Annotated in this window: 52 protein-coding genes and 2 pseudogenes (2 of these 54 cut by a window edge); 27 read left to right on the forward strand and 27 right to left on the reverse strand. The window is 63.0% G+C overall.

Features of this window, described 5'->3' with window-relative positions:
• Both ACTJKE_RS31040 and ACTJKE_RS31045 read right to left on the reverse strand, forming a co-directional pair.
• Window positions 1-1,082, reverse strand: partial view of an isobutyryl-CoA dehydrogenase gene (locus ACTJKE_RS31040; RefSeq protein ID WP_058328381.1) — the 5' portion only. 61 nt of this gene lie to the left of the window's left edge; 1,082 of the gene's 1,143 nt are visible here — the first part of the coding sequence; it begins with the start codon at window positions 1,080-1,082; the stop codon falls past the left edge of the window.
• Window positions 1,083-1,300: 218 nt separating this feature from the next.
• On the reverse strand, window positions 1,301-2,719 hold the full coding sequence (locus ACTJKE_RS31045) for a helix-turn-helix domain-containing protein (RefSeq protein ID WP_058328379.1): 1,419 nt from the start codon (window positions 2,717-2,719) through the stop codon (window positions 1,301-1,303).
• Window positions 2,720-2,860: 141 nt separating this feature from the next.
• Between ACTJKE_RS31045 and ACTJKE_RS31050 the strand changes: the two genes are divergently transcribed.
• The 5 genes from ACTJKE_RS31050 to ACTJKE_RS31070 all read left to right on the forward strand — a co-directional run bounded on the left by ACTJKE_RS31050 (window position 2,861) and on the right by ACTJKE_RS31070 (window position 10,387).
• Window positions 2,861-4,393 (forward strand): acyl-CoA carboxylase subunit beta, encoded by a 1,533-nt coding sequence (locus ACTJKE_RS31050; RefSeq protein ID WP_058323265.1) that lies wholly within the window; start codon window positions 2,861-2,863, stop codon window positions 4,391-4,393.
• An 11-nt stretch (window positions 4,394-4,404) separates the two neighbouring features.
• The gene (locus ACTJKE_RS31055) at window positions 4,405-4,695 is read left to right on the forward strand and encodes a hypothetical protein (RefSeq protein ID WP_245296179.1); all 291 of its coding nucleotides are present in this window, start codon (window positions 4,405-4,407) and stop codon (window positions 4,693-4,695) included.
• Window positions 4,696-4,727: 32 nt separating this feature from the next.
• Entirely contained in the window at window positions 4,728-6,731 is a 2,004-nt protein-coding gene (locus ACTJKE_RS31060; RefSeq protein WP_113513058.1) for an acetyl-CoA carboxylase biotin carboxylase subunit, read from the forward strand.
• A gap of 174 nt (window positions 6,732-6,905) precedes the next feature.
• Window positions 6,906-9,044, forward strand: coding sequence for a methylmalonyl-CoA mutase (scpA, locus tag ACTJKE_RS31065; RefSeq protein ID WP_113513060.1), 2,139 nt, complete (start codon window positions 6,906-6,908; stop codon window positions 9,042-9,044).
• Between the two features lie 20 nt (window positions 9,045-9,064).
• A complete protein-coding gene (locus ACTJKE_RS31070) occupies window positions 9,065-10,387 on the forward strand; it encodes a hypothetical protein (RefSeq protein WP_244495649.1) in 1,323 nt (440 codons plus the stop codon).
• Here the strand turns inward: ACTJKE_RS31070 and ACTJKE_RS31075 are convergent.
• The 4 genes from ACTJKE_RS31075 to ACTJKE_RS31090 form a co-directional block, all read right to left on the reverse strand.
• Complete coding sequence (locus ACTJKE_RS31075; protein WP_057251640.1) at window positions 10,380-10,907, reverse strand: hypothetical protein; 528 nt, start codon at window positions 10,905-10,907, stop codon at window positions 10,380-10,382. The genes ACTJKE_RS31070 and ACTJKE_RS31075 overlap by 8 nt on opposite strands.
• A 12-nt stretch (window positions 10,908-10,919) precedes the next feature.
• A complete protein-coding gene (locus ACTJKE_RS31080; RefSeq protein WP_057251641.1) occupies window positions 10,920-11,510 on the reverse strand; it encodes a hypothetical protein in 591 nt (196 codons plus the stop codon).
• Window positions 11,510-12,109, reverse strand: coding sequence for a hypothetical protein (locus tag ACTJKE_RS31085; RefSeq protein WP_058328377.1), 600 nt, complete (start codon window positions 12,107-12,109; stop codon window positions 11,510-11,512). The genes ACTJKE_RS31080 and ACTJKE_RS31085 overlap by 1 nt, the downstream gene beginning before the upstream one ends.
• A gap of 118 nt (window positions 12,110-12,227) precedes the next feature.
• Window positions 12,228-12,680 (reverse strand): hypothetical protein, encoded by a 453-nt coding sequence (locus tag ACTJKE_RS31090; protein ID WP_162764692.1) that lies wholly within the window; start codon window positions 12,678-12,680, stop codon window positions 12,228-12,230.
• 259 nt (window positions 12,681-12,939) lie between these two features.
• Between ACTJKE_RS31090 and ACTJKE_RS31095 the strand changes: the two genes are divergently transcribed.
• Window positions 12,940-13,530: a VOC family protein gene (locus ACTJKE_RS31095; protein ID WP_058328375.1), complete on the forward strand. Its 591-nt coding sequence runs from the start codon at window positions 12,940-12,942 to the stop codon at window positions 13,528-13,530.
• 93 nt (window positions 13,531-13,623) lie between these two features.
• Window positions 13,624-14,313, forward strand: coding sequence for a glutathione S-transferase family protein (locus tag ACTJKE_RS31100; protein ID WP_057251645.1), 690 nt, complete (start codon window positions 13,624-13,626; stop codon window positions 14,311-14,313).
• Between the two features lie 28 nt (window positions 14,314-14,341).
• On the opposite strand, the gene ACTJKE_RS31105 is transcribed toward ACTJKE_RS31100, so the two are convergent.
• The 3 genes from ACTJKE_RS31105 to phnF form a co-directional block, all read right to left on the reverse strand.
• The gene (locus ACTJKE_RS31105) at window positions 14,342-14,968 is read right to left on the reverse strand and encodes a hypothetical protein (RefSeq protein ID WP_058328374.1); all 627 of its coding nucleotides are present in this window, start codon (window positions 14,966-14,968) and stop codon (window positions 14,342-14,344) included.
• 33 nt (window positions 14,969-15,001) lie between these two features.
• Window positions 15,002-16,396, reverse strand: coding sequence for a selenium-binding family protein (locus ACTJKE_RS31110; protein ID WP_058328373.1), 1,395 nt, complete (start codon window positions 16,394-16,396; stop codon window positions 15,002-15,004).
• Between the two features lie 160 nt (window positions 16,397-16,556).
• The gene (gene phnF / locus ACTJKE_RS31115) at window positions 16,557-17,294 is read right to left on the reverse strand and encodes a phosphonate metabolism transcriptional regulator PhnF (protein WP_440693436.1); all 738 of its coding nucleotides are present in this window, start codon (window positions 17,292-17,294) and stop codon (window positions 16,557-16,559) included.
• Window positions 17,295-17,378: 84 nt separating this feature from the next.
• Between phnF and phnG the strand changes: the two genes are divergently transcribed.
• The 3 genes from phnG to ACTJKE_RS31130 are packed head-to-tail and all read left to right on the forward strand — an operon-like array spanning window position 17,379 to window position 19,567.
• The gene (gene phnG, locus ACTJKE_RS31120; protein ID WP_113513064.1) at window positions 17,379-17,846 is read left to right on the forward strand and encodes a phosphonate C-P lyase system protein PhnG; all 468 of its coding nucleotides are present in this window, start codon (window positions 17,379-17,381) and stop codon (window positions 17,844-17,846) included.
• Window positions 17,846-18,454 (forward strand): phosphonate C-P lyase system protein PhnH, encoded by a 609-nt coding sequence (gene phnH / locus ACTJKE_RS31125; RefSeq protein WP_440639190.1) that lies wholly within the window; start codon window positions 17,846-17,848, stop codon window positions 18,452-18,454. The genes phnG and phnH overlap by 1 nt, the downstream gene beginning before the upstream one ends.
• 3 nt (window positions 18,455-18,457) lie before the next feature.
• Entirely contained in the window at window positions 18,458-19,567 is a 1,110-nt protein-coding gene (locus tag ACTJKE_RS31130; RefSeq protein ID WP_113513068.1) for a carbon-phosphorus lyase complex subunit PhnI, read from the forward strand.
• 32 nt (window positions 19,568-19,599) lie between these two features.
• Here ACTJKE_RS31130 and ACTJKE_RS31135 read toward each other — a convergent pair whose 3' ends face one another.
• Window positions 19,600-19,791 carry a hypothetical protein gene (locus tag ACTJKE_RS31135; RefSeq protein ID WP_162764694.1) on the reverse strand — a complete coding sequence of 64 codons (192 nt, stop codon included), beginning with the start codon at window positions 19,789-19,791 and terminating at the stop codon, window positions 19,600-19,602.
• Window positions 19,792-19,835: 44 nt separating this feature from the next.
• Here ACTJKE_RS31135 and ACTJKE_RS31140 point away from each other — a divergent pair, with 44 nt between their 5' ends.
• The 4 genes from ACTJKE_RS31140 to ACTJKE_RS31155 are packed head-to-tail and all read left to right on the forward strand — an operon-like array spanning window position 19,836 to window position 22,809.
• The gene (locus ACTJKE_RS31140; protein ID WP_058323252.1) at window positions 19,836-20,714 is read left to right on the forward strand and encodes an alpha-D-ribose 1-methylphosphonate 5-phosphate C-P-lyase PhnJ; all 879 of its coding nucleotides are present in this window, start codon (window positions 19,836-19,838) and stop codon (window positions 20,712-20,714) included.
• Window positions 20,711-21,487 carry a phosphonate C-P lyase system protein PhnK gene (gene phnK, locus ACTJKE_RS31145; RefSeq protein WP_058323251.1) on the forward strand — a complete coding sequence of 259 codons (777 nt, stop codon included), beginning with the start codon at window positions 20,711-20,713 and terminating at the stop codon, window positions 21,485-21,487. The genes ACTJKE_RS31140 and phnK overlap by 4 nt, the downstream gene beginning before the upstream one ends.
• Before the next feature lie 3 nt (window positions 21,488-21,490).
• Window positions 21,491-22,198, forward strand: coding sequence for a phosphonate C-P lyase system protein PhnL (gene phnL, locus ACTJKE_RS31150; protein ID WP_057251654.1), 708 nt, complete (start codon window positions 21,491-21,493; stop codon window positions 22,196-22,198).
• Entirely contained in the window at window positions 22,195-22,809 is a 615-nt protein-coding gene (locus ACTJKE_RS31155) for a DapH/DapD/GlmU-related protein (RefSeq protein WP_057251655.1), read from the forward strand. Before phnL ends, ACTJKE_RS31155 begins: the two co-directional genes overlap by 4 nt.
• 55 nt (window positions 22,810-22,864) lie before the next feature.
• On the opposite strand, the gene ACTJKE_RS31160 is transcribed toward ACTJKE_RS31155, so the two are convergent.
• The 8 genes from ACTJKE_RS31160 to ACTJKE_RS31195 all read right to left on the reverse strand — a co-directional run bounded on the left by ACTJKE_RS31160 (window position 22,865) and on the right by ACTJKE_RS31195 (window position 31,473).
• Window positions 22,865-23,461, reverse strand: coding sequence for a DUF922 domain-containing Zn-dependent protease (locus ACTJKE_RS31160; protein WP_058328368.1), 597 nt, complete (start codon window positions 23,459-23,461; stop codon window positions 22,865-22,867).
• Between the two features lie 186 nt (window positions 23,462-23,647).
• Window positions 23,648-24,172: a DUF992 domain-containing protein gene (locus ACTJKE_RS31165; RefSeq protein ID WP_057251657.1), complete on the reverse strand. Its 525-nt coding sequence runs from the start codon at window positions 24,170-24,172 to the stop codon at window positions 23,648-23,650.
• Window positions 24,173-24,517: 345 nt separating this feature from the next.
• Complete coding sequence (locus tag ACTJKE_RS31170; RefSeq protein WP_113513070.1) at window positions 24,518-26,236, reverse strand: dihydroxyacetone kinase family protein; 1,719 nt, start codon at window positions 26,234-26,236, stop codon at window positions 24,518-24,520.
• A gap of 13 nt (window positions 26,237-26,249) precedes the next feature.
• The gene (locus ACTJKE_RS31175) at window positions 26,250-27,188 is read right to left on the reverse strand and encodes a sugar phosphate isomerase/epimerase family protein (protein ID WP_113513072.1); all 939 of its coding nucleotides are present in this window, start codon (window positions 27,186-27,188) and stop codon (window positions 26,250-26,252) included.
• 44 nt (window positions 27,189-27,232) lie between these two features.
• Window positions 27,233-28,771 (reverse strand): tripartite tricarboxylate transporter permease, encoded by a 1,539-nt coding sequence (locus ACTJKE_RS31180; protein WP_058328364.1) that lies wholly within the window; start codon window positions 28,769-28,771, stop codon window positions 27,233-27,235.
• A 34-nt stretch (window positions 28,772-28,805) separates the two neighbouring features.
• The gene (locus ACTJKE_RS31185) at window positions 28,806-29,306 is read right to left on the reverse strand and encodes a tripartite tricarboxylate transporter TctB family protein (protein WP_058323244.1); all 501 of its coding nucleotides are present in this window, start codon (window positions 29,304-29,306) and stop codon (window positions 28,806-28,808) included.
• Between the two features lie 61 nt (window positions 29,307-29,367).
• Window positions 29,368-30,354 (reverse strand): Bug family tripartite tricarboxylate transporter substrate binding protein, encoded by a 987-nt coding sequence (locus ACTJKE_RS31190; RefSeq protein ID WP_440639184.1) that lies wholly within the window; start codon window positions 30,352-30,354, stop codon window positions 29,368-29,370.
• A 75-nt stretch (window positions 30,355-30,429) separates the two neighbouring features.
• Window positions 30,430-31,473 carry a 4-hydroxythreonine-4-phosphate dehydrogenase PdxA gene (locus ACTJKE_RS31195; RefSeq protein WP_058328362.1) on the reverse strand — a complete coding sequence of 348 codons (1,044 nt, stop codon included), beginning with the start codon at window positions 31,471-31,473 and terminating at the stop codon, window positions 30,430-30,432.
• Window positions 31,474-31,676: 203 nt separating this feature from the next.
• Here ACTJKE_RS31195 and ACTJKE_RS31200 point away from each other — a divergent pair, with 203 nt between their 5' ends.
• The 3 genes from ACTJKE_RS31200 (at window position 31,677) to ACTJKE_RS31210 (ending at window position 38,229) form a co-directional block, all read left to right on the forward strand.
• Window positions 31,677-32,363, forward strand: a complete 687-nt coding sequence (locus ACTJKE_RS31200) for a GntR family transcriptional regulator (protein WP_058328361.1) — start codon at window positions 31,677-31,679, stop codon at window positions 32,361-32,363.
• Between the two features lie 287 nt (window positions 32,364-32,650).
• Window positions 32,651-36,238 (forward strand): FecR domain-containing protein, encoded by a 3,588-nt coding sequence (locus tag ACTJKE_RS31205; protein ID WP_440693438.1) that lies wholly within the window; start codon window positions 32,651-32,653, stop codon window positions 36,236-36,238.
• A gap of 17 nt (window positions 36,239-36,255) precedes the next feature.
• Entirely contained in the window at window positions 36,256-38,229 is a 1,974-nt protein-coding gene (locus tag ACTJKE_RS31210; RefSeq protein WP_440639179.1) for a CHASE2 domain-containing protein, read from the forward strand.
• Between the two features lie 24 nt (window positions 38,230-38,253).
• Here ACTJKE_RS31210 and ACTJKE_RS31215 read toward each other — a convergent pair whose 3' ends face one another.
• From ACTJKE_RS31215 to ACTJKE_RS31240, 6 genes are all read right to left on the reverse strand, one after another.
• Entirely contained in the window at window positions 38,254-38,970 is a 717-nt protein-coding gene (locus ACTJKE_RS31215; protein WP_058323239.1) for an ABC transporter ATP-binding protein, read from the reverse strand.
• Complete coding sequence (locus tag ACTJKE_RS31220; RefSeq protein ID WP_058323238.1) at window positions 38,951-39,715, reverse strand: ABC transporter ATP-binding protein; 765 nt, start codon at window positions 39,713-39,715, stop codon at window positions 38,951-38,953. Before ACTJKE_RS31220 ends, ACTJKE_RS31215 begins: the two co-directional genes overlap by 20 nt.
• Window positions 39,715-40,719, reverse strand: coding sequence for a branched-chain amino acid ABC transporter permease (locus tag ACTJKE_RS31225; RefSeq protein WP_156436923.1), 1,005 nt, complete (start codon window positions 40,717-40,719; stop codon window positions 39,715-39,717). The genes ACTJKE_RS31220 and ACTJKE_RS31225 overlap by 1 nt, the downstream gene beginning before the upstream one ends.
• On the reverse strand, window positions 40,716-41,582 hold the full coding sequence (locus ACTJKE_RS31230; RefSeq protein WP_057251667.1) for a branched-chain amino acid ABC transporter permease: 867 nt from the start codon (window positions 41,580-41,582) through the stop codon (window positions 40,716-40,718). Before ACTJKE_RS31230 ends, ACTJKE_RS31225 begins: the two co-directional genes overlap by 4 nt.
• A gap of 183 nt (window positions 41,583-41,765) precedes the next feature.
• Complete coding sequence (locus ACTJKE_RS31235) at window positions 41,766-42,938, reverse strand: ABC transporter substrate-binding protein (protein ID WP_113513081.1); 1,173 nt, start codon at window positions 42,936-42,938, stop codon at window positions 41,766-41,768.
• A gap of 366 nt (window positions 42,939-43,304) precedes the next feature.
• On the reverse strand, window positions 43,305-44,615 hold the full coding sequence (locus ACTJKE_RS31240) for an aspartate aminotransferase family protein (RefSeq protein ID WP_440693440.1): 1,311 nt from the start codon (window positions 44,613-44,615) through the stop codon (window positions 43,305-43,307).
• Window positions 44,616-44,712: 97 nt separating this feature from the next.
• Here ACTJKE_RS31240 and ACTJKE_RS31245 point away from each other — a divergent pair, with 97 nt between their 5' ends.
• Window positions 44,713-45,561, forward strand: a complete 849-nt coding sequence (locus tag ACTJKE_RS31245; RefSeq protein WP_440693442.1) for a LysR substrate-binding domain-containing protein — start codon at window positions 44,713-44,715, stop codon at window positions 45,559-45,561.
• Between the two features lie 18 nt (window positions 45,562-45,579).
• On the opposite strand, the gene pdxR is transcribed toward ACTJKE_RS31245, so the two are convergent.
• Complete coding sequence (gene pdxR / locus ACTJKE_RS31250; protein WP_440693444.1) at window positions 45,580-47,013, reverse strand: MocR-like pyridoxine biosynthesis transcription factor PdxR; 1,434 nt, start codon at window positions 47,011-47,013, stop codon at window positions 45,580-45,582.
• A 79-nt stretch (window positions 47,014-47,092) separates the two neighbouring features.
• Between pdxR and ACTJKE_RS31255 the strand changes: the two genes are divergently transcribed.
• Window positions 47,093-47,824 (forward strand): pyridoxamine 5'-phosphate oxidase family protein, encoded by a 732-nt coding sequence (locus ACTJKE_RS31255; protein ID WP_113513085.1) that lies wholly within the window; start codon window positions 47,093-47,095, stop codon window positions 47,822-47,824.
• Window positions 47,825-47,862: 38 nt separating this feature from the next.
• Here ACTJKE_RS31255 and ACTJKE_RS31260 read toward each other — a convergent pair.
• Window positions 47,863-48,381, reverse strand: a pseudogene (locus tag ACTJKE_RS31260) (substrate-binding domain-containing protein).
• Here ACTJKE_RS31260 and ACTJKE_RS31265 point away from each other — a divergent pair.
• A pseudogene (locus tag ACTJKE_RS31265) lies at window positions 48,380-48,511 on the forward strand (ABC transporter permease); the annotation flags it as partial. The pseudogenes ACTJKE_RS31260 and ACTJKE_RS31265 overlap by 2 nt on opposite strands.
• A 188-nt stretch (window positions 48,512-48,699) precedes the next feature.
• Window positions 48,700-50,184 (forward strand): MDR family MFS transporter, encoded by a 1,485-nt coding sequence (locus ACTJKE_RS31270; protein ID WP_440693446.1) that lies wholly within the window; start codon window positions 48,700-48,702, stop codon window positions 50,182-50,184.
• 162 nt (window positions 50,185-50,346) lie between these two features.
• On the opposite strand, the gene ACTJKE_RS31275 is transcribed toward ACTJKE_RS31270, so the two are convergent.
• The gene (locus tag ACTJKE_RS31275; protein WP_082663614.1) at window positions 50,347-51,333 is read right to left on the reverse strand and encodes a cyclase family protein; all 987 of its coding nucleotides are present in this window, start codon (window positions 51,331-51,333) and stop codon (window positions 50,347-50,349) included.
• A gap of 114 nt (window positions 51,334-51,447) precedes the next feature.
• On the opposite strand from ACTJKE_RS31275, the gene ACTJKE_RS31280 reads away from it, so the two are divergent.
• The 6 genes from ACTJKE_RS31280 to ACTJKE_RS31305 all read left to right on the forward strand — a co-directional run.
• Window positions 51,448-52,344, forward strand: coding sequence for a LysR family transcriptional regulator (locus ACTJKE_RS31280; RefSeq protein WP_440661603.1), 897 nt, complete (start codon window positions 51,448-51,450; stop codon window positions 52,342-52,344).
• Between the two features lie 187 nt (window positions 52,345-52,531).
• The gene (locus ACTJKE_RS31285) at window positions 52,532-53,320 is read left to right on the forward strand and encodes a DUF899 domain-containing protein (protein WP_440661602.1); all 789 of its coding nucleotides are present in this window, start codon (window positions 52,532-52,534) and stop codon (window positions 53,318-53,320) included.
• Window positions 53,317-53,586, forward strand: coding sequence for a hypothetical protein (locus ACTJKE_RS31290; protein ID WP_440661601.1), 270 nt, complete (start codon window positions 53,317-53,319; stop codon window positions 53,584-53,586). Before ACTJKE_RS31285 ends, ACTJKE_RS31290 begins: the two co-directional genes overlap by 4 nt.
• A 301-nt stretch (window positions 53,587-53,887) precedes the next feature.
• On the forward strand, window positions 53,888-54,241 hold the full coding sequence (locus ACTJKE_RS31295) for a hypothetical protein (RefSeq protein WP_113513097.1): 354 nt from the start codon (window positions 53,888-53,890) through the stop codon (window positions 54,239-54,241).
• A 155-nt stretch (window positions 54,242-54,396) separates the two neighbouring features.
• Entirely contained in the window at window positions 54,397-54,717 is a 321-nt protein-coding gene (locus ACTJKE_RS31300; RefSeq protein WP_057251683.1) for a FliM/FliN family flagellar motor switch protein, read from the forward strand.
• 268 nt (window positions 54,718-54,985) lie between these two features.
• Window positions 54,986-56,189 carry the 5' portion of a peptidoglycan D,D-transpeptidase FtsI family protein gene (locus ACTJKE_RS31305; protein WP_440661598.1) on the forward strand. It continues 563 nt past the right edge of the window, so 1,204 of the gene's 1,767 nt are visible here — the first part of the coding sequence; its start codon is at window positions 54,986-54,988; its stop codon lies beyond the right edge, outside the window.

The following is a 56,189-nucleotide window of genomic DNA, read 5'->3' on the forward strand; positions in this document are numbered from 1 at the left end:
AGGATCTGGTGCACCCGGAGGTCCCTGACAATCTTCTCGACACCATAGTCTGCGAGATAGCCGTAACCGCCGTGAAGCTGCAGCGCGTCGTTGGCGACGGCAAAGCAGCGGTCGGTGACGAAGCGCTTGGCCATGGCGCAGAGTTTTGTCGCTTCGGGGTCGCCGGCATCAAGCGCAGATGCCGCGCGCCAGAGGAAGGTGCGGGCGATTTCGAGGTCGGTCGCCATGTCGGCGAGACGGAACTGCAGCGCCTGGAACTCGCCGATCGCCTTGCCGAAGGCGCGGCGCTCCTGGACATAGGCCAGCGCCTTTTCGAAGGCGGACTGGGCGCCGCCGAGAGACGCGGCGGCAATGTTCAATCGCCCGCCATCGAGCCCGCCCATGGCGATCTTGAAACCGTCGCCTTCCGCGCCGAGGCGGTTTTCCGCCGGCACGCGGACACCATCGAGCATAACGGCGCGGGTGGGCTGGACGTGCCAGCCCATCTTTTTCTCATTGGCACCGAATGTGAGGCCAGGTGCGTCCTTCTCGACCACGAAGGTGGAGATGCCCTTTGGGCCGTCCTCGCCGGTTCGCGCCATGATCACGTAAAGGCCGGACTCGCCAGCGCCCGAGATGAACTGCTTCTGGCCGGTCAGGACATAATCGTTGCCGTCTCTCACCGCCTTGGTCTTCAGCGCCGCTGCATCCGAGCCCGAGCCTGGCTCGGTCAGGCAGTAACTCGCCAGCACCTCCATGGTCAGCAGCCTCGGCAGCAGCCGCTGGCGCTGCTCGTCCGTGCCGTAGCGGTCAATCATGCCGGCGCACATGTTGTGGATCGAGACGAAGGAGGCGACGGCCGGGCAGCCGGTCGCAAGCGCCTCGATGATGATCGCAGCATCGAGCCGCGTCAGTCCCGTGCCGCCGACATCGTCGCGGACATAGATGCCGGCCATGCCGAGCGCTGCGGCACCGCGCAGCGTGTCGACCGGAAAATGCTTCTGCTGATCCCAGTCGATCGCGTGAGGGGCGATCTCGTCGCGGGCGAAATCGAGCGCCATCTGACGAATGGCCTCCTGCTCCTCCGACAGGCGAAAATCCATATGCATGTCCTCCCTGACCGCATACCTCTGCAGGTTTCCTTCAATCGCAACCGATTAAAGGCAAAAATCTGCAGCGACCAAACGTGCCACAGCGACCTTTACGCGTTTTACAAGACGCGCGGCGCTGTAGGCGATGGAGGCCTAGTTACACCAAACTTCGTCCAGGCCCAGATGCAACTTCTCACAGGGTCTGTTCAAAAATGAACAGACCGTCCCAATCAGCTCTCGCTTAGACGATACGGCAGAGCGCCGCGTAAGTCATGGTCCACGATCAGGCGGCGTTTCAATGGCGGCACCGCACGGCTGGCGCATTTCGTGCGTTCGCAGATGCGGCAGGAAATGCCGATCGGATCGAAGGCGGCGCGGTTGCCAAGGTCCATGTCGTCAGCGTAGACGAAGGCATCGGCATAGGAGACCTCGCAGCCAAGCGCCAGCGCGTAGCGCGGCTGCGCCGCGCGGAAACCGCCGCCGCCCTTGGTGATCTGGGTGGCGAGACAGAGGTAGCGCACGCCGTCAGGCGTTTCGGCCAGTTGCCGGATGATCCGGCCCGGCGTCTCGAAGGCCTGGTGCACGTTCCAGAGCGGACAGGCAGCACCAAAGCGGGCGAATTGCAGCTTTGCGGCACTGTGGCGCTTGGTGATGTTGCCCGCCCGGTCGATGCGGGCAAAGAAGATCGGAATGCCTTTCTGCCCCGGCCGCTGCAGGGTCGAGAGGCGGTGGCAGACCTGCTCCAAAGACGCGCCGAAGCGGGCAGCGAGCAATTCGATGTCGTGCCTCAAGTCGCGAGCGGCCTTCGAGAAGGCCTGGTAGGGCAGGATCAGCGCGCCGGCAAAATAGTTCTGCAGGCCGATGCGACAGATCTCATAGGCCTCTTCGGTGCGGAAGCCGGCACTACCGGCCACCCGATCGATCTCCTCGCGGGCATGAAGCTGGGCGATCTGCAGGGCGATCTGGAAGTCGCGCGTTGCTGCGGGCGCATAGGGATTGAGGGTCAGGATGCGGGCGCGCGGATCGAAGCGGCGGATCGCCTCGTCGCCTGCCGCTCCGCGCACGACCCGAACGCCGTGACGCTGTTCCAGATAGCTTGCCAGCGCCGCATGATTGTCGCCTTCGCCGAGCCCGAGCTCGCCCGCCAGCCGCTCGGCAAGCATGTCGATCTCGTGAATGTAGTTGTCGACGAAATGGAAGAAGTCGCGCACCTCTTCGTAAGGGGTCGTTTCGACGAATGAAGCCCCGCGGCCGATGGTGTCGTCAATGCTTGCGAGCTGCTCGCTGTTGCGGCGATAGGCCTGATGGCAGGAGATCAGCGCATGCGCCAGCCCCGGGGCATTCTGCGCGACCAGCTTCAGCTCCTGCAAACTGGCCGAATAGGTTTCAAACAACGGATCGCTGAGCGCTTCCGACAGCGCCGAAAGCAGACGATCGCCCTCCCCGGTCGAAAGCTCGGCGATATCGATCTGGAATTTTTCGGCGAGCGCCAAAAGCACCGCGGCTGAGACCGGCCGCTGGTTGTTCTCGATCTGGTTGAGGTAGCTGGTCGAGATGCCGATGCGTTCTGCAAATTGGCCTTGCGTCGCCTTGTTCGCCTCCCGCAGTTCCCTGACCTTGCGGCCGATATAGAGCTTGCCAATCGCCATGTTTGCAACTTTGCAATTTACGTTTCACAAATTTCTCCATTTCACATTTGCACATGAAGAGGCGTTTTTCCATCCGGCCTTCGACGCTATTGCGAAGCTCGAAGCGCCTCTGCACAATCATTGAAAAATCGGGAGGGCACCATGCGCGCCATACTAGAACAGGTCGAAGCCCGCCGGGCAGAAGCAAGAGCCGGCGGCGGCCAACGACGGATCGACGCCCAGCACGGCAAGGGCAAGCTGACGGCGCGCGAACGCATCGAGGTGCTGCTCGATGAAGGCTCGTTCGAAGAATACGACATGTACGTCACGCATCGCTGCGTCGATTTCGGCATGGAGAGCCAAAAGGTCGCGGGCGATGGCGTCGTCACCGGTTGGGGCACGATCAACGGCCGGCAGGTCTATGTCTTTTCTCAGGACTTCACCGTTCTCGGCGGCTCCCTGTCGGAAACCCACGCGCAGAAGATCTGCAAGATCATGGATATGGCGGTACGCAACGGGGCACCAGTCATCGGCCTCAACGACAGTGGCGGCGCCCGCATCCAGGAAGGCGTGGCCTCGCTTGCCGGTTACGCCGAGGTCTTCCGCCGCAATGCCGAAGCCTCCGGCGTCATTCCGCAGATCTCGGTCATCATGGGTCCCTGCGCCGGCGGCGCGGTCTATTCGCCGGCCATGACCGACTTCATCTTCATGGTTCGCGATTCATCCTACATGTTCGTGACCGGGCCGGATGTCGTGAAGACAGTGACGAACGAGATCGTCACTGCGGAAGAGCTCGGCGGCGCGCGCACGCATACGTCAAAGTCTTCGGTCGCCGACGGTGCGTATGAAAACGACATCGAGGCACTGGAAGCGACCCGCCTGCTTTTCGATTTCCTGCCGCTCAACAACCGCGAAAAGCCGCCGGTCCGTCCCTTCCACGACGACCCGTCGCGGCTCGAAATGCGCCTTGACAGCCTGATCCCAGACAGCGCCGCCAAACCCTACGACATGAAGGAACTGATCCTGGCGCTTGCGGATGAAGGCGACTTCTTCGAATTGCAGCAGAACTTCGCCAGGAACATCATCACCGGCTTCATCCGCATGGAAGGCCAGACGGTCGGCGTCGTCGCCAATCAGCCGATGGTGCTTGCCGGCTGCCTCGACATCGACAGTTCGCGCAAGGCCGCCCGGTTCGTGCGCTTCTGCGATGCCTTCTCGATCCCGATCCTGACGCTGGTCGACGTGCCCGGCTTCCTGCCCGGCACCGCGCAGGAATATGGCGGCGTCATCAAGCATGGCGCCAAGCTGCTCTTTGCCTATAGCCAGGCGACCGTGCCGATGGTGACGCTGATTACCCGCAAAGCCTATGGCGGCGCCTATGACGTCATGGCCTCGAAACATATCGGCGCCGACGTCAATTATGCCTGGCCGACCGCCGAGATCGCCGTCATGGGTGCCAAGGGCGCCACCGAAATCCTCTACCGCTCGGAACTCGGCGACGTCGAGAAGATCGCCGCGCGCACGAAGGAGTACGAGGAGCGCTTCGCCAACCCGTTCGTGGCGGCAGAACGTGGCTTCATCGACGAGGTGATCATGCCACATTCGTCGCGCCGACGCATCGCGCGTGCTTTTGCGTCTCTGCGCAACAAGCAGGTCGATGTCCGCTGGCGCAAGCACGACACGATCCCACTCTGATGGAGGCGACGATGGAACGGGAGCCAGAGCGCATCATGACGCCGGAAGAAGCCAGGCGCGACCACTGGTCGATGCTGCGCTATATGGCCGTCAATGCGCTGATCGGCGTGGCGATTGGCGCGCTCACGGCTGGCGTGCTGATCTGGCTCAATATCGGCGCCGTCGGCACCCACATCGTCCGTTCGACGAGCCCGGTTCTCGCCACCCTCATGGTTGTCGTGCCCTTCGCATTGCTTTTCGGTGGGGCCGCCGCGGCATCGTCGATCGCGCTTCTTCCCTATCGCCGCAAGTTCAAACGCTGACGCGCCGCCCCAAGGATTTGAAAGAGAAACAAATGTTCAAGAAAATCCTCATCGCCAACCGTGGTGAAATCGCCTGCCGCGTCATCAAGACCGCAAAGAAGCTCGGCATCGCCACCGTCGCGGTCTACTCCGACGCCGACCGCGAGGCCATGCATGTGCGCATGGCGGACGAGGCGGTGCATATTGGCCCCTCGCCGTCAGCCCAGTCCTATATCGTCATCGACAAGATCATCGACGCGATCCGCAAGACCGGCGCCGATGCCGTTCATCCGGGCTATGGTTTCCTCTCGGAAAACGCCGCCTTTGCCCAAGCGCTCGCAAAAGAAGGCGTGGCCTTCATCGGCCCGCCGGTCGGGGCGATCCAGGCGATGGGCGACAAGATCACCTCCAAGAAGCTCGCGGCCGAGGCCGGCGTCTCGACGGTTCCGGGCCATATGGGCCTGATCGACGATGCAGACGAAGCGGTCCGGATCGCCGCGTCGATCGGCTATCCGGTGATGATCAAGGCGTCTGCCGGCGGCGGCGGCAAGGGCATGCGCATCGCCTGGAACGACCAGGAGGCGCGTGAAGGCTTCCAGTCCTCAAAGAACGAGGCAAAGAACGCCTTCGGCGACGATCGCATCTTCATCGAAAAATTCGTGACGGAGCCGCGTCACATCGAGATCCAGGTGCTTGGCGACAAGCACGGCAACACGCTCTATCTCGGCGAGCGCGAATGCTCGATCCAGCGCCGCAATCAGAAGGTCATCGAGGAGGCACCCTCGCCTTTCCTCGACCCCGAGACCCGCAAGGCCATGGGCGAACAGGCGGTCGCACTTGCCAAGGCCGTCGGCTACCACTCGGCCGGCACCGTCGAATTCATCGTCGATGCCAAGCGCAACTTCTACTTCCTCGAGATGAACACCCGCCTGCAGGTGGAGCATCCAGTGACCGAACTCATCACCGGGCTCGACCTCGTCGAGCAGATGATCCGAGTTGCTAGCGGCGAAAAGCTCGCCTTCGGCCAGGACGATGTAAAGCTCAATGGCTGGGCGATTGAAAGCCGGCTTTATGCGGAAGATCCCTATCGCAACTTCCTGCCGTCGATCGGCCGGCTGACGCGCTACCGTCCGCCGGTCGAGGGCACGCGCGACAACGGCACGGTGACGCGCAACGACACCGGCGTCTTCGAGGGCGGCGAGATCTCGATGTTCTACGACCCGATGATCGCCAAACTCTGCACCTGGGCACCGGACCGGCAGACGGCGGTCGAGGCTATGGCCGACGCGCTCGATCAGTTCGAAGTGGAAGGCATTGGCCATAACCTGCCGTTCCTGGCCGCGGTCATGCAACAGCAGCGCTTCCGCGACGGCCGGTTGACGACTGCCTATATCGCCGAGGAATTTGTCGACGGTTTTCACGGCGTTGCGGCCGATGAGCGGTCGCTTCGCAAGCTCGCCGCCGTCGCGGTCTCGGTCAATCAGATCTTGCAGGAACGGGCCAGCCAGATTTCCGGCACGATCGGCAATCATCGCCGCATCATCGGCCATGATTGGGTGGTCGGTCTCGGCGATCACGATATTGCGGTGACTGCCGGTTCGTCCGCTGACGGCTCCTATGTGAGCTTCGCCGATGGCTCGACGGTCACCATCGCCGGCGACTGGACGCCCGGTCGTACGCTCGCCACGTTCAACATCGACAATGAGCCCTTGAGCGTCAAAGTCGATCTGGCCGGCACCGCCCTCCGGCTTCGCTGGCGCGGCATTGATGTCGTTGCCCATGTCAGAAGCCCGCGGGTTGCGGAACTGGCACGGCTGATGCCGAAGAAGCTGCCGCCGGACACGTCGCGCATGCTGCTTTGCCCGATGCCCGGGGTGATCACCTCGGTCACGGTAAAAGCCGGCGACACGGTCGAAGCAGGACAGGCGCTCGCGGTCGTCGAGGCGATGAAGATGGAGAACATCCTGCGCGCCGAGAAACGGGCCGTGGTGAAGCGCGTGGCGGTCGCCGCCGGCGCCAGCCTCGCCGTCGACGAGCTGATCATGGAATTCGAATAGTGAAAGCCGCAAAGCCATCCAGGCTTTGCCCCTCACCCTGACCCTCTCCCCGCAGGCGGGGAGAGGGAAGTTAAGCGCCGAGAGTGCGACGGCCCCCTTCTCCCGTTGTGACTGGGAGAAGGTCCCGGCAGGGATGAGGGGCTGATTGAGACAAGCAGAATGCGGAGCACGTCGATGACCGAGAAAAACATCAAGGACTGGGAAGCGCTCGCCGAGAGAGAACTCAAAGCGGCGCCCGAAAGCCTCACCTGGCAGACGCCCGAAGGAATCGCCGTGAAGCCCCTCTACACGGCGGGAGATCTCGACGGCATCGATTATCTCACGTCGTTGCCCGGTTTCGAGCCTTTCGTGCGCGGCCCGCGCGCCACCATGTATGCCGGCCGTCCCTGGACGATCCGGCAATATGCCGGCTTCTCGACGGCGGAGGCCTCCAACGCCTTCTACCGGAAGAACCTGGCTGCCGGACAGAAGGGACTCTCGGTCGCCTTCGACCTCGCAACCCATCGCGGCTATGACAGCGACCACCCGCGCGTCGAGGGCGACGTCGGCAAGGCCGGTGTGGCGATCGACTCGGTTGAGGACATGAAGATCCTGTTCGACGGCATCCCGCTCGACGAGATGTCGGTGTCGATGACCATGAATGGCGCCGTCATCCCGATCCTCGCCTCCTTCATCGTCGCTGGCGAGGAGCAGGGTGTTTCGCGCGACAAGCTTTCAGGCACTATCCAGAACGACATCCTCAAGGAGTTCATGGTCCGCAACACCTATATCTACCCGCCGGAACCCTCGATGCGCATCGTCGCCGATATCATCGAGTACACGGCCAGGGAGATGCCGAAATTCAACTCGATCTCGATCTCCGGCTATCACATGCAGGAGGCCGGCGCGACGCTGGTGCAGGAGCTTGCCTTCACGCTCGCCGACGGGCGCGAATATGTGCGGGCGGCGCTCGCCAAGGGGCTCAATGTCGACGAGTTCGCCGGGCGGCTTTCGTTCTTCTTCGCGATCGGCATGAACTTCTTCATGGAAGCAGCGAAGCTTCGCGCTGCGCGCCTGCTCTGGACCCGGATCATGAAGGAGTTCGAGCCGAAGAAGCCGTCGTCGCTGATGCTGCGCACCCATTGTCAGACTTCGGGCGTCTCGCTGCAGGAACAGGATCCCTATAACAACATCATCCGCACGGCCTTCGAGGCGATGTCCGCCGCTCTCGGTGGCACCCAGTCGCTGCACACCAATTCGTTCGACGAGGCGATCGCGCTGCCGACGGAGTTTTCCGCCCGCATCGCCCGCAACACGCAACTGATCCTGCAGCACGAGACCGGCGTGACCAAGGTCGTCGATCCGCTCGCCGGGTCCTACTATGTCGAAAGCCTGACCAACGAGCTCGCAGACAAAGCCTGGCTACTGATCGAGGAGGTCGAGGCGATGGGCGGCATGACCCGTGCCGTCAATGCCGGGCTGCCGAAGCGATTGATCGAAGAGGCGGCGACCCGTCGCCAGGCCGCCGTCGACAAGGGCGAGGAGATCATCGTTGGGGTCAACAAGTACCGCCTCGACAACGAGGAGCCGATCGACATTCTGGAGATCGACAACAGCGCCGTGCGCGCCGCGCAGATCCGCCGGATCGAGGAAACCAAGCGTCGGCGCGACAGCGTCGAGGTCAAGAAGACCCTTACGGCGCTTGCTGAGATCGCATTGACAGGCGAAGGCAACCTGCTGGCCGCCGCCGTCGAGGCGGCGCGTGCCCGCGCCACCGTCGGCGAAATTTCCGATGCGATGCGTGGCGCCTTCGGCGACCACGCCGCGACGCCCAAGGTCGTCAGCAAGATCTACGGCAAGGCCTATGAAGGTGAGCCGGAGCTCGAGGTGCTCTCGGGGCGCCTCGACGAGGTCTCAGCAAAGCTCGGCCGCAAACCAAAAATAATGGTCGCAAAGCTCGGCCAGGACGGCCACGACCGCGGCGCCAAAGTCATCGCCTCGGCCTTCGGCGATATCGGTTTCGACGTGCTTGCCGGCCCTCTTTTCCAGACCCCGGAAGAGGCCGCCGACATGGCGCTGGCCAGTAAGGTCAATGTCATCGGCGTCTCCTCGCTTGCCGCCGGCCACAAGACGTTGATGCCGCAGCTTGCAGAAGCCCTGAAGAAGCGCGGCGGCGAGGATGTCATCGTCATCTGCGGCGGCGTCATTCCGCGTCAGGACTATGACTACCTGATGGACAACGGCGTGTCGGCCGTCTTCGGTCCGGGCACCAATGTGCTCGACGCCGCACGCGCCGTGCTCGACCTGATCGAAGGCAAACGCCGCAATATCTGACACGGCAAGGCGGAGGGTGTTTGGCTCTTCACCTGCCCCGTGCGGTTGTCGTCGCCGATTGGCGCAACTATGTTGTGGCCATGACGTCGATCGCCGAAGTGTTCGGACCCTTTGTCCTGATGGGGCGCCTCATCGCTCGCTTCTGGCCGCAGCTCCTCTTGATCGGGACCTGCGGCTACATCGTGCATGATCTCCTGATGCGTGCGGCAGTCTGGATCGGGCTGCAGCATCCGCTCGGTGGCATGGTGACGCTCTCCTTTGTCGTGCTGGCGAAGCTCGTCGTTATCGTCTTGATGTTCATGGCGCTTCGCCCCGGTTTGCCGGCACTCGAAGCGCTCCGCCAACAACCGGTGGCCACGCATGTCGAGACCACGGTGCCGAAAACCGATCGCAGGCTGCTCGCCGTCACCTCAGCCGCCATCCTGCCGTTCTTCGCCTATTACGCCGCCTGGGGTTTCCTCGGCGAGGCGGTGCGGGAATATTCGCGTTTGGCACTCGACGCCGTCGCCTTCGGCGAGAAGGGTGACTTCTTCGATATCCTGAAATCGCGCGGCGTCTTTATTTCGATCGCGTTGTGCTGGCTGGTGCGGTGGGGCGCAAAGCGCATGAGCAAGCGCAGCGAAACACCCTTCTGGCGACTGCTGGTCGTCGCGGCGGACGCGAGCTGGATCTTCATCGGGCTTTATGGCCTGTCGGTCTGGAAAGACCAGGTCATCACCTGGCTCGGCGCCGGCAGGCTTCTCAGCATGAACGGTTTCACCTTCACCGCCGTAGCGCATGCCGCCGAGACCTTCGTGCCGGTGGAACTGAGAAGACCCGATTGGAACACTGAGGCGGAGGGTCTGTTCTTCTATGCGCTTCTACCGATCATCTGGCTGGTCATGGCGGCGATCATCAATGGTTACGAGCTTTCGAGCCCGGAATCGCGCGCCAGGCCATCCTCGCCGCGGCCGCGGCGGGCCAGAACCTTTCGCAAGTGGATTGCCGATTTCCTCGACCACTTCGTCAGCGACTACCGCTCCCGCTACGCTCCGATATGGACCTGCCTGAAGCTGACGCTCGGTTCAGGGCTTGCGACGCTATTTGCCTTCATCATTGCCTACCGCGCCATCGCCTGGCTTGGTGCCTGGATCTGGTATGCGGCGACGCGAACCCTCGGCATGGGCGACCTCGCGAGTTGGCAGCTTGTCTTCGATGCACTCAGCCTTTTCATCGGCAGCCCTAGCGATCTCGACGGCGGCATCGTGCTCGACGCCGTGCGCATCACCTTGTTGGCGGCGATGCTCGAACATGCGGTTTCCGGCCAGGCTGAGAAGAGCGAAATCAGCTACGCGTCTACTTGAAGATCAGCGTTTCATCGCTTGCGCCCGGAAACTCAATCCTGAGTGAAAGATCCCGCGCCTCCGCGGGAACGATGAAGCTCTCGGCCATACGGACCGTGGCGCCAGTCTTGGCGTCGGTAAAGGCGAGCACACCGCAGCGCGGGCGTTCGGCCACCTCCGGATACATCTCCCGGACGATCGGCTCGGTCAGGGTGACGGGCTCAAAACGGCGCCCCTCGCTGTCGATCAGCCGGACGCGGCAGGCTCCTTGCGACAGAACGGCCGGATCGGTCGGCGACGCCTCGAATTCGGCGAGAATGACGCGCGCGTCATTGGTGCGCGGCAGCCGCCTCATGTCCAGAAGCTTCCACTGTCCACCGGCAAAGGCCTGCCCCGCTCCATCCTCGACGACGATCTCGGCCTTTTGGGTGGCAAGCCAATGCCCCTCTCGCAGGCTCTCCCACGCACGGACGACGAAGGCGAGCGGCAGTGCGACGACCAGCGCCAGCAGGCAGATCCAGAACGTGCGCTTCTCGCTCATAACGGTGTCTCCTCAGCGCGCCGCCAACGTCCAGGGCGTGCCGCTGCTGCCGCGCGCAATGGTGACGGACGGCTTGATATCGGTCGGCTGCTTGTCGCCGAGCGTAATCCAAAGCTCCTCAGCAAGCGGCATCACCAGGCTGCGGGCGACGAGCAGCGTGCCTTTGTCAACGGCCGCTTCGGGAAGTTCGAAGGCAAGAAGTACCGGCCTCGGCAGGCCTGGTTCGAGCCTTTCCGTCGGCAGATAGCCGGGCACGGTCGAGAACCGCTGGCTGAGCTCGTAGCGCAAACCGTTGCCTGCCAGCCACTCCGCCGAGGTCAGCGTCATCGTTTCGGTTTTCGCGACGGCCGCGCCTTCGATGATGAGCCAGATGCCGGATGTCGAGTATTCCTTGATCCGCCCGAAGCTCTCGACCCTGACCTGGCGTGCCAGGTGCACATTGGCCGCGCCGAAGGCGAAGTCCCGGCTCTCGACCCGCTCGCCGACTGCACCACGAACGGCAATCGGTGCCGTGATATCGCCGTAGCCAGGCGTGCTGCTTCGCATCGCGTACAGCGCTGCGATTGCAGACACTGAGAGCAGCAGCGCGCGAAGAGCCGACATCATTGCTCCGACGATCCCGTATCTTGCGTGACTGCCAATTCGACCACCGCGGCCTCGCCATCATCGAACCAGTTGGGCGCGCCGTAGAGGTTGTCACGCGGCTTGTAGATCTGTTTGCCGATGGACAGAGAAACCTTCTCCGGCTCCGGGCGATCCGCCGGCCATTCCCAGACCGCGATGAGCTTTTCCGGCATGTTTGGGTTGATGGCACTCGCGATCCATTTGTCCCTGGCGAGATAATAGACCGGCTCCGGCGATGCGATGACTCGCTCGTCCTTGATCGCGATCAGGTTCATAAAGGCATTGCTGGTGGTAACCGATCGGTTGTCGAGTTCGATATCCACCATCAGGAATCGCTTCGGCTCGAACGGCTTGGTTCCGGTCGGCGGCACGGAAGCCATGGTGGCGTCGTTGATCGTCACCCGCCACCGGCCGGTATCGATCGCCTCACCCTTGGCTGCGGTGACGGCAGGCACCGGATTCGCCGCATCATAGACTGCGGTCGCAAAGGAGACCGCAGCCGCAGCCATTCCGCCGATACCGGTGACCAGCATGATCAAAAGACGCTGCCTGATTTTCGATCGTTGCACGACCGGCATTTGTCCTCCGTCCGCCCCTTCGGATGTTGCAACCGGAAGATAGGGAGGTTCGCACGGAAAATCAAAACACGCGTATCGGGGCAAGCGTCTTTGTCGGCCCGCGTCAGGACATCAGTACCTAGATCCGTTGCATCTCGATCGGCGCCGGCTGATGACGCCAGTTCGTAGCAGGCAGCCCTCTTTCGAAGGTCGCGCGAATGGACAATGGCCTGCCTGTTGCCTGCGAAACCACCATGAACATCTGCAATTCAGGGCCACGCCGAACGAACTGAATACCGAAATGCTTGCCGCCATAGGCGCCAGCGACTGTGGATTTCCACTGCCCGGTCCCTGCGGCAAGCTCGAGGTCCAAAAAGTTCTCGATGTTCATGACGGCTTGCCAGCCGTTGTTGCTCGTGACCGTCAGCAGGTCGCCATGTCTTACGATGCCGATGTAGCACTGATCGCAACGCCCGGCCGTCGAAGTCAGTTGCCGCCATTGCCCCGCAAAGGCAGAGCCGTCCGCCCGCGCCGCGCCTGCAAGCGAAAAAGACAACAGGCAGACAACACCGACTCCCCGGAGAAATTTCACACTTCAACTCCCTGATTGTTCCCAGCCATCAGGCCGTTTGGAGCGTTGCCGACACATTCACTGATTGCACAATACACACACAGCAACCCAGAAGAAAATAGTTGAGATGTCGGATGCTTTCCGACCGCTTTGCGGGCAGCTTGCCCCCGCATTGGCGCTTGCCTTCTTGCCGCGACGGACGACAATCGAGTGGAGCGGAAAAGGGTGAAACCAGATCCCGTTTCGTCCTGTGTCCTCCGCTTCACCTGGGAGGCCTTCGATGCGAAAACTGCAGTCGCAAGGGGTTCATCACATCACGCTCGTCGGCGCCGACCGACAGACGTCGATCGATTTCTGGGAGGGGCTTCTCGGCATGCCCTTCATTTTCGAGCAGCCGAATCTCGACCGGGCGAGCGAAAGCCATCTCTATTTCGACCCGGGCGATGGCCGCCTGATCACCATCTTCACCGACGAGAACCGCAAGCCCGATCCCGAGCGAACCCCGACGGACATCGGCTGTGTGCACCACATCGCCTTTGCCGTTTCGCGCGCGACCTTCACCCAGGCGGTGGAGCGGCTCGACGAACGAAGTGTCCGGCACAGCGGCGTCAAGGACCGCGGTTTCATGGACTCGATCTATTTCGAGGACCCGCTTGGGCTGCTGGTCGAGCTTGCCTCCTATCGCTTCGAGCCACCACCGGGCCACAGCCACGCCGAGGTGCTGATGGAAGCACATAAGGTCAGGGTCGCACGCGGCGACTACAATATCGCCGAGGTGCACCTGGCCGATGCGATCGAGACACTGATCGAGCGCGCACGGCCAACGCTGTCGTCCGACCGGGAGCCGAAGGATCCTTATCGGCCGCGATAAAGCGCGTCGTGGTCCACGCCTGTCGTTCAACGCACGCGACCGCGCCGGCGAGCGAGCCGGAACTGCGGGATCGCGAGCAAAGGGAGGAGTGACATGCCTGCAATCAAGCTCAACGTGATCAAGCCCAGCGTCAACAACATGACGGCGCGCGTCTTCCTGAGGGCAGCCAAGCTCGACTTCAGCGAACAGGATGTCTACGGCCAGACCCGGACGGCCGAATACCTGGCGAAGGCACCGTCGCATCTGACACCGATGGTGGAGACTGCGGACCTGCCTAAGGGAGCCCTATGGGAGAGTTGCGCGATCATGCAGTATCTCTGCAACAAGCACGGGCTCGACGAATTCTATCCGAGGGACCCCGAGGCCCGCGCCATGATCGATAGCGCGATGTTCTATCTGATCGGCACCTTCTACCCCTATCTCGCCCGGGCCACCTATCCGGCACTGAACTTCCCGCTCTATCCGGGCGAAGTTGGTTGCAGCGATGCGGATGCGGAGACCAAGGAGAAGGCGCGCCGCGCAGCAGTCGAAGCGCTTGCCGAGCCGCTCGACGTCTTTCGGGCGTTCTATATCGGCGACAAACCCTTCATCGGTGGTTCCACCCCCTCGATCGCTGACATCAGGCTTGCGGCGACCCTCGAATTCCTGGCGGCAATCGACTACTCGCTGCCGGACTGGGCGAAGACCTACGTCGCCAACATGGAAAAGACGCTCGGCAATGCCTACACCGAACCGGCGACCGATGTGCGCGGCTACATCAGTTACGTGAAGGCCCAAAGGTAGACGCTCCGCCGGCTGCCACGTAGCAGGCTCATTGAACGAGAAGCACGATACCGGTTGCACCCAGCGCCAGCGTCCAGAGGCGATCGAAGTTGATCCACGCCGAGCGGAGTGCCGCAAGGCCGAGCCATTCGAAGACGGCGAGCGCGACCGCGGCGACGACGGCCAGCATTGCTGCACCATGAACCGCAACGGCGGCGAGCGCGACGGGAAGCGAACCTGCGATTGCGAGATCCCCGGGACTATCCGCCACGCAGAGGCTGAGGACCGCCGGCACCAGCATCAGGCCCGCCCCGTGGCTCGTCGCCATCAGGAAGGACCAGAGGCCAAGGCCGGCCATGCTGGCGCGCATGCCAACTCTCACCCGATGGCGGTGTCCGTAAAGCGCGCCGTAGGCGGCGACGCTGAGTATGAGCAGCGCCGCGACAAGCCTGAAACTGTGCGGCTCCAGCGCCGCGCCGAATGTGACGACCACTGCCAGCGTCAGCGCGGCGGAGACGGCATGACCGGCAGCAATCGGAGCAAGTGACAACCACACGATCCGACGGTCCTGGCGGTGAAGTCCGAGCGCCACGGCAAAGAGCCAGCCCATCGCCGGATTGATGCCGTGAAAGGCGCCGAGGGCGGCAATCGAAAGCCACGGCCAGAACGTCGTCATTCGCCCCGACAGGACTGCACGATCGTCCCCTCCCTACGGGTAGCAATAGGAGTCGGACGAGCAGTCACCGCCTTCGAGACGGACCTGATGCGGGCGATGGCCCTTCGGCCAGTCGACGAAGAAGTTTTCGTCGAAGGTGATGCCGCCACCGTCGGCGACGTCCAGTTTGACCATCCACCCGTCGATACCTTCGGGGTAGAACTGCGGATCGATGGCACCATAGAGCGAATTGGTGAAATAGACCCGCTTGCCGTCCCGGCTGATCTCCACCATCTGCGGCCCGCCATTCAGCGCTCCGTTCTTGGCCTTCGGATGGGATGCACGCGAAACGATGCCGCCGATCCGCACACGGCCCGTCTCCTTCGGCGCAAAGGGGTCAGAAACGTCGTACTGGATCATGTCGCCGGTGCCCCAGCAGGAAACGTAGAGGAACCGGTCGTCCATCGACAGGTCGATATCGGTGACGAGCGGCGCGACAGCGCTGAAGCCCTTGAGCACGGGGGGCAGCAAATCCGGATCGGCCGGCTCCGCCGGTATCTCGATCACCTTCTTCACCGCCCATCGGTCGCCGTCGCGATACCAGGTCCAGATCGACGCCGAGAGGTCCTTGAGGCTGATGACGCAGCCGACGAAGCCATAGGCCTTGGTCGGATCATGCGCAGGCCGCAGCTCGAAGACGAGCTGGTGCTCCTCGCCGAAATCGATCTCCTGCAGGTGCTTGCGCTTGTGTAGGTCCCAGAAGTGCAGCCGGCGGCCATATTTCGAACCGAGCAGCACCTCGGGAACCAGCCCGTTTTCGAACGTATCCGGCGTGCCCCATTCGCTGGTGATCATCGTGTCATGGCCGAGATGCCACCAGAAATCATAGGCAAGCTTCTGCGGCCCACGATCCATTTCCCATTGGCCGAGCACATCGAAACTCTGGTGGTCCAGCAGGAAGATGCCGCCGGGCGCCTTGCCGTCACGATCCGCGAGCGCGTTGATGTAGATGCCTTCGGGACCGCAATGGGTGGTGTGCAGCCGCGAATAATTTGCCTTCTCGGCAATTTCCGAAGGCTCGATCACCCGCACGATCTTCGGATTGCGCGGGTCCGGCTTGGTGTCGATGATGTGCAGACGGGAGGACCTCAACCCCGGCACTACCAGATAGCGGCGCTCGACATGCGGATGCGGCGCATTGGGGCAAAGACAGGAAGAGCAGGCATTCCAGCCGAAATGATGCAGCTCGTCGCCGACGTTCGGCATGTCGACCTGGCCGACGATCTGCGAATAGCTTGGCGACGCCGGATCGACGTCGACGACCGCAATCGCATCCGGCCGCTTCCGCTCGGGATCGAACGCCGCCACATAGGCGAGCGTTTCCTTGGGAGCCTTGGCCGCCATGCGCGGTGATGGATAGAAGGAAGGATCGGGTCGCCACGTCGCCATTGCCATTCTCCCCTACGAGAATTCTAAATGCGCGGTTCCTGATGCAGGTTCCGGTCATGCGGCAAAAACGCGTCGGAAATGCGGCCTATCCGCCACATTTCCCCGATGGAGTGCTTGAGGCCGGGTGCGGATCCTGTCGCCGTGGGCAGCCGGCGGCGTTCTATGTCTCAATCCGCAGTTTCATTCGGTCAGCGGCAAATCGGGTGCGGGAATACTCCACTGGAGAGCCGTCGAGATCGGCATTCAGCGATTGCGCCTCAAGCACGATCGCGCCCGGCGAGAGCTTCAGCATCGAAAGCTCCTCCGCGTCGGCATGCCGGGCGACGATCTCGGTCGAGGCGCGCACATAGTCATCCAAGCCGTGGGCGGCGAAGGCCTTGGTGACGGAATGCAACCGTTCGAATTCTTCGGCCATGCGCGGAAAACGATGCGCAGGATAATAGCTCGAGGATACCGACAGCGGTCGGCCATCGCCGCTGCTGACAGTCTTGAGCTCGATCACCGTATCGCCCGGCGCAATGCCGAGTGCCTTTGCGATCTCGCCGCTTGCCGGCAATTCGGCGTGGCCGAGCAGCCTCGCGCCGATCTCCTTCACTTGGCGACCGAGCCCTTGCGAGAACCGCGTGCGCTTCGAGATCGGGTAGCTCACCCTTTCCTTGCGCTCGATCATCGTGCCGCGTCCCTGGACCGCGCGCACCAGTCCCTCTTCGGCAAGAGCCGCAAGCGCGCTTCTGACCGTATGCCGGTTGACGCCGAATTCGCCCGCAAGCACCGTCTCAGGCGGCACCATGCCGGCCGCATCGTAGTCGCCATTGCTGATTGCCAGTCGGATCCGGTCGGCGATCTGCCGCCAGAGAGCGACGCCGGTCTGGCGCTCCACCACTTTTCGCATTGCCATGTCACAAGCCTGTCATTTGCGGACGTTATGGAAAAGTATAAGATGTACAGTTGTCTAGATCAATAGACATTTGAGGTGAAAATGATGGATGCGAAGCTGAAACAGGAAAGCCCGCCGGATCCGGCACGCAAGGAGGCCATGCGGTTGCTCGCCCAGGCAACCCTCGAGGAGCTGACGACGGTCTGGGAAGGGCTCGGCGACAAGCCAGAGGTCCATCCGGTCCGCGGCCCGGAAACCGGTCTCGTCATGGTGCGTGGCCGCATCGGCGGCGGCGGCGATCCCTTCAATCTCGGCGAGGCGACGGTCTCGCGCGCCACCATCCGGCTTTCGACCGGCGAGATCGGCCACGGGCAGCTGCTCGGCACGGACCGACAGCGCGCGCGGCTTGCAGCGATCTTCGACGCGCTCTCCCAGCGCGACGGTGACAAGGCGGATGTCGAGTCCCTGCTTCGACGCGTCGCCGAGCGGCTTGCACAGGAGGAGCGCCGCAAGGCCGAAGAGACCGCGGCTACCCGCGTCGACTTTTTCACCATGGTCCGGGGAGACGACTGATGGCCAGCCAATCGCAGATTTACGCCGGCGCCTTCGCCGATCCGGTCTTTGCCGCCCAATCCGTCTTCCGCAACCTGATCGACGGTTTTGCCCGCCCAGGCGCGATCAAGCAGCTTTCGGCCAAGAGCACGCCGCCCGCGCCGCTCGGCGCCGCGGCCGGCGCCGTGGCATTGACGCTTTGTGACCATGACACGCCTCTCTGGCTGACGCCGGCGCTCGGAAAATCGGCCGTTCCGCAATGGGTCGCTTTCCATACGGGCGCCTCGGTGACCACCAGCAAGACCGAAGCCCGATTCGCCTTCGTCGAAAAAGGCGCCACCTTCCCAGGTTTCGACCAGTTCTCGCTCGGCACCCAGGAATACCCGGATCGATCGACGACGCTCGTCATCGAAGTCGAGGCGCTGACCGGCGGCCCGTTGCTGACCGCCAAGGGTCCCGGCATCAAGGACGAGACGGACTTTGCCGTGAAGGGCCTGCCCGACGTCTTCCTCGAATTCTGGACCGCCAACCGCGCAATCTTCCCGCGCGGCGTCGATCTCGTGCTGACGGCTGGAGAAGACCTGCTCTGCCTGCCGCGCTCAACCCGTCTTTCGCAGAAGGAGGCGTAATCCATGTACGTAGCCGTCAAGGGCGGGGAAGCCGCCATTGCCAATGCCCACCGCCTTCTCGCCGATCGCCGTCGCGGCGACCGCAACCTGCCGTCGATCACCATCGAACAGGTGGTCGAGCAGCTCGGCCTCGCCGTCGATCGGGTGATGGCGGAAGCCTCGCTCTATGATCGCGCGCTCGCAGCGCTCGCCGTCCGCCAGGCGCGGGGCGACTTGATCGAAGCGATCTTCATCCTGCGCGCCTACCGCACGACGCTGCCACGCTTCGGTTACTCGGAACCGGTCGACACCGCCAACATGAAGGTCGAACGCCGCGTATCGGCGACCTACAAGGATCTGCCCGGCGGACAATTGCTCGGCCCGACATTCGACTATACCCACCGCCTGCTCGACCCGTCGCTGATCGCCGACGAGAGCGTCGCCGAACCGGCGGTCAAGGAACCCGGCGAAGATGTGATGCGCGTCTCCGACATTCTCGACGGCGAGGGCCTGATCGAGGGCGACGGCCAGATGCCCGAGGGCCATGTCATGGGCGACCTTACGCGCGAGCCGATGGAATTTCCGATGGCCCGGGACCTCCGCCTGCAGGCGCTCGCCCGCGGCGACGAAGGATTCCTCCTGGCGCTCGCCTATTCGACCCAGCGCGGTTACGGCCGTACCCATCCGTTCGTCGGCGAAGTGCGCATCGGCGAAGTGGAGGTCGAGCTCGATCTGCCCGAGCTCGGCTTTGCCGTCTCGCTCGGCGCGATCCGCGTCACCGAATGCCAGATGGTCAACCAGTTCATGGGCTCGGCCAAGCAGCCGCCGCAGTTCACCCGCGGGTACGGCCTCGTTTTCGGTCAGAGTGAACGCAAGGCGATGTCGATGTCGCTGGTCGACCGGGCGCTGCGCACGGACGAGTTCAGCGAGGATATCGTCGCGCCGGCCCAGGATCAGGAATTCGTCATCTCGCACGCCGACAACGTTCAGGCGACCGGCTTCGTCGAGCACCTGAAGCTACCGCACTATGTCGACTTCCAGGCCGAACTGGACCTCGTCCGGCGCATGCGCCGCGGCTACGAGGCGGCCAACGCCGACGACACGGCGAAGGAACAACGGGAGGCGGCCGAATGATCGGGCAAACCGCATGGACGCGCGCTGACTGTTCAGTCGCCGCCGCCATCTCCACCGCCGCAATCGCCACCACTGTCACCGGCAAAGACGACACCGGCATCGCCGGAACCATCGTCCTTGCGCGCCTCGGCGTCCGGCTCGCGCCGGGCATTGCGGGCGGCCCAGAACAGGGCGGCCACCACCACCGCGACGATCACAACCACCCAGAAAACTATCTCGCTCAAATCCTGACCCCATCCGCGGTCGACACACTCAAGGGTAATCGGCGATGAACGACCTTGCTACTTATAATTTCGCCTATCTGGACGAACAGACGAAACGCATGATCCGCCGCGCCATCCTGAAGGCGATCGCGATCCCCGGCTACCAGGTCCCCTTCGCCTCACGCGAAATGCCGATGCCCTATGGCTGGGGCACCGGCGGCGTCCAGGTCACCGCTTCGATCCTCGGGCCGGAGGACGTGCTGAAGGTCATCGACCAGGGCGCCGACGACACCACCAACGCCGTCTCGATCCGCGCCTTCTTCCAGAAGGTCGCCAATGTCGCCGTCACCACCCGGACGAAGGAGGCGACGATCATCCAGACGCGCCACCGCATCCCCGAGGAAAAGCTCTCGGAAGGCCAGACGCTCGTCTACCAGGTGCCGATCCCGGAACCCTTGCGCTTCCTCGAACCGCGCGAGACCGAAACACGCAAGATGCACGCGCTTGAGGAATACGGGCTGATGCATGTGAAGCTCTACGAGGACATCGCCCGCAACGGCCATATCGCCACGACTTACGCGTATCCGGTCAAGGTCGAGGGCCGCTATGTCATGGACCCCTCGCCGACACCGAAGTTCGACAATCCGAAGATGCATATGTCGGAAGCGCTGCAGCTCTTCGGCGCCGGCCGCGAAAAGCGCATATATGCCGTACCGCCCTACACCGACGTCGTCAGCCTCGACTTCGACGACCATCCCTTCGAGATCCAGAGCTTCGACAAGCCCTGTGCACTCTGTGGTGCGGAGGACGTCTATCTGGACGAGGTCATTCTCGACGACAAGGGCGGGCGCATGTTCGTCTGCTCCGACACCGATCACTGCGAAGACCGCCGCGCCTGCGGCCATGCAGGTCACATGCTCGCCCGCCAGGAGGCCGCAGAATGAGTACCCTCCCGCTTCTGAAAGTGAACGACCTCTCGAAGTTCTACGGAAGCCGCATCGGCTGCCGCAACGTCTCCTTCGAGCTTTATGCGGGCGAAGTGCTCGCCATCGTCGGCGAATCCGGCTCCGGCAAGACGACGTTGCTCTCGTGCCTCTCGACCCGGCTGATGCCGACCTCGGGTATCGTCGAGTACCATATGCGCGACGGTCAGTACCGTGATCTTGCCCGCATGGGCGAAGCGGAACGCCGCTTCCTGATGCGCACCGACTGGGGCTTCGTTCATCAGAACCCGGCCGATGGCCTGCGCATGACGGTCTCGGCCGGCGCCAATGTCGGCGAACGACTGATGGCCGTCGGCGATCGTCACTATGGCAACATTCGCGCCACCGCCAGCGACTGGCTGGAGCGAGTGGAAATCGGCGTCGATCGCATCGACGACCAGCCGCGCGCCTTCTCCGGCGGCATGCGCCAGCGCCTGCAGATCGCCCGCAACCTCGTCACCTCCCCACGCCTCGTCTTCATGGACGAGCCGACCGGCGGTCTCGACGTGTCGGTGCAGGCACGCTTGCTCGACCTGGTGCGCGGGCTTGTGCATGACCTCGGCCTTGCCGCTGTTATCGTCACCCACGACCTTGCCGTCGCCCGCCTGCTTTCACACCGCATGATGGTGATGAAGGATGGCGCAGTCATCGAACAGGGACTGACCGACCGGGTGCTCGACGATCCGCGCGAGCCCTATACCCAGCTCCTCGTCTCCTCGATCTTGCAGGTGTAAATCATGGCTACGCCCCTCGTTGTTTCCGAAGTCGCAAAAAGCTTCACCATGCACCTGCGCGACGGCGTCCGCCGGCCCGTCGTCGCAAATGTCTCCTTCTCGGTCAAGGCAGGCGAGTGCGTTGTTCTCGGTGGCCCCTCCGGCGTCGGCAAGAGCTCGATCCTGAAAATGCTGTACGGCAATTACGGCGTGGACGAAGGCCAGATCCTGATGGATCACGACGGCAAGCTGGTAAACCTGGCAACGGCCGAGCCGCGCACCGTGCTTGAGGTCCGGCGCACGACGCTCGGTTATGTCAGCCAGTTCCTGCGTGTCGTGCCCCGTGTCTCCGCTCTCGACATCGTCGCGGAACCCTTGCAGGCCCGCGGCACCCCGATCGAAGAGGCGCGTGCGCACGCGGCGGAACTCTTAAGCAAGCTCAACCTGCCGCGCGAACTCTGGAGCCTGCCACCAGCCACCTTCTCCGGCGGCGAGCAGCAGCGCGTCAACATCGCCCGCGGCTTCATCACCGACCACAGGATCCTGCTGCTCGACGAGCCGACCGCATCGCTCGACGCCAAGAACAGGGCCGTCGTCGTCGAACTGATCGCTGAGAAGAAGGCGAAGGGTACGGCGCTGATCGGCATCTTCCACGATGAAGAGGTCCGCGACGCCGTTGCCGACCGCATTCTCGACGTCTCGGCCTTCTCGCCGCGAAAGGCTGCCGCATGAGCCAGAAGCTTGGGCTCGAGCCCTTCATCCATCCGACGGCGAGCGTCAACAATTCGACGTTCGGCCGCTATACTGAAGTCCAGGAGCGTTCGCGGCTCGACGAGGTCGAGTTCGGCGACTATTCCTACATCATGCAGGACGGCTCGATCTGGTGCGCGACGATCGGCAAGTTCGTCAACATCGCCGCCGCCGTGCGCATCAACGCCACCAATCATCCGACCTGGCGGGCCACCCTGCACCACTTCACCTACCGCGCACCGAACTATTGGGATGATACCGAACTCGACCACGACCTCTTCGCCTGGCGACGATCGAACCGGGTGACGATCGGTCACGACGTCTGGATCGGCCACGGCGCCACCATCCTGCCTGGCGTCACCGTCGGCAATGGCGCGGTGATCGGCGCCGGCGCCGTCGTCTCCAAGGATGTCGAGCCCTATACCATCGTCGGCGGCGTCCCCGCGAAGCTCATCCGCAGCCGTTTCAACGAAGGTATTGGCGAGCGGTTGGACACGCTCGCCTGGTGGGACTGGGACCACCAGCGCCTCCGCCGCGCGCTTGACGATTTCCGCGAACTGACGGCCGAGGAATTTCTGGTGCGCTACGCATAAGTGATCAGGCGCCGAGCGCAGGTTCGGCGCCCTCTCGAGCTGAGAACGAGGCGATCTACGGCCCGTTCACCAGTCTCAGAATCAACTGGTGGATATTGCCGCCGTCGGTGAGCTCAACCTGGTCGAAGTCGCGGCTGCGCTGGCGTTGTGCCTGCGAGAGCGCGCCGAGGCGCTTGGTCATTTCGGTCCTGATCTTGCGGCACTTCGGGTCGTCGGGAACGGTGAGGCCGAGGGTCGCAGACTCGATCGCGCGCACCATCTCCTTGATGAAATCGCCGTGCACGAGTTCATGCTTGCGCACGCTGTCGATGAAGATGTCCCAGTTTTCGCGCGTGCCCGCAGGCAGAGGCTTCGCGGGCTTCGGCAGGGTATAGGTGATGATCAGCTTCGGCTTTGCCGTCGTCAGCACGCAGGCGCCTGCCTGTTCTTCGTACTTCCGCGTCCAGGTCAGCTTGAAATTGGTATGGGCGATCGCCCGGCCAAGTCCGGCCTTCGGCCCGCGCTCGCCGATCGACGCATAAAGGTCCGCGCCCGTCTGCCCTTCGATGGCATAGGGCGCTTCCTTCTCGACCGCCTGCCACTCGGCAAACGCACAGCGCGGCGTGGACGCGAAGCAAAGGGCAACCACCCCCAGACAAAGGCTTTTGTTCAATCCAAACCTCGACGTTCGCCCCTTACGGCGCACAACTTTACCAGCCTTCCTTAAACGGGAATCGGCGGATGGCAACAGTTCAATTGCAAAGGCACCGCAGCCCAATCTGAGCCGCAGTGCCCTTGTCGTTTATGCGATCGTGTCGGGCCAGTTGCGGGAGGGGTCAACAGGCCGACGATAACGACCTTAGTTGACGGCAGTCAGCGTCATCGATGTGCCGGTTGCCGCAAGGTTGAGGCCGATCTGGCCGGTCACGCTGACCGTCTGCAGATGGATCGAACCGGAAGTGCCGCCGACGAGGATGTTGGCGCCGATGCCGGCGCCGACCGTCGCTTCGGCGGTTGCACCCTGATAGAGGCCACCGAGCGAGCCGCGGTGGTAGCCAGCGGTCGGTGCAAACACCGCCCAGATCAGCCGGCTCTGCGTCGTGAAGCCGACATCGACACCCATCTTGCGGATGGCGCCAGCGTAGTGGTCGGAAGCCTCAGCCCCCATCGTCGAGCGGAAGACGCAATCGACTTCCTTGGCAGAACCGAGCACATAGCCGACGCCGCCGGCGATGTTGCAATCGAGGTAGCCGATCTTGACGCCGTTGCTGGTGTCCGGCTCCGGTTGCGGTTGTACTGTCGCGAGATCGGCTGCGTTTGCGGCCATCGCACCAGCGAGAACCAGAGACGCTGCGGACACCTTCACGGCAAAACTCTTTTTCATTCTTGTCTCCTTCTCGGAACTTCAGAAATCATTGGCAGTTAACCGGCGGCACACGAACTCAAGCACTTAGCGCACGCTGCAGGAAAGACGAGGCATAGCCCGCGATCCGGCAATTCCGTGGCAGATATTCGTTAGCCGAGAAAATTGATGGGGTTTCCCCAACAATGACCGGAGATTGTGTTGAAAAAGCCACGGCCGACGGTATCGGCACGCCGTCCCGGAAGCCAGATCCGCCCCGACGGGAGCAATTCGCGCGCGCGAAAAGAAAAAGAGAGAGAGAGAGAGAGAGAGAGAGAGAGACACGATCGGGCGGCACTGCGGCCACCCGATCGGAAGATTGAGGGCTCAGGCCATCGCCGATTGCAGCAGGAACCCGCCGGCAATTCGCGCCGTCAACGCCAGCGAAACGGCGCCGGCATCGGGGTGACCGATGCTCTTTTCGGCGAGCGGACGGGCGCGGCCAAGCTTCGGCGTCAGGCTGGAAGTCGCCTCTGCGGCGGCGGTCGCGGCCTTGGCGGCAGCCTGCCACGCCTCGATCAGACGCTTGCCGGCGGCAAACTCACGCTCCAGGGTTTCGACAAAGGGCACCAGCGCATCGACGAGGGTCTTGTCGCCGACGCGTGCACGGCCGAGGCGCGTGACGCCATCGAGGGCGCGGCGTGCGCCATCGACGATGGCGGCGTCCGAGGGCGCCGTCGCGTCGTCGAAAGCATTGCTCCACGAACGCAGCAACAGACCCCAGATCGCACCCGACGTGCCGCCGGCGCGATCCGCCCAGGCATCGCCCGCCGCCGCGAGGACGCTTGCAGCGCCGGCGCCGGCCGCGACCGCCGTCTTTGCCGCCTCGTCGGCTGCGGCGGAACCGCGGCGCATGCCCTGACCGTGGTCGCCATCACCGGCGAAGGCGTCGATACGGCCGAGTTCGTCTTCCGCCTCCTTCAACGCTTCGGCAATCTTGCCAATCAGTCGGGCAATGCACTTGCCGCTCTCCTTCGAAGCATCGGATGCGGGGGCAAACATCTGCGGGCCGTCCTCGACCTTGATCTCTTCGGTCGCGGGCTCGGCCGCGATGATCGCGCCCTTGCGCAGCACCGGCGCATCGCACGGCGCGCGCCAATAGGTCTCAAGCTCATCGTTCAGCCACATCAGCGTTAGCGAGCAGCCCTGCATGTCCAGGCTGGTGACGAATTCGCCGCATTCGGGATCGACGATCTCGAGGCCGGCCGCCTTCAGTTCCTTCTCGACCGCGACCCAAAGCACGAAGAGTTCCTCGTATTTCGTCGAGCCGAGACCGTTCAGGACAGGCGCAACTTTGCGGACATCCGCCGGGCGTTCGGCCAGCAGCTTGCCGACCAGAAGCTTGGCGAACTCGCTCGCCGAAACCATCTTTTCTTCGCGGATGCCCGGCTCGCCGTGGATGCCGAGGCCAAGCGCCATCTCGCCCTTCGGCACGGCAAAGAGCGGTGCCTTGGCGCCCGGAAGCGTACAGCCGCCAAAGGCCACGCCGAAAGAAACGGTGCGGTCGTTGGCAAGGCGAGTGACGCGCTCGACCTGATCCAGGTTAAGGCCGGCTTCGGCAGCAGCGCCCGCGATCTTGAAGACCACGAGGTCGCCGGCAATACCGCGGCGCTTGGAAGGCGTTTCAGCGGAAGCGCTGGCAACGTCGTCCGTCACCGGCACGATGCGCACGTCGATGCCTTCAGCGCGCAGGCGCTCGGCAGCGACGCCGAAGTTCAGGACGTCACCGGCGTAGTTGCCGAAACCGAGCAGCACGCCACCGCCCTGATCGGCCTGGCGGCAGACGCGGGCAACGGCCGCGGTCGAGGGAGAAGCGAAGACATCGCCGGCAACGGCGGCATCCGCCATGCCCGGGCCGACATAGCCGGCAAAAGCGGGGTAGTGCCCGGAGCCGCCGCCGATGACGACAGCGACCTTGCCCTTCGGCACCTGGGTCGAGCGAACGACTCCGCCCTTCACGAGACGGACGTTGCGCGCGTAAATCGAACTGAAGCCGGCAAGCGCGGTCGTGGCGAACTCTTCCGGTGCGTCAAAGATTGTGGTCATCGCGTCTCTTCCCTTATTCGCGAGGCAGAATGCGCCTCAGATAGTCCCGGTTGGCAGCGCTGACGGAGAGGCCGTCGCCGCCGTAATGTTCGCAGAGGAACGGGCTGTTGAAGCCGTGGGTAAGCGCCATTCGGATCGCGGCGCGGTAGTTGATCACACCGAACTCCAGCGGCGTAGGATGGGTAACGATCAGGCCCGACGTTTCGTCCTCGGTGCGGTAGTAGTTCTTGACGTGCCAATACTTCGCGAAGGGAGCAACCTTGGCCATCATCTGCTGCCAGTGCTCGACCGGACGGTGCAGGCGAACGAGGTTGCCCAGATCGGCATTGATGCCGACGTTCGGCAAGCCGACATCGGTGACGAAGCGCACGGCACTGTCGGCCGAGCCGATATAGGTATCCTCGTACATTTCGAGCGCCAGCTCGATGCCGAGTTCCTCGGCATGACGGCCAAGATCACGAATACGCTGAACGGCCTTCTGCCAGGTGGCGGGCTCGTCGGGGTTCTTGACGCCATCGACGGTCCAGAACCACAGCGCCTTCTTCTGCGCGTCAGTCAGCGGGCCAAAAAAGCCGAAGGAAACGGAGCCCGCACCGATGGCGGCCGCGGTTTCAATGACCCGGTGGCCGTAGGCAAGATACTCGTCGCCATGCTCCGGGTCGATCACGCTGCGCCGCGCAGTCGAGATCGCCGGCATGGTGAGGCCGAGGTCATGGGCGAGCTTGACGAAGCTGTCGAGTCGATCCGGCGAGAGGTCAGCAAGCCGGATCCAGCTGTCGGTGGGGTCGAGTTCGGTGAAGCCGGCATCGACCACATCGGCGAGCGTTTTTGCCCATTGCTCGACCGATTGCTCCTGCACCGAACTGCCGTCGGCCAGCACGTTTGGATATTGGATCATGGCGGCCGCGATCGGCCAGGTTTCACGGGTCCATTTGCGCGATGTGTTCGCCATGACCTTCCTCGTCGTGTCTGGATGTTGGGGGTGCGGCGGCTCCGTCAAGCCGCCGCGCTGCCGTCGCCATGCGGGGCATCGGGATCGTGGTTGCGCTTGCGGACCAGGCCGATCAGTCCGAAGACAAGCGGCGACAGCAGGAGTGCAAGAGCGAGCGCCATCAGAGAGGAAACCAGCGGGTTCGACCAGAAGATATTGAGGCTGCCGCCTGAAAGCAGCATGGACTGGCGGAAGGCGTCCTCGGCTTTGTCGCCAAGCACCATGGCGAGAACCAACGGCGCCAGCGGGTACTCGAGCTTCTTGAAGACATAGCCGAGCACGCCGAAGCCGATGACCAGGAAGATGTCGGAGACCGAGTTTGCCACCTGGTAGGCGCCGGAGAAGATCACGGCGACGATAATCGGGCCGATGATCGCAAAGGGCACGCGCAGGATCGAGGCGTAGAGCGGCACGGTGGCGATCACCAGGAACACGGCGACGACGTTGCCGAGATACATCGAGGCGATCAGCCCCCAGACGAAGTCCGGCCGCTCGGTAAAGAGCATCGGGCCGGGCGTCAGACCCCAAATCATCAGGCCACCCATCATGACGGCGGCCGTTGCCGAGCCGGGGACGCCGAGCGCCAGCATCGGAAGCAGTGCCGAGGTACCGGCGGAGTGGTCAGCGGTTTCGGGTGCCACAACGCCACGCGGATCGCCCTTGCCGAACTTCGACTTATCGCGGGCCGACCGACGGGCAACGCCGTAGCTCATGAAGGAGGCCGCCGTCGGGCCGGCGGGCGTGATGCCCATCCAGATGCCGATGATCGTCGAGCGCAGGATCGTGAACCAGTAGCGCGGGATCTCGATCAGCGTGCGGCCGATCTCGACGAGCTTGACGCGCGCCTTGATGCCCTCGAAGCGCAAGCCTTCTTCCGTGGTCAGCAAGAGTTCGCCGATGCCGAAGAGGCCCATGACGGCGATCAGGAAGCTGACGCCCTTGATCAGGGTCGGGATATCGAAGGTAAGCCGCAGGTCACCGGAGATCGTGTCCATGCCGACGGAGGCAAGCGCAAAGCCGAGCATCATCGAGACGAGCGTCTTGAACGGCGATTGCGCACCCATGGAAATGAAGCTGGCGAAGGCCAGGAAATAGACCGCGAAGTATTCCGGGGACGAGAAGCGCAGCGCAAAGTTCGCGACCCAGCCGGAGAGCAGCGTGATCATAACGACGCCGGCAAGCGCGCCGATGCCGGCAGACACGAAGGCGAGCGTCAGTGCGCGGCTCGCCTGGCCGGCTTTCGCCATCGGATATCCGTCGAAGGTCGTCGCCACCGACGAAGGTTCGCCGGGAATGTTGAAGAGGATCGATGTGGTCGACCCGCCGAAGAGTGCGCCCCAGTACATGCAGGAGAGCAGGATGATGGCGGAGATCGGATCCATCGAGAAGGTCAGCGGCAACAGCAGCGACACGCCGTTGGGCGCGCCAAGGCCCGGCAGCACGCCGACCAGAATGCCGAGCGTGACGCCGACCATCATCAGCAGGATATGGTTCCAGCTGAGGATGTGGCCGAAGCCATCGATCAGAAGACCGATATTTTCCATGTCATTCCTCCCGGGAAAGCGTGGGCGGTCGGGATCAGTAGATCCCGAACCAGGCCTCGACCGGTCCCTTGAGCAGGGGAACCTTGAAGCCGATCTCGAATACGATGAAGAAGAACAGCGAAACGGCGACGCCCGACGGCAACGCGATCCACCATTTGTAACGCCCCTGGAAAAGCATTGTGCCGGCGATATAGAGCGCCGTGCCGACGTAAAGGCCGAGCCAGGCGGAAACGCCGGCAAAGGCGATCAGCGGCAACAGAAACGACGAGACCACCTTGGCGCGGTGACCGTCGATGAAGATCTCACCCGTGCCGCGATGCTTGGCGAAAGCGTGGATCGCGTTCGCAGCGCTTCCGAGAAGGATCAGAAGGCCGACATAGAAGGGAAAATAACCGGCTTCCGGCCCGAATTCGGTCCATCCCGCACCGATATCGAGGGACCCGTAGCAGACCGCCGCGCCGAAGGCGCCGGTCAGCGCAGCAACGCCAAGCTCAACCGCGAAGCGGGAGACCCCATTCGCACCGTTCTCGCTCATGATCGTGACCTTTCAAAGCGGATGACGGGTACCCGAAGGCACCCGCCTCAATGTCTCGCCCTTAGTTGGCGAGCCAACCTTCGCGCTTCAGCACTTCGCCGACGGCAACGCCGTCCATATCGATGGCGGCCTTGAAATCGTCGCCAGCGATGTAGGAGGGGGACTGTGAGGTGTCGGCGAGGTACTTCGCCCATTCCGGCGTTTCCGAAACCTTGCGCATCAGGTCCGCATAGAACTTGACCACATCCTGGTCAACGCCGGCCGGCAGCCAGACGGTGCGCGGCATCGAGTAGTTGTCGATGGCGATGCCCGATTCCTTGCAGGTCGGAATATCGCTCCAGCCCTTGTCACCGGCGATCTTGGCGTCGTTCGAAAGCTTGACGCTCTTGAAGACGCAGAGCGGCTTGACCATGCCGGCCTGCCACTGGCCGAGGTTTTCGCTCGGGTTGTTGACGTTGGCGTCGAGGTGTTCGCCGGCAAGCTGGACGGCTGCTTCACCGCCGCTCTTGAACGGGATGTAGTTGATCGTAGCACCAGTCGCCTCGTTGATCATCGAGGTGAGGATCTGGTCGACGTCCTTGGACTGACTGCCGCCGATCTTCAGGCCGCCTTCCTTCGCCTTGGCAGCAAAGTCGGCCGCCGTGTTGTAGGTGGCCTTGCCGTTGACCCAGAGAACGAATTCGTCGGAAGCGAGCGCCGCGACCGGGGTCAGGTCTTCAGCCTTGTACGGCACCTTGGCGCGAACCGGCAGCAGGTAGGCATTGTTCGTGCCGAAAGCGAGTTTGTAAGCGTCGCCCTTGTTGGTCGCCGTGTAGACGAAACCTTCGGCGCCGCCGGCGCTGCCCTTGTTGGTAACGACGACCGGAGCCTTCATCAGCTCGTACTTGCCGATGATCGCCTGGATCGTGCGGGCGAAGATGTCGGTGCCGCCACCGGGACCTGCCGTGACGACGAATTCAACCGGGCGATCGGGTTCGAAGGCTGCGGCCGGAGCAGCAACCCCGAAGACGGCTGCCATGATGCATGCGATGGAGACGGTATTCTTCAAGTCGGGTCCTCCCGTTTTGTGGTTCTGTGGCGCAAGACCTCCTCCTGCGCCGTTATTGCGTGAAAGCGTGCGAAATCAGGCGGCGGCCTTGAGCGCGGCCTTTTTCTTTGCCATGCGCACGGCGAGCAGCAGCGCTTCGCGGCTGGCGCCGACGTCGGCAATGCCCTTGCCGGCGATGTCATAAGCCGTGCCATGGGCCGGCGTGCAGAGCGCGAAAGGCAGACCGCCCATCATGGTCACGCCCTTGTCGAAGCCCATTAGCTTCATCGCGATCTGGCCCTGGTCGTGATACATGGTGAGGACGGCGTTGTAGCCTTCCTTGAGAGCGCGACCGAAAACGGTATCGGCCGGGAACGGCCCCTCGACGTTGAAGCCGAGTGCCTTCGCCTTTTCGACCGCCGGTTCGATGATGTCGATCTCTTCCATGCCGAAGCTGCCGCCGTCGCCGGCGTGCGGGTTGAGACCGGCAACCGCGATCTTCGCCTCTTCATAACCCGCCTCCTTGAGGCAGGCCCGGGTCAGCTCGAGTTCGGCGATGATACCGTCGACCGAGAGGTTGTCAGCTACGTCCTTGAGTGGAATGTGCGAGGTGACGCGCGCGTTCCAGACCTTCTCGAGGACGTTGAACTCGCGAACCTTGCCGGTGAAGCAGAGAACATCGGCAACGAAACGGATTTCGTCGTCATAGCCCGGATAGGCAAAGCGCATGGCCTTCTTGTTGAAGGGCGTGAAGCAGACGGCGTCGGCCTTGCCAGCATGCGCCAGTTCGAGCGCGGCGCGGAAGTTGCGGGTAGCAAAGGTTCCGCCCGCAAGCGTCGCTTCGCCGCGCACGACATCTGCCGGATCGAGGTGGGCGAGGTCGACGAAAACGTGGCGCGACGTGCCGGCCTTTTCCAGATCCTCAAGCGTCGACGGCTCGAGATCGAGCGTCACGCCCGCAGCCTTGGCGCCTTCATCCAGGATCCTGCGATCACCGATCGTGATGATGTGTGCGGCTTCGCGGATATCGGCAAGCGCCAGCAGCTTTGCTGTGAGTTCCGGGCTGATACCCGCCGGATCGCCCATGGCGAGCGCGATGACAGGACGCGCGCCGTTACCGGCAGCACCGTTAGTCGTCATGTGAGATGTCCTCCGCTTCATTCTTTCGGTTGCCGTCATACGTTATTCAAAATTCTGCATCAAGTCTTTTGTATTCTGTATGCAGCATTTTCTGTTGACGATGGGACTGCCGGTCTCCATGCTTTAATGAGACAGCGCTGATTCAATCGGCACGAACGGGAACAGACGGTCGACACCCAGTCGCCAGACGAAGAAGCAAAACAATGAACGAAATCACATCTCTGGAGAGACGGCCGGATGGCGGCCCTGGCCCGATCAGGCGCACGGCGCTGCACGACACGCTGGTCAGCCACCTGCGCGACATGATCATCGAAGGCGACCTATCGCCCGGCACCCGCCTGCACGAAGGCCAGCTTGGCGAACAGCTGGGCGTGTCCCGCACGCCACTGCGCGAAGCCATCAAGTATCTGGCGAGCGAGGGGCTGGTGGAGCTCGTCCCGAGCCGAGGCGCCGTCGTCAAGCGCTTCAGCGCCAAGGACGTGCACGACATGCTGACAGTCCTGCAGACGCTGGAGGAACTGGCCGGCAAGCTCGCCTGCGAGGCGGCAAGCGACGCGGGCATTGCCGAAGTGCGTGCGCTGCACGACGAGATGGTCCAGCGCTACAAGGCCAGCGACCGGCTGCAGTATTACAAACTCAACCAGCAGATCCATTCGGCCATTGTCCAACTCGCGGGAAACGCCGCCTTGGTCGACATGCACGCGGTGCTTCAGACGCGGTTGAAGCGCATCCGCTTCATCGGCCACGAGGGGCCGGAGAAATGGGCAGCTGCCGTTGCCGAACATGAAGAGATGATCGTCGCGCTCGAGGCCCGTGACAAGGCAAAGCTGTCGGAGGTTCTCGGCCGTCACCTGGTGAACGCCTGGGAGCGCGTCAAAGCTTCCGTTTGATTCTTCTCTGAGGGCAGGATTTGCTCTCGACATACGGTAATTCGAAGGGTGCCCGATGGGCGCCCTTCGTCATTCAGCGGCCAAATGCTGCAGCCGAGCGAATCGGTTGCGGAAGCTGTTTCCCGAATAAGACACACTGCTTGGAAAACAACTTAGAATATTCGAACACTATTGACTTTGACCTGGTCGAAATTCACTGAATCCATGGCGGGGTGGAGACGGGAACAAAGATGGGGCGGCAAAGACTTCGGGTACTGCTGGCTACGGCAGCGATAGTCTGTCCAAGCATGGCATTCGCTGAGCCGGTTCAGCGGACGCCGCCCGTTGCCGGATCGGTAATCGCCCGCAAATCCGGTGAGGAAGTTCGCTTCGTCGATGTCTCCAACTGGCGCTTCGTCGATCTCGCCCAGGATTTGCTGTCCGGAGACGTGCTGCGCACCAACGCAACCGGCGCGCTTGCGGTTCTCTTTTCCGACCACACGCAGATCCGGCTCGGCCGCAACACGGCCCTGCGCGTCAAGCGCATGGGGGCGGATGGCGACACCAATCTCGAACTGCAATCGGGCACGATCTGGGCACGTGCGGAACGCGGCGGACAGGGCCTGGCAATCGATACGCCGGCCGCAACGGCCGCCATTCGCGGCACCGACTGGACATTGACCGTTGGCCCTGACGGCAAGACCTCGCTGATCGTGCTCGAAGGCGTCGTCGAACTCAGCAACGCACAAGGCAGCGTCACGGTTGCCCAAGGCGAAGGCGCGGTCGCGGCAATCGGTAAGGCGCCGTCCAAGGTGGTGGTCGTCAATCCGAAGGATCGCGAGCAGATGCTTTTCCATCTGTCGCTGCGCGATTCCTTCGTCTGGATGCCGGCGACGCCGCTTCGCGTGCCCGACATGCGTGGGGAACGCGAACGCATCGAGGGCAAGCGTCCCGAGTCGCGCTCGGTCGAAGACTGGCTGACGCTCTCTGAAATCTACCTGACACTCGACGGCCGCCAGAAGGCCCAGGCAGCTCTGGCCGAGGCGCGCCGCGGACGGCTCGGCGCAACACAGCAGGCGCGCGCCGATCTCATCGATGCCCTGATCGCCGGCTCGGAAAAGCGTTATGACGATGCGGCAAAGCTTTTTGCACACTCTGCCCGCGGACTTGATGCCAAGCGGCGTTCCATCGCTGCCTATGGTGGCTATTTCGCCCGGGCGCTTGCCAATCCGAATCGGGTCGAGGCACCGCCGCAGGGTACGACCGGTGCCTATGGCGCGATGGCCAAGGCCTGGACCAACGGTTTCCGCGACGATATCCGCGCCGCCATCGAAACGCTCAAGCAAGCCGAGCGCCAATATCCCGATGATCCTACCCTGCCGGCCGCCCGCGCGCGCTTTGCGCTGCTGCTCGACGACCGGGAACAGGTCCGCGATGGCATCGCGAAGGCGCTTGCCATCGACCCTGCGGACCCGACTGCGCTCGAAGCCCGCTCCGACTACCGCTACCATTACGAAAACGACCTTGATGGCGCGCTGGCGGACCTGGAGGCTGGGCTGAAGACGGCTCCGGGTTCCTCCTCCCTCTGGAACTCGCTTGGCCTGGTTCAGGGACAAAGGGGCGACAACCGCGCAGCAGAAAGGGCCTTCAAGCAGGCGATCGCACTTGATCCCAGCGACCCGGTATCCCACGCTAATCTCTCGATCCTCTATCTCGACGAAAACCGGATGAAGGAAGCGAAGGCTGAGATCGACGCGGCCCTGGCCGCCGACCCGTCCTTCGACATCACTCTGGTCGCACGCGGGCGCTACCACATGCAGACGGGCGATCTGGACAAGGCCCTGAACGACCTGCTCGCCGGTTCGACCGCCAATCCCGCCTACTCCAACGCCCAATTGCTGCTGGCGGGCGCCTACTACGAAAAGGGCGACCGCATCCCCGCCGCGCAAGCGCTCGACAATGCCGATCGCCTTGATCCGAACGATCCGGTCATCATGCAGATGCGGACCGCCATTGCGATCGACGAATATGATTCCGACGCGGCGATCCGATATGCCCAGGAATTGATGCGCCGAACCCGGGCGCGCGGCGGCGAAAGTGCGGCCCTTGGCGCCAACCAGGACGCCGGCTCGACGCTCAACGACGCCTTTCGTCTGCAGGGGCTCAACGTCTGGGGGCAATATTACGGCGATGTGGTCTTCGATCCGTTCACGGGATCGAGCTATGTCGACCAGGCGATCCACGGCAGCGTCAATCCGCTGTTCAACGACTATGATTTCGACGGCAGCCCGGTCGTCAACACCGCCAACCCGCAGAGCTTCTCCGCCTTCTTCCAGGGCCTGCTGATCGAACCGCATATGCTGGCAAGCCGCGAACGCACGGCCAATATCGTCCAGCGGCCATTCTTTGAAGCAGCACTTGGCGGCGGCATCATTGCCGACAACGATCACACCGGCTGGATCGGCGAGGCGGAACTACGCGGGCTCACTTTCTCGCCCTTCCCGATCAGCGTCTACGGCAACCTCCATTGGGAGGAGCCGCGCGATACCATCGACTTCGCGCAGGGTCTGGCGATCGAGCGTGAAACGCGCCTGCTCGGCGGCAACGGCTATCTGACCGCCTCGCCGACACCGGACGACCGGATCGTCGCCTATGCCAATTACGGCAAGTTCGATGACGACAAGAGTGTCCTCGACTATCCGACCACGAGCCTCGACAACCTCCTCCATGACAAGGCCGATAGACTTTTGTCCGGCGTCGCCTGGAGCCACACCTTCGGCTACCGCAACATCGCCAATGCCGCCCTTTTCTTTTCTGATCGGGATGTCGTGGAAAACGAGAAGGTCAGCGCCTCCCGCGTCGGGCTACCGGACCTTGCCACGAGCCGCAGCGAGGAAAAGCAGAAAACCTATATCGCCGCCATCAATCACCTCTACGGAGACGGCGACTTCACGTGGCGCTACGGGATCGAAGGCGGCGTTGTTCGCTCCGACAGTTCGTTCGACATCTTCGATCCGTTTGCGATGAGGGTCGGCAGCAACAACACCCCCTTCATCGGATCCGGCTCGACATCCGCGGCGCAGACCGTCGCCAAGGCCTATATCGATACAATCTACGAAATCACGCCGGACCTGAAGGCAGAAGGCGCGCTGTTTGCCCGCTACATCGAGGATGCCAACGACGGCAACATCCGGCTCGAACCGAAGCTCGGCATCGCCTGGGCGCCCGCGGAGGGTCATTGGTTGAGGGCCGCCGCCATGCGCGATGGCTTGAACTTCGATGTCGCCACCCTCGCTCCGATCGGCATCGTCGCCCTGCAGCCCAACCAACTTCGCTTCGGTGCAGAAGGTTACGCCGACACTCTGGCGTTCCGCTGGGACGCGGAGTGGAACAACTGGCTTTTCACCGCGCTCGACTACCAGCACCAGGAGGTGCGCGAACTGTCGCTCAATGTCCCGCTGTCCCCCATCAATCTGGACTACGCCAAAGTGGGGCTGGACCGGGTCGCGGCGACCGCGAACTTTGCAATCGGCCACGGTTTCGGCCTTTCCCTGACGGCGGCCCATACGGAAGCCGACGTCAGGGAAAACACCGTCAATCAGTTGGACGAGCTTCTCTTCGTACCCGAAAACACCGGCCAGGTGGCGCTGACTTGGGTCAACACCGCAAACGTGAAGGCAACGATCGCCGCAAACTATATCGGCTTGCGACCGGCCGGCGGGGTGACACTCGACGACTTCTGGACGCTCGACGCATCGCTGCAATGGGAGCCCTTCGACAAGCAGATCGAAGTCGATCTGGCGGCATTCAATCTGCTTGACGAGGACTTCGAGCTCAGAAGCGGTCTCCCCGGTTGGGGACCGACGTTCAAGGGCACAGTCAAGGTGCGGTTCTGATCAAGGAGCACGTCGCCGTGCAGGCATCGGGCGGCCGATACGGACAGTTGGATGCTCGTCGCCTCGCGTTGCGGCGGCTGAAGCTTCTGGGTCTTGCCGCCTTCGTCAGCATCGCGCTTTCGCTTGCGACCTTGTCCAATGCCTGGCTGCTCAACGAATTGCGCAGCTTCGACTATCTGTCGACCATCGGCACACCGCCACTGCCCGAAAACAGCCCCGTCGTCGTCGCCATCGACGAACCCTCGATGGCCGAGATCGGCCGGCAGTGGCCGTGGCCACGCGCGCTGCACGCCCGTCTCATCGAAGCGCTGCGCAAGGCCGGCGCCCGCGCGATCGGCATGGACGTCATTTTCGCCGAGCCGTCGGCCGATCCGGTGAACGACGACGAGCTGGAAAAAGCTCTTGATACCGGCGTCGTCCTTGCCGGCGACCAGACGCTGGTGGAAGCGCCGCAGGCCGACCAGTTCGTGCGCACCGAGCCCCTTGCCCGCTTCACCGCCAAGGGGGCAAGAACCGGGATTGCCTCGGTCAACCTTGGTGGCGACGGCACGCTACGCTCCATCCCGGACTATCCCGACGGCTTTGCCGCCGTTCTGGCCGGGATCGCCGGCACGCGGACGCAACCTCCCCCGACCGATGCCCTCATCCAGGTCTTCGGACCGGCGCGAACCTATCCGACCGTCTCCTATTACCAGGCGCTCGATCCCACCAATTTCCTGCCGGAAGGTACCTTTCGCGATCGGGTGGTCCTCGTCGGGCTCAGCTTGCAGAACGCTCCGTCGATTGCCGATGGGGGCGCGGACGCATTCGCGACGTCCGATACCGTCCATTCGAACAAGCTCGTTTCCGGCGTAGAGATGCAGGCGACGATCTACGACAACCTTGCGCACGAACTCTACGTCCAGCGGGCTCCACGACCCGTTGTGATCGCGGCGATCGCGTTTGCGGCGATCCTCGCCGCCTTCGCGGTGCTCAGAACAACGGGGTGGCGCACGCTCGGATCCACCGTTGTCGCGCTGAGCCTTATTGTGCTGGCAAGTTATGTGGCCATGCGCCTCGGGCATGTCTTCCTCTCGCCGCTCGGCCCGGGGCTCGCCTTCCTGACCGTGGCCGCCGGCCAGGCCGGGCTTGACTATGCCGAAGAGCGCCGACGGCGCCATGAAATCACCCGCGCCTTTCAGCAGTACCTTTCCCCCGCCCTTGTCGAACGACTGGCGAAAGACCCGTCGCATCTGAAGCTCGGCGGCGAACGCCGCACGCTTTCGATCCTCTTCTGCGACATCCGCGGCTTCACCACCATCGCTGAGGAGATGAAGGACGATCCTGAGCGGTTGACGACACTCGTCAACCGCCTACTGACGCCGCTGTCGGATGCGGTGCTGAAACAGGGCGGAACCATCGACAAATATATCGGCGACTGCCTCATGGCCTTCTGGAATGCGCCGCTTGACGACCCCGACCATGCGGTTCACGCGGTGCGCGCAGCGCTCGACATGCTTAAAGCGCTCACGCGGGTCAACGAGGAATTGGAGGCTGAGGCGAAGCGGGAGCGGCGGCCCGCGCAAACGCTGCGGATCGGCATCGGCATCAACACCGGCGAGTGCGTCGTCGGCAACATGGGTTCGCACCAGCGCTTCGACTATTCCGCCCTCGGCGATGCGGTCAATCTCGCATCGCGTCTCGAAGGGGCTTCCAAGGACTACGGCATCTCGCTGCTCCTCGGCGAAGAAACTGCGCGTCTCGTGGAAAAAACCTTCCCTATCGCCGAACTGGATCGGATTACCGTCAAGGGACGCAGCACCGTATCGCCCGTCTTCACCGTCACTGTCGGCGCTAAGAAGGAAGCGCTTGAGCGGCACCGGTCCTTCGTGCAAGCCAAGTATGATGGCGCGCTTCTGGTGGATGATGCGGTCTTCGACCAACTGAAGAATGCCCTGCCGCCGCTCGCACGCTACTACGAGCGCGAGCGCAGCCGTCTCGTTGTCCGTTAACGACCGAAGTAAGCCGTTTCCGGTTCAGTGGAGGCCGCCCACTCCCAGCAGCCGTTCGACGGCATCGTGGTCTCTGGCGAGCGCTTCCGGCGTTCCACTCCAGGCGATGCGCCCGCGCTCGAGCACGATCACCTGATCGGCAAAGTCGAGGGCGCTCTGGATGCGTTGTTCGACCAGCAGGATGGTCATGTCGCCGGTCTTCGCCAGTTCGGCAAAGGCCTTCATCAGTTCCTCGCAGATGACGGGTGCCAGCCCCTCCAGCGGTTCATCGAGCAGAAGGATCGAGGGCCGCCCGAGGATTGAACGCGCCGTCGACAACATCTGCTGCTCGCCGCCGGAAAGCTGGCTGCCGAGGTTTCTTCGCCGCTCGTGAAGCCGCGGAAACATGTCGTAGGCTTCCTGGATGGCGCTCTTCGGACGGTTCTTGAGCCCGACGAACAGGTTCTCCTCGACGGTCAGCGTCGGGAAGACGCAGCGCGCCTGCGGCACGAAGCCAAGCCCTTGCATGGCGCGCGAGGCGCTCGGCAGCGCGGTCACATCGGTACCGCCCATGCGGATGCGTCCGTCATAGCGTCGCGTTTGGCCGGCAAGGGTCGCAAGCAGGGTCGTCTTGCCCATGCCGTTGCGGCCAAGAACGGCAAGCCGGGCGCCCGCCGGAACGGCAAAGGACACGCCTTCGAGCACGCGCGTCGGGCCGTAGCCCGCGGACAGGTTTTCCACCTCAAGCGGCGTGGCTGGCATTGGCATAGCTCCCCAGATAGGCTTCCCGGACGCGCGGGTCCTTGGTGACCTCCGACGGCGAACCGTCGAAGATGATCGCGCCCGCAGCCAGCACCACCACGCGCTTGGCAAAGCGGAAGACGAGATCCATGTCGTGCTCGATCATCAGCACGGCGAGGTCGGCAGGCAGATCGGCCAGCGCCTGCTCGATGCGGCCGGTATCGCTTTGCGGCACGCCGGCAGCTGGCTCGTCGAGCAGCAGCACCCTCGGTTTCAGCGCCAGGGCGACGGCTATCTCCAGCAGTCGCTGCTGGCCATAGGCGATCTCGCTCACCTTGCGGTGCATCAGTTCCTTGAGGCCGAGCTTGCCGAGAAGTTCCTGAACCTCGGCCATGACATCGGACATGCCGAGAAAATTGCCGAAGAGACGACCGGCGCGGCCGCTCCGCTGAAGCACGGCAAGCGCAACATGCTCGGCCGGCGTCATGTCGGCAAAAAGCCGCGTCACCTGGAACGAGCGCACAAGCCCGCGCCGAACGCGGCCAATCGCGTCGACGCCGGTCACGGGCTCGCCGGCGATGCGCACTTCGCCTGAGTCAGGCCGAAGGTTGCCGGTAACGAGATTGACGAACGTCGTCTTGCCGGCACCGTTTGGGCCGATCAGCGCCACCCGGTCTCCCGGCGCCATACTGAGGCTGACATCGTTGGTGACCGCAAGGCCACCGAAGGCGCGCTTCAAATTGCGGACTTCGAAGATCGGCTGCATCACTTGGCCTCCCGGCGGCGGGCAACGAAGGCGGCCGCGGTGCCGTAGAGGCCCTTCGGCGCGAACAAGACGACGGCGATCAGCAGCGCACCCACCATCGTCAGCCAATGGAAGGGGTTGGCGGCCGAGACCACATCCTCGAAGAACATGAAGACCACCGTGCCCGTCAGCGCGCCGAAGAGGGAGCCGGTGCCGCCGAGCACCAGCATGACAAGGCTCTCGGCCGACATCGTAAAGGAGAGGCTGTCGAGGCCGACGACCTGGGTTGAGATCGCGTTCAGCGCCCCGCCGACGCCGGCAACGGCGCCGGATATCACGTACATTTTCGTCAGCGCGATCTTCGGCGACGCGCCCATGGAGCGGATGCGGACCGGATCTTCCTTGATGCCACGACACAGCATGCCGAAGGGCGAACGCACGATCAGCCGCAACAGCACGAAGACGATGGCGAGCAACACGACGCCGAAGACGTAGGCCGTGCGGCCCCAGAGGTCGAACTCATAGAGTCCGAGGAGCGCAGTCGGCGCGATCCCGGAAAGGCCGTCGCTACCGCCGGTCCAGGACGATGCCTTGTTGGCGAACTCGTGGAAAAGGTGGATGAGCGCGATCGACAAAACCAATTGCGGAAGACCGTGGGCGCGCAGGATCACGACCCCGCAGATAAGCCCCGCAACCGCACCGGCCACGATGCCGAACGCCAGCATGGCAAGCGGATCGTTGATGCCGTAATGCGCCGAGGCAATGCCCGCTGCATAGGCGCCGGCGCCGAAGAGGGCAGCGTGCCCGAGTGTCGCGACGCCGCAATAGCCGGTGACGAGATCCAGCGACAGCACCAGAAGTGCCGCGGCGATGATCCGGGTCAGAAGCGCCAGATTGTTGGGAAAGAGGAAATAGCCGATCACCGCGACCAGCAGGATGATCGCCACGCCGATGACGTCTCCACCGCCGAAACGCCGGCGCGCTGGGGATGCCGCAATCATGTCGTTCGTCGTCGTCATGGTCATCCCTTGGCCCTCCCGGCGAGCCCGCGCGGAAAGACGCAGATGATCGCGATCACGGCCAGATAGAAGAAGAACTCGCCGAATTCCGGCATGAGATAGCGACCGGTCGTATCGATCGCGCCGAGCAGCAGGCAGGCGACGAGCGCACCCGGGATCGACCCGGCACCGCCGACGGAGACGACGACCAGGAAGGTCACCATGTAGCGCAGCGCATAATAGGGCTCGACCGGAAGCAACTCGGCGCCGACGACGCCGCCGAAGGCGGCGAGCCCGACGGCAACCGCAAAGCTCACGGCATAGACGATCTCCGTGCGCACCCCGAGGGCGGCAGCCATCGCCGCATTGTCGACCGAGGCACGCAGCTTCACGCCAAAGGCGGTCTTTTCGATCGCGTACCAGAGGCCGGCGGCAACCGCGAGGCCGCAGACGATTGCGAAGATGCGGTGCGTGGCGATCGCCCGGAAACCGAGATCCACCGATCCCTGCAATTCGCTCGGCAACGGCACCGTCTTCAACGTCGGGCCGAAGACGTAGTTGGCGATTCCGATAATGCAGAAGGTGATGCCGATGGTCATCAGCACCTGGGTCAGTTCCGGCGCGCCATAGATGCGCCGGTAGAGCAGGCGTTCGATGGGCACGGCAATAACGATAGTGCCGAAGATCGCAAGCAGCACGGCAAAGCCATAGGCAAGGCCAAGATCGCGGGCCGCATAGGAGGCGATGTAGCCGCCGATCATGGCAAAGGCGCCGTGCGCCAGATTGACCACGCGCATCAGGCCCATGGTCACCGAAAGGCCGATGGAGATGACGAAGAGCACCATGCCATAGGCAAGGGCATCGATCGCAATGCTGAGGACGGTTTGCATGGGGCTATCCGTGCCCTTTCTTCCAGTTTTTGCTGCGCCGGATTCGGGGCGCATTATATGCGCGGAGCGCTACTCCTGCGCCAGCACTGTGACGTCGCGGGCGGGCACATGGCTTCGTTCATGGGCGCCGCTGATCAGCGCATCATCGGTGTCGGCAGGCGCTGTGCGCCCGCCCCAACCTGCCTACTTCAGCGCAGCGAGACCGGGGTCGCCCTGCTTCTCGAAGGTCTGGATTTCCTTGTTGTAGTAGGTGCCGTCATCAGCCTTGGCGACTTCGCGCAGGTAGATGTTTTGCGTGATGTGGCGTGATTCCGGATCGATCGTCACGGGGCCGCGCGGGCTTGTCCAGGAGAAACCCTTTACGGCCTCCACTGCCTTGGCCGCATCCTGCTCGCCACCGGTCGCCTCGATCATCTTGTAGATGACATGCATGCCGTCATAGGCACCGACCGAAGGGAACGAGAGTTCGGCCGGATTGCCGATCGCCTTGCCGGCTGCTTCGACGAAGGCCTTGTTCTCAGGCGAGTCATGCGAAACCGCGTAGTGGAAGGTCGTCTGGATGCCGAGCGCTGCCTCGCCGAGTGCCGGCAGGTCGGATTCCTGCGTCAGGTCGCCGGGGGCGAAGAACTTGATGCCGCCGTCCTTCAGGCCGTTCTCCTTGAAGGCCTTGACGAAACCGAGCGTCGTCGGACCGGACGGCAGGAAGGCGAACACGCCCTCGGCGCCCGAATCCTTGATGCGCTGCATGATCGGCGAGAAATCATTGGTCGCGAGCGGCATGCGGATCGCCTCGACGACCTGACCGCCGGCCGCCTCGAAACCCGCCTTGAAGGCGTTCTCGGCATCGACGCCCGGGCCGTAATCGCTGACGACCGAAATGACCTTGGAAACGCCGGCGTCCTTGGCAACCTTGGCGATCGGCGTCGAAGTCTGCCAGGTGGTGAACGAGGTGCGCACGACGAGCGGGCTCTTCGTAACGATTGCCGAGGTTGCCGCGTTCATGATGACGAGCGGCACGTTCGCCTGGGTAAGGAGCGGCGTTACCGCCATGGCATCCGGCGTGAAGTAGAAGCCGGCGAGATATTGCACGCCTTCTTTCACCACCAGTTCCTGTGCCAGCGCCTTCGCCTGGGCCGGATCGGCCTGCGGCACGTCGCGATAGATGATCTCGATATCGTCGTCGCCGACCTTGCTGCCGTTCAGCGACATATAGGCATCGATGCCAGCCTTGAAGTTCTTGCCCTGAAGCGCGAACGGACCGGAGAATGGCCCGACAACACCGATCTTGATCGTGTCGGCATAGGCCGCGCCGCTCATTGCCAAAGCCGCGATCGCAGCCAGAATCATCCGTTTCATGTTTCCTCCCTGCGACGCCGATCGCTCCCGAACCCGCATCGTCCTCACAAACCCCGTTGATTTGATAGGCGTCAACTTGCCATGCCAAACGGTGATGTAAAAATGAAATATGGGGCCAAAATCATAATCGGGGAGTTATGTTTCCTGCGAGATCGGGTCCAGCCGCCGGGCGCGTATTTAACGGCGATGCGCGCCACGTCGACGAAAACAGAATGACGACGCCGCCCCTATCGGCTGCAAGGTCGCGTCCATGATGGCTTTGGCGCTATGCTTCAACCTGCCAACGGGACAGGCCAACCCGCATCAGGTTTCCGATGCGGGTTGGCGGTATCTTGGGATGAAACGAAAATCTGCACGCGAGCGCGTTCAGCCGGCACGCATGGCCGCGTCGATGGAAGCCGACAGGATCTCCAGTCCGAGATCGATCTCTCCGTCCGAAACGGTCAGTGGCGGAGCGATGCGAAAGACGCCGCCCATCCCGGGAAGCTTGACGATGTTCATGCTGAGACCGCGCCGCATCGCCTCCTCCATGACCCTGGCACCCAGATCGAAGCCCGGAGCCTTCGTCTGCCGGTCAGCGACAACTTCGAGCCCAAGGAGAAGGCCGCGGCCCCTGATATCGCCGACACATTCGAACCTTTGTTGAAGCGACAGGAGACCCCTGCGCAACAGCTCGCCGCGCGCGATCGCCTGTTCGACCAGGCCGTCACGTTCGACCACGTCGAGCACCGTTACGCCGACTGCCGCTGGCAGCGGATCCGAGACGTGGGTGGTATAGAAGAGGAAGCCCCTTTCATGGGCCTTTTGCTCGATCTCCGCCGTCGTCATGACGGCGGCAAGCGGCAGCCCGGCGCCCAATGTCTTCGACAAGGTGAGAATGTCGGGCGTCACGCCGTCACGCTCGAAGGCGAACATATGCCCAGTCCGGCCGATGCCCGTCTGGGCCTCATCGAGGATCAGCAGCATGCCCCGTTCCTCGCACTTGCGCTTGAGCGCGGCGAGGTAGCCCGGCGGAAGTTCGAGGATCCCTCCGCTCGAAAGGATCGGTTCTGCGATGAACGCCGCGAGGCTGCCCGTCGACTGCCGGTCGATCAACGAGAAGGCATCGTCGAGCTCCGTCTGCCAATCATTGCTCCCATCCGGGTGGGTGAACCGCGGCCGGTAGGCGTTCGGCGCCGGGATCACGAACGAGCCGGCGGCGGCGGGACCGTATCCCTTTCGGCCGGCGCTGTAGGTCGCTGAGGCGGCGGCCCCCGTCATTCCGTGCCAGCTCTGCGCGAAGGCGACGACCTCGTGGCCGCCGGTCACCAGCTTCGCCATGCGAATGGCCGCCTCGTTCGACTCAGCGCCCGTTGTCAGAAGCTGAACCCGGTCGAGCCCCGGCGCAAGCGCGGCAAGGCGCGTGGCGAGCTCGACGACGGGCCGCGACAGCATGCCGCTGAAGAGATGGGCGACCGTCCGCATTTGCCGGTCGACGGTCGCAACAATGTCAGGGTGAGTATGGCCGAGAACACCGCTCATCTGTCCGGAGGTGAAGTCCAGAACGGCGCGACCGTCCGCATCATAGACGAAGCTTCCCTCCGCGCGTTCCACGATGATCGCCTCGAAACCGGACCCATAGCGCGTGAGATGTTTGTTGGCGGAGGCCCAGAAAGCAGGATCGGAATTCAGCGACATCAGATTGCTCCTCGTTGGCGGTTCTCAATGGCTAGTGGGAGTTATGGCCTCATGCAAATTGATAGTATTCCGCTCCGATATTGGATATTTTGATATCATGAGAAATCTCGATCTTGCCTTGCTTCGAAATTTCGCCGTCATCGCGCGGGCGGGCTCAATCAGCCTTGCCTCCCTTCAGGTCGGGCGAACGCAATCGACGCTCAGCATGCAGATGCAGCGTCTGGAGGACTTTCTCGAGCAGGCGCTCTTCCATCGCACCGGATCCGGCGTACGGCTGACCGCGGCCGGTGAAAAGCTGCTGGCCCATGCCGAACATCTTCTCGCCGGGCACGATGAGATCCTGGCGGAGATGGAAGGCAACGGTCTCAAAGGTTCCGTGACCCTGGGATGCCCGGAAGATTATTCAATCGCCTTTCTCCCAGGGATCATCGAGCGCTTTCTCGATCAGCACCCGGAGGTCGAATTGCGCATGGTCTGCGCACCGACCACGGAACTGCGCCCAATGTTGCTGCGGCGGCAAATCGATCTGGCGCTCGTGTCAATTGCCGATGTTTCAAACGGCGAGACCATTCGCACCGAAGACTTCGTGTGGGTCGGCAAGGCTGCAGAACCGGAGATCCTCGACCGTGTCTCCCTGCCCTTAGCCTTGTCAGCCCCGACGACGCTCGACTACCGGACAGCCTGCGACGCGATGGAGGCGGTCAATCGTCGGTACCGCGTCGCCTTTGCGAGCAACAGCCTTGCCGGTCTCATCGCATTTGCCCGATCCGGCCATGCGATCAGTGTTCTAACGAGAACCGCCGTCCCCTCCGACCTGCACGTCATTTCGGCCGGATTGCCGAAGCTCCCGACGATCGGCATTGCGCTCGAATTTGCCGAACTTCGCCCGTCATCCGCGGTGAAGGCACTCGCGGACCACGTAAGAACCGTGTTGCCCACCATTTGAAGGTGTCGCGTGGGGTGGTCACCACCGAGAATCGTCGGCCAGTTTGAGCGCGGTGGTTCCCAGGCGCGTGGCTGCCGCCCGCAGCGCACCGGTTTCATATCCTGAGAACCCGAGGATGAGGCCTTCGGCGTCGCGTCGCTCCATGAAGGTTTCGGACAGAAGCACCGCTTCGATTTTCGCTTCCGCCCGGATCAATTGCGACAGGCCCGGCGCGAGCCCGTCGCGCGGCCGGACGATCATGTGAAGGCCCTGTTCCGGGACATCCGAGCACAGTGTCCCCCGGGATGTGGCGTTGACAATTTCAGCCAGTTGATCGCGGGCGACACGATAGCGCCTCTGGCTCTTGCGCAAATGGGACGCGACCGATCCATCCGCCAGGAGATCGGCCACGGCGTTCTGCAGGAAAACCGGCATGAACCGGTCGAAGGCGGCGCGACGCGCCAACACCCGTCCCAATGCGCCTGGAGGCACCACCACGTAACCCAGCCGCAACCCCGGAAACAGCGTCTTGGCGAAGGTCCCGAGATAGACGACGCGGTCCGGCGCAAGCCCTGCCAGTGCCGTCAGCGGAGGACCTGAATAGCGGAACTCGCTGTCGTAGTCGTCCTCGAAGATCCAGGCGCCAGTCGCGTCAGCCCAATCGATCAGCGCCACACGTCGGTCCATCGCCATTTTCACACCGGTCGGAAACTGGTGCGAAGGGGTGACATAGGCAGCCCTGGCGCCAGGGTTTCGTGCAAAACCCGCTGCAACATCGATCCCTGCCCCGTCGACCGGCACCGGCACAAGCCGCACACCTGCTGCCATCAGTGTCGAGCGCGACACGCCATAGCCGGGCTCCTCGACCCAGGCACAATCTCCCGGCGCAAGCAGTGCGTCGACGCACAGCCTCAGCCCGTGCTGGGTGCCGCTGACGATCACCACACAGCCTGGATCGCAACGGATGCCTCGGTTGACGGCCAGGAAGTCTGCGATCTGTCGGCGCAAATGCAAGCTGCCGCGCGGGTCGCCATAGGCAAGGTCGTCGACGCTCGCCTCCGCGATATGACGCCGGGTGGCCGCAGCCAGCCGTGCAAGAAAAGCCGGCTCCACATGGGTCTGGCCGAGAGCGAAGGGCGACCGGCCGCCAAAGGCCAGCGGGATATCCGGTGCCGTTGCAATGGACGGCGGTGTCGGCAGGCTGGACGAGACATAGGTGCCCGAGCCGTGACGGGCCTCGATCAGTCCGTCGCTCGCGAGATGCTCATAGGCCGCAACGATCATATTGCGGCCTATGCCAAGTTGGGCGGAAAGCTCGCGGCTCGACGGCAGACGGGAGCCGGGCGCCAGCAAACCGTCGACGATGGCGGCACGCAACCCACTGTGGACCCGAAGCGCCTGGTTGCGGATCGAGCGATCAAGTTCGATCGGCGGGAAGGCCGATCCCTGTCTTGGAAGAGAAGTGGTTGGCATGAAGATTACAAAAGTGGACCTATTTCAAACCAGTCTGTTCATGCGAACCTTCAGGATGCAAGCCTGAAAGGAACCAGCCGTGACCGAACATTCCACGCCCGCCTACCCCGTCGATACGGTCAACCGCGTCAAGCGCCGCCATGACCGTGGTTTCTACGACCACGAGACGGTGCACAGGCTGCTCGACGCGGCGGCACTCGCCCACGTCGCCTATGTCATCGACGGCCAACCCTTCTGCACGCCGACGCTCTTCTGGCGTGAAGGGCGGCACCTCTACTGGCACGGCAGCAGCGCCAGCCGCATGCTGCGCAACCTGTCGGCGGGCGAGCCGGCCTGCCTGACCGTCACACACCTCGACAGCCTCGTGCTTGCCCGCTCCGGCTTCAACCATTCGGCCGATTACCGCTCGGTCATGGCTTTCGGAACCGCCCGCCTGGTCGAGGACCAGGAGGAGAAACTGCGTGCCCTGACGATGATGGTGGACCGGCTCTTTCCGGACCGCACCGCGACCCTGCGCCCGAGCACTGCTCAAGAGATCAAGGCGACCGCTGTCATCGTCATGGAAATCGAACGGGCCTCAGCAAAGATCAGGGCCAAGGGTATCGCCGACGATGAGGAGGACTACGATCTGCCTGTTTATGCGGAGCGCCTTCCTGTGCACACCATTTTGGGCGCACCCGAACCCTGCTCGCGCTTGCCGCACGGCGTCGCGCGGCCCGAGACGCTTTCTCCCTATCGATTGGGTCGCCCGCTGGAAGAGGCGCTAACGGAAGCCTACATCGCCGCCTATGCCAACGAAGCGGACGACTAACGGCGCTCTATCCTGTTTCCCGAAAGCGTTGCGCCGCTCTATCGCTTTGCCTGCGCGGCCCGGGCGGGCCAGCCGGAGGTGGTTTCGCGAACCACCAAAGGCCCGTCGACCTTTATGGTCATCGGACGCATGTGTTTTCCGTGGATCGCCATGTCGATCAGGATCTCGGCGGCCCTCTGTCCCATCTCGTAGTTCGGCAGCACCAGCGTCGAGAGCGGCGGATGGGTGTAGCGCGCTAGTTCCTAGTCGTCGTAGCCCATGACCGAAAGATCGGCGGGCACACGAAGCCCCTTCTCCTGTGCCGCCTCCATCACGCCGATCGCCATCAGATCATTGCCGCAGAAGATGGCGGTCGGCGGGTTTGGCATGGAGAGCAGGTCCAGCCCGGCCTCGTAACCGCGTAGCGGCAGCCAGTCGCCATCGCGCACAAGCGTCTCGTCGAAGGCGATGTCGGCGGAAGCGAGCGCCTGCTTATAGCCTTTCAGGCGGTCCATGGCCGCGTCCATCCAGCTTTCACCATTGATGAAGCCGATGCGCTTGTGACCGAGGGCCGTCATCCTGAACTTCGAAAACGGTCTCGGCTGGATTTCGCTCTCCGCCTACTGGCAATCGGTCATCCGCGGCGCTTTCCTGCTCGTCGTGGTCGTGCTTCAGGCCAAGCTGATGGCACGGCACCGAAGTGCCTAGCCCGGTCGCCCCGCAGACTGCCTCGCCCGCCAGATCCGTCTCACGAGGCGGCTCGGTCGACCCCGCTTTGCTTCCCCCGATCATCAGGCGGCGAGAAGCTCCCGGTCACTCGGACGGTTGACTATCGCGCGCCCAAGCATTCTGAATGCCTCTCGTCAAAGTGGAAATGACTGCATCGGACCACCCGCATGAATGAGATACGTCACCCTAGTGAAACGACCGCGACGGCGGCCTCTCTCTCGGAGCCGGAGAAGAACGTCATCATCGGGGGAGTCCTTCTCGCGATGCTTCTGGCCGCACTCGACCAGACGATCGTGGCACCCGCCATGCCTACGATCGGCAAGACCCTCGGACACAGCGACTATCTGCCCTGGGTCGTGACGGCCTATCTCCTGACCGCGACGGCCATGGCTCCCCTTTATGGCAAGATCTCCGATATTCACGGGCGACGGCCGACGATCTTCGCCGCCGTGATCATCTTCCTTGCGGGATCGCTGATAAGCGCGCTGGCGCCGAACATGCTGACGCTGATCATCGGCCGCGCGGTCCAGGGCCTGGGTGGCGGCGGTCTCTTCGCCCTCTCGCAAACGGTGATCGGCGACCTCGTCCCACCACGCGAGCGCGCACGCTATGCCGCTTGGATTTCCGGAACATGGGCCGTGGCAAGCATCGCCGGGCCGCTTTTGGGCGGCACCTTCGCCGAACATCTCCATTGGTCGTTGATTTTCTGGATCAACATCCCGCTCGGCCTTGCGGCCCTGGCGATCATCAGCAATCCGTTGAAGAAACTGCCTGTTATAACCAGGGCGCACCGGATCGATGGAGCAGGCGCCACATTGCTCGTCGCCGCGATCGCGCTTCTGCTGCTGGCGCTGAATTGGGGCGGCAGCCGCTATGCATGGCTTTCGCCGGAGATCGCCGGTTTGCTCGGCTGTTCGGCGCTTCTCTGGGGTGCGTTCGCCTTGCGCCTTCGGCGCGTGACCGAGCCTCTGATTTCGCTCGAAGTGCTCAGCAATCCGATCGTGCGTTATGGAACCCTGGCGATGTTTCTGGCGCAGGGCGCCAATGTCGGCCTTTCAGTCTACCTCCCGGTCTACGCGCAATCGTTCCATGGCCTCTCCGCCGGTGGCTCGGGGCTGATCATGCTCGGCCTGTTGCTTGGCACCGTGTTCGGAGCAACGACCAGCGCGCGGACGATACCGCGCCTCGTCCACTACAAGCGAATGGCACTCGTCGGCAGCATCCTCAGCTTCCTCTGCCTGGCGGCGCTCGCCGCTCTCGCCGGGCGAACAACCCTATCGGTGCTGGTGCTATTGACCTCGGGCGCGGGCTTCGGCTCCGGCATGACGTTTCCGGTCGCGACCATTTCCGTGCAAAACGCCGTCGACCAGGCGCATCTCGGCGTGGCAACCGGCGTCCTGACCTTCCTGCGATCGCTCGGCGGCGCCCTTGGTGTCGCGATCCTCGGCGCGATCGCGCTCGGCAATGGCCTACCGCTGGGTGGTGAAGCCATTCAGGCGATCAGTGCCACGACCGCCTCGGCACTGCCATTCGCCTATATTTTCGCCGCTTGCACCGCGGCGATGGTGCTGTCGCTCGCGATGTTCCATCTGATGCCGGAAAAGCCGCTGCGCGGCCGCGCCGAAACAGAGATACCCGCCGCCATCGATTAGTGGCACCGCAGAAAGCGCGCGGGCGTTTACCAATCGGTGAGACAGGGCCTGTTTTCAGATCGCGCGATGACAGAGCGAAGGCGCCCCGGAGTTGCCGCGGCGCCTTCGTCGTTTGATCGTTCGGCTGGCTCTTCCTCTCAAGCAAGAGCTTTCAGGAAAAGACTAGCGCAGCGGGAAGGCGACGGGGCGGATCGGTGCGGCATCAGCCCCGCGGAACTTGAGCGACGCGCCGACAAAGACGAACTCGTAGATCCGGTCCTTCGACAACTCTTCGAGATTGATGAGCTCGATGATCGGCGCGCCCTGCTGGGCCAGCAGATAGGTGTGAACCGGGATGTAGTTGTTTTCGGTTTCTGCCGGAAACGCTTCGAAGCTCAGGTTGTCGGCACCGACGACCATGGCGCCGCCGTCTTCGACCAGGAACTTCGCCGCATCGATGCTCAGCCCGGGTGGGTTGCTCATATAGGCGGACTTGTCTTCGTAGTGCTGCATACGCCCCGTGCGGATCAGTGCCACGTCGCCTTGCTGGAGCTTGACGCCCTGGCTGTCGAGCGCCTCCAGCAGGTCCTTGCGGGTAATGCGGTAGTTCTCCGGCAGCATCTGCATGCCCTTCGCCGCCGCGACATCGATCAGGACGCCGCGCGCAACAATCGGCGGCAGTTTCTCCGCGCCGGTGACGGTCCAGCCCTGGTCTCCGAGGTGATCGGCTGCCGCATAACCGTTCCATATCTTGCCGTTCAGGCCGAAGTGGTTCAGCGCATCGATATGCGTGCCCATATGCGCGTACATCGAAACGGCCGAGCCGGAGTAACTGACGTGCTGGTTCATCTCTTTGCCGACCTTCATCGGGTCAGAAACCGTTGTTCCGTGCGGCGTGTGGGTCATCCACATCTGGTATGGCGGGTCGCCGGCCGCCTCCCAGCTTGGCATGCCGATGAAATACTCCACCGCGAGGTCGTAGGACTTGGCACCCTCGATGCGCGATAGGATCGCAGCCCGTGAGGCGGGCGTGATCAGGTTGAGGCGCCCGATTTCGTCCTTCGGCCCCCAGGGGCTCTTGCCGACCTCCTGCGCGAAGGCCGCGCTCCCCAGCAATCCGGCCACGAGAGAGACCGCCACTGTGCGGCTGAACGTTGCGGTGTTGAACATGGTGAACTCCTTTTCTGCATTGCCTGAACATCAGGAAGCTGAGCTCACCTTATTGCTGGCGGCATCTCGAATAATCAGCGATATGGAGAATAGATATTTAACTCTGGAGAAATTATGGATCTGTTGGCCGCCATGCGGGCGTTTCGGCGCGTCGTTGAGCTTCAAAGCTTCAACAAGGCGGCCGAGGAGCTCAGACAATCGAATGCGTCGATCAGCAAGCAGATCCGGCAACTCGAGGAACGCCTCGGCACCGTGCTCATTCTGCGCACCACCCGGCGCATGAGCCTCTCAGAGACCGGGCGTGGTTACTTCGCCGAGTGCTGCAGGCTCCTCGACGAACTCGACCAGCTGGAGCGTTCGACATCGGGCGAAGCCGGTGAGATCAATGGCCGGCTGCGGATCAACGCTCCCCTCTCCTTCGGGCTGACGGTCCTTGCGCCGATGCTGGCCCGCTTCATGGCGCTGCATCCGCAGTTGAAGGTCGACATGACGCTCGACGATCACGTGCTCGACGTCGTCTCGGAGGGGTTCGATGTCTCAATCCGCGTGCGCGCAGCCCTTGCGGATTCATCGCTGATCGCCAAGCGGCTCGGCGAGGTCGAACAGATCATCTGCGCCGCGCCCGCCTATCTGTCGGCCAGGGGTACGCCGGCAAGCGTGGGCGAACTCAAGAACTATGATTGCCTCCGCTACCGGCTCGCCGACCAGGCGGGAAGCTGGATCGTGGAAGGTCCCGACGGCAGGTCGAGCATCGAACTGCCTGCACGCTTCGTCGTCGACAACAGCCTGATGCTGAGCGAGATGGTCCAGGCCGGCATCGGTATCGGCGCCTTGCCATCCTTCATTGCCAACCCGCTGCTCGCCCAAGGCAAGCTCGTGCGGATTCTGCCGCAACACAAACTTGCTGAGCGCGGCATCTATATCGTCTACCCAACCAATCGATTGCTGCTGCCGAAGGTAAAGGCCTTTGCCGATTTCGTCGCCGGCGAGATCCGGCTGGCCGGGCTCTAGACTAGGAGGAAAGGTCGCCGGCCCACACGCCCCCATCGCGCCGCTCCGAATGAATACCGTCACAGTTGTTACTCCCGCCATTTGATCCGCGGTGCCAAACTACCCTCGATGACGGCACGACGACCTGCATCCCGGCGCTCTCACCCGTGCGACGCAGGCTTCGTCTAAAACGAGGAGATTGAAAGCCATGACCAAGACAGTCGAGAATGCAACCGACCAGCCAGCCATGCAGAAGCCGCAGGTGGTCTCGCAACAGGCCTGGGAAGAGGCGCGCCAGAACCTGCTCGTCAGAGAGAAAGCACACACGCATGCTCGCGATGCGCTTGCTGCAGAGCGCCGGCGCATGCCGTGGATGGCGGTCACGAAGGAATATGTCTTCGAGGGCCCCGAGGGCAAGGAAAGCTTGCTTGACCTCTTTGCTGGCCGGCATCAGTTGATCGTCTACCGCGCCTTCTACGAGCCCGGCGTCTATGGCTGGCCCGAGCACGCCTGCCGCGGCTGCTCCATGGTCGCCGACCAGGTTGCCCACCTTGCCCATCTCAATGCCCGTGACACCACTCTGGTCTTCGCTTCGCGGGCGCCGCAGGCCGATATTGCCCGGCTGAAGGCGCGCATGGGCTGGACGATGCCGTGGTACACCATCACCGACAGCTTCGACCTCGATTTCGGCGTCGACGAGTGGCACGGCCACAACGTGTTCTTCCGCGACGGCGACCGGCTGTTCCGTACCTACTTCATCAACAACCGCGGTGATGAGCAGATGGGCGGCACCTGGAACTATCTCGACATCACGCCGCTCGGCCGACAGGAGGTCTGGGAGGACTCTCCCCAAGGCTATCCCCAGACGCCGACGTACAAGTGGTGGAACTGGAACGACAGCTATGTCGAAGGCGCCGCGCCCGATCGGCGCTGGGTCGAGGTCTCGGACGCCGGCGAGGCCGCGATGCGAAACCAGGACGCGAGCTCGGTACGATGAGCGCGAGCCTCTCTGCGGGCGCGCGGGAGGTCCACCGGACGGCAGCACGGAGGGCGGCCGATGGGCTCGCCCTCGCGGCATCGCCGACCTTCGCGCTCATGGCGATTTCGACCGGCGCATGGGGCGCCGATGTCGGACAAATGTTATGTGCCAGCGAGCAGGGACTGAAGATTGGCGGGATGACCGTGATGTACATCTTCATGAGCGTCTTCCACCTGACCCCATGGCTGCGGCTTCTCCAAACCGGCAAGCGCGAAGCAGCCTAGAGGCGGCCGGTCGACATATCCCCTGGCAAGGCACCGTATCGGCCCTACTTGAAGGTGAAGTGGGGCCGATGTTGCAGACACTCAAAAGGTGTGGAAACGACCAGGACCATATGTCCCTGATATCGACGAATGGGCATGCTGTTGATTCTGAGAGGTCGTGACCTCTTTGGATTGAAGCAGGGAACGGCTTCCGCAAAGCAGATCCGGCCGCCCACGAACAGCATCGTCTATAACGGCTGCCGGGTAATGCCGCGTGAGAACGGTCCCGATAGCAGTATTTGATCGAATCGGGAAAACGAACTTGAGTGTTGCAACACCTCAGCCGACGCCAAAACGTTTCAAGCTGCGCCTGATGCCATCGCTGGTCGGCGCCCTCCTCTGCGCCGCCGCCCTTGCGTCGTCGCTATACTATCTCGTTGGTCCCCAAAACGTCCCCTCGGAAGTGGCGGCGATCGATCCGTCAGGGGCTCCGACAGGTGCAGGCGCTTCCCCGAACCAGCCGAGCTTCGAGATCCTCTACAGCAACGGTGATCAGGGTCTGATGGTGTACGAGGGCTACGTCTATGTCGTGCGACTCGGTGACAAGTTGCCGAACGGCCGTCGTATGATCGGTTTCCAAAAACGGGACGGAAACTGGAACGCGGTGACGCTTTGAGGCCTTCTGCCGGGCGCGCGTTGTGGATGTTAACTGTTTGTTAACGCTCCCTTGCGAGGCAGAAAGAACCCCCATTTAGCCACGGTTGCCACCCAGGGCGAACTGGCGCAACTCTTTGTTAAAGAGTCGTGAATCAGTGCTTTGGATGGTGCAGAATGATTAACAAGAAGCTACAGGATGAACTGGTCGAGCTCGATGAGAGACCTGCGCTCGAGAGCCGCTCGGTGATGAGCGAACGGGCGGTCCAGGGCATCCCGCTCGCGATCGAGGCGGTCATCGGTCGCGCCAGGCTGACGGTCTCACAGATTTCAAAACTCCACCCTGATGATACGATCCACCTCGACCGCGATTTCGGCGATCCGGTCGAACTCAAGGTCAACGGGATGGTCATCGGTAGAGGAGAGATCGTCTATGACGAATCCAGCAACGCCGTCGGCATCAGGATTATCGATATATCGCCGATCGCGCAGCGCTAGTTTCAACGCCGCGCAATCCGCGCCGGAGAGACGCGGAGGCCCTTTTCTTCCGGCGTTGATCCGGTCTCCACGCGGTTCTCCGTCGATTGCCTGTGGATCAACAACCAGAACGCGCAAGGGTTAATAGGTTGTTAGGACATACCGAACAATTTTAGCCGCACAGGCAAAGCCTATCCTCTTTTAATTCCCGTCCGAGAGCCTTGTTCGGTGTGCCGGCTGGCAGACTGATCCCATAGCTTCGGGTGGCTTAGATCTGGATGCGTTCGGAATGACATTGATCTCTCTCGCCGTCCGGCTGAAAAGCCGGGCACATTTTTCCCTGAAAAGAAACGTCAGTGGCAAAAGCGGAGCGGTCGTCGGCATCACCCTGGGCCGGAGAGCGCAGGCAAAGCAACGGCTTGGCATCATCATCGCCGGCTTTGCCGTGATCTTTCTGGTGATCATGGGCCGCCTGATCCAGTACGGACTGGAAAGACCTGTCGCGACGGCGTGGATCAACTACACCAACCACGCTGTGGCCTCCCGCCCTGACATCGTCGATCGGCATGGGGAACTGCTGGCGACCGACGTCAACATGGTGTCGCTCTATGCCGAGCCGCGAAAGATCGTCGATGCGGACGAAGTCGTCGAGAAGCTCGCGACCGTCATTCCCAATCTCGATTGGCGCGATACGCACCGGAAGCTTCGATCCGGCACCGCCTTCCAGTGGTTGCGGCGGCAGCTCACGCCGCGACAGCAGGCGGACATACTGGCACTCGGCATTCCCGGCACCGGCTTCCGGCCGGAAAAGCGGCGCTTTTATCCGGGCGGATCGACGGCCTCGCATATCCTCGGGCATGTCAACGTCGACAATCAGGGCCTGCAGGGCATGGAGCGCTACATCGATCAGCAAGGACTTGCCCATCTCCGGGCGGCGGGATTGACCGGCAACACCCCGCTCGAGCCGGTCAAGCTCTCGATCGACATTCGCGTTCAGAGCATCGTTCGGGAAGCGGTTGCGCGCGCCATGATCGACTACCAGGCGGAAGCCGCCGGTGCCGTGGTCCTGGATGTGGAGAGTGGAGAAGTCATCGCGATGGCTTCGGTGCCCGACTACGATCCGAACCAGCCTTCGCGCACGCTGCCGGATGGCAATATCGACAAGGAATACGAAAAGGGCTGGTTCAACCGGATGAGCAATGCGACGTTCGAGATGGGCTCGACGTTCAAGAGCTTCACCCTGGCGATGGGCCTGGACGCCGGCAAGATCAGCCTCAACTCCGTGGTCGATGCATCGCGCCCCATCCGCATGGGCGGCTTCACGATCAAGGATTTTCGCGGCAAGTATCGCCCCCTCACCATTCCCGAGGTCTTTCAGTATTCATCCAATATCGGAACCGCCGCGGTCGCCGACATGGTCGGCATCGAGGGACATCAGGCCTTTCTAACCAAGCTTGGGCTTCTTTCCAAGATGGAGACCGAGCTGCCGGGCG

Source organism: Ensifer sp. 22521 (assembly GCF_052044795.1).
Taxonomy (GTDB): Bacteria; Pseudomonadota; Alphaproteobacteria; order Rhizobiales; family Rhizobiaceae; genus Ensifer.

Bases quoted from the DNA above. Each gene is read 5' to 3' on its own strand.
- ACTJKE_RS31290 (WP_440661601.1), top strand. From the start codon at position 53,317: ATGAGCGCGAGCCTCTCTGCGGGCGCGCGGGAGGTCCACCGGACGGCA.
- ACTJKE_RS31240 (WP_440693440.1), bottom strand. From the start codon at position 44,615: ATGTCGCTGAATTCCGATCCTGCTTTCTGGGCCTCCGCCAACAAACAT.
- ACTJKE_RS31225 (WP_156436923.1), bottom strand. From the start codon at position 40,719: ATGACCATGACGACGACGAACGACATGATTGCGGCATCCCCAGCGCGC.
- ACTJKE_RS31110 (WP_058328373.1), bottom strand. From the start codon at position 16,396: ATGGCGACGTGGCGACCCGATCCTTCCTTCTATCCATCACCGCGCATG.
- ACTJKE_RS31270 (WP_440693446.1), top strand. From the start codon at position 48,700: ATGAATGAGATACGTCACCCTAGTGAAACGACCGCGACGGCGGCCTCT.
- ACTJKE_RS31170 (WP_113513070.1), bottom strand. From the start codon at position 26,236: ATGACCACAATCTTTGACGCACCGGAAGAGTTCGCCACGACCGCGCTT.
- ACTJKE_RS31045 (WP_058328379.1), bottom strand. From the start codon at position 2,719: ATGGCGATTGGCAAGCTCTATATCGGCCGCAAGGTCAGGGAACTGCGG.
- ACTJKE_RS31165 (WP_057251657.1), bottom strand. From the start codon at position 24,172: ATGAAAAAGAGTTTTGCCGTGAAGGTGTCCGCAGCGTCTCTGGTTCTC.
- ACTJKE_RS31095 (WP_058328375.1), top strand. From the start codon at position 12,940: ATGCGAAAACTGCAGTCGCAAGGGGTTCATCACATCACGCTCGTCGGC.
- ACTJKE_RS31230 (WP_057251667.1), bottom strand. From the start codon at position 41,582: ATGCAAACCGTCCTCAGCATTGCGATCGATGCCCTTGCCTATGGCATG.
- phnK (WP_058323251.1), top strand. From the start codon at position 20,711: ATGAGTACCCTCCCGCTTCTGAAAGTGAACGACCTCTCGAAGTTCTAC.
- pdxR (WP_440693444.1), bottom strand. From the start codon at position 47,013: ATGCCAACCACTTCTCTTCCAAGACAGGGATCGGCCTTCCCGCCGATC.
- phnL (WP_057251654.1), top strand. From the start codon at position 21,491: ATGGCTACGCCCCTCGTTGTTTCCGAAGTCGCAAAAAGCTTCACCATG.
- ACTJKE_RS31220 (WP_058323238.1), bottom strand. From the start codon at position 39,715: ATGCAGCCGATCTTCGAAGTCCGCAATTTGAAGCGCGCCTTCGGTGGC.
- ACTJKE_RS31215 (WP_058323239.1), bottom strand. From the start codon at position 38,970: ATGCCAGCCACGCCGCTTGAGGTGGAAAACCTGTCCGCGGGCTACGGC.
- ACTJKE_RS31075 (WP_057251640.1), bottom strand. From the start codon at position 10,907: ATGAGCGAGAAGCGCACGTTCTGGATCTGCCTGCTGGCGCTGGTCGTC.
- ACTJKE_RS31155 (WP_057251655.1), top strand. From the start codon at position 22,195: ATGAGCCAGAAGCTTGGGCTCGAGCCCTTCATCCATCCGACGGCGAGC.
- phnH (WP_440639190.1), top strand. From the start codon at position 17,846: ATGGCCAGCCAATCGCAGATTTACGCCGGCGCCTTCGCCGATCCGGTC.
- ACTJKE_RS31235 (WP_113513081.1), bottom strand. From the start codon at position 42,938: ATGAAACGGATGATTCTGGCTGCGATCGCGGCTTTGGCAATGAGCGGC.
- ACTJKE_RS31300 (WP_057251683.1), top strand. From the start codon at position 54,397: ATGATTAACAAGAAGCTACAGGATGAACTGGTCGAGCTCGATGAGAGA.
- ACTJKE_RS31080 (WP_057251641.1), bottom strand. From the start codon at position 11,510: ATGTCGGCTCTTCGCGCGCTGCTGCTCTCAGTGTCTGCAATCGCAGCG.
- ACTJKE_RS31195 (WP_058328362.1), bottom strand. From the start codon at position 31,473: ATGACGACTAACGGTGCTGCCGGTAACGGCGCGCGTCCTGTCATCGCG.
- ACTJKE_RS31185 (WP_058323244.1), bottom strand. From the start codon at position 29,306: ATGAGCGAGAACGGTGCGAATGGGGTCTCCCGCTTCGCGGTTGAGCTT.
- ACTJKE_RS31060 (WP_113513058.1), top strand. From the start codon at position 4,728: ATGTTCAAGAAAATCCTCATCGCCAACCGTGGTGAAATCGCCTGCCGC.
- ACTJKE_RS31055 (WP_245296179.1), top strand. From the start codon at position 4,405: ATGGAACGGGAGCCAGAGCGCATCATGACGCCGGAAGAAGCCAGGCGC.
- ACTJKE_RS31100 (WP_057251645.1), top strand. From the start codon at position 13,624: ATGCCTGCAATCAAGCTCAACGTGATCAAGCCCAGCGTCAACAACATG.
- ACTJKE_RS31140 (WP_058323252.1), top strand. From the start codon at position 19,836: ATGAACGACCTTGCTACTTATAATTTCGCCTATCTGGACGAACAGACG.
- ACTJKE_RS31285 (WP_440661602.1), top strand. From the start codon at position 52,532: ATGACCAAGACAGTCGAGAATGCAACCGACCAGCCAGCCATGCAGAAG.
- scpA (WP_113513060.1), top strand. From the start codon at position 6,906: ATGACCGAGAAAAACATCAAGGACTGGGAAGCGCTCGCCGAGAGAGAA.
- ACTJKE_RS31245 (WP_440693442.1), top strand. From the start codon at position 44,713: ATGAGAAATCTCGATCTTGCCTTGCTTCGAAATTTCGCCGTCATCGCG.
- ACTJKE_RS31205 (WP_440693438.1), top strand. From the start codon at position 32,651: ATGGCATTCGCTGAGCCGGTTCAGCGGACGCCGCCCGTTGCCGGATCG.
- ACTJKE_RS31175 (WP_113513072.1), bottom strand. From the start codon at position 27,188: ATGGCGAACACATCGCGCAAATGGACCCGTGAAACCTGGCCGATCGCG.
- ACTJKE_RS31200 (WP_058328361.1), top strand. From the start codon at position 31,677: ATGAACGAAATCACATCTCTGGAGAGACGGCCGGATGGCGGCCCTGGC.
- ACTJKE_RS31085 (WP_058328377.1), bottom strand. From the start codon at position 12,109: ATGCCGGTCGTGCAACGATCGAAAATCAGGCAGCGTCTTTTGATCATG.
- ACTJKE_RS31050 (WP_058323265.1), top strand. From the start codon at position 2,861: ATGCGCGCCATACTAGAACAGGTCGAAGCCCGCCGGGCAGAAGCAAGA.
- ACTJKE_RS31105 (WP_058328374.1), bottom strand. From the start codon at position 14,968: ATGACGACGTTCTGGCCGTGGCTTTCGATTGCCGCCCTCGGCGCCTTT.
- ACTJKE_RS31280 (WP_440661603.1), top strand. From the start codon at position 51,448: ATGGATCTGTTGGCCGCCATGCGGGCGTTTCGGCGCGTCGTTGAGCTT.
- ACTJKE_RS31275 (WP_082663614.1), bottom strand. From the start codon at position 51,333: ATGTTCAACACCGCAACGTTCAGCCGCACAGTGGCGGTCTCTCTCGTG.
- ACTJKE_RS31180 (WP_058328364.1), bottom strand. From the start codon at position 28,771: ATGGAAAATATCGGTCTTCTGATCGATGGCTTCGGCCACATCCTCAGC.
- phnF (WP_440693436.1), bottom strand. From the start codon at position 17,294: ATGGCAATGCGAAAAGTGGTGGAGCGCCAGACCGGCGTCGCTCTCTGG.
- ACTJKE_RS31130 (WP_113513068.1), top strand. From the start codon at position 18,458: ATGTACGTAGCCGTCAAGGGCGGGGAAGCCGCCATTGCCAATGCCCAC.
- phnG (WP_113513064.1), top strand. From the start codon at position 17,379: ATGGATGCGAAGCTGAAACAGGAAAGCCCGCCGGATCCGGCACGCAAG.